57 protein-coding genes, 1 tRNA gene, 1 pseudogene and 1 other annotated feature (2 of these 60 cut by a window edge) are annotated in these 57671 nt (G+C 41.9%); of the genes and pseudogenes, 53 read left to right on the forward strand and 6 right to left on the reverse strand.

The genetic code is table 11. The annotated features are described in order from the left end of the window. The 16 genes from thrS to BMZ95_RS00360 form a co-directional block, all read left to right on the forward strand. Positions 1-1483 carry the 3' portion of a threonine--tRNA ligase gene (gene thrS / locus BMZ95_RS00285; protein WP_014073546.1) on the forward strand. The gene continues 452 nt to the left of window position 1, outside the view, so the window shows 1483 of its 1935 coding nt (coding positions 453-1935); the start codon falls outside the window, past its left edge; the stop codon is at positions 1481-1483. Between the two features lie 56 nt (positions 1484-1539). Next, positions 1540-1679, forward strand: a sequence feature (ribosomal protein L20 leader region). Between the two features lie 44 nt (positions 1680-1723). Next, positions 1724-2224, forward strand: a complete 501-nt coding sequence (infC, locus tag BMZ95_RS00290) for a translation initiation factor IF-3 (protein WP_003693776.1) — start codon at positions 1724-1726, stop codon at positions 2222-2224. A gap of 30 nt (positions 2225-2254) precedes the next feature. Further along, positions 2255-2458: a 50S ribosomal protein L35 gene (rpmI, locus tag BMZ95_RS00295; RefSeq protein WP_003693779.1), complete on the forward strand. Its 204-nt coding sequence runs from the start codon at positions 2255-2257 to the stop codon at positions 2456-2458. A 102-nt stretch (positions 2459-2560) separates the two neighbouring features. After that, positions 2561-2920 carry a 50S ribosomal protein L20 gene (rplT, locus tag BMZ95_RS00300; RefSeq protein WP_046922809.1) on the forward strand — a complete coding sequence of 120 codons (360 nt, stop codon included), beginning with the start codon at positions 2561-2563 and terminating at the stop codon, positions 2918-2920. A 139-nt stretch (positions 2921-3059) separates the two neighbouring features. Next, positions 3060-3593 carry a YqeG family HAD IIIA-type phosphatase gene (locus tag BMZ95_RS00305; protein WP_014073544.1) on the forward strand — a complete coding sequence of 178 codons (534 nt, stop codon included), beginning with the start codon at positions 3060-3062 and terminating at the stop codon, positions 3591-3593. Further along, complete coding sequence (gene yqeH, locus BMZ95_RS00310; protein WP_003698076.1) at positions 3586-4704, forward strand: ribosome biogenesis GTPase YqeH; 1119 nt, start codon at positions 3586-3588, stop codon at positions 4702-4704. Before BMZ95_RS00305 ends, yqeH begins: the two co-directional genes overlap by 8 nt. Before the next feature lie 12 nt (positions 4705-4716). Beyond that, a complete protein-coding gene (gene yhbY / locus BMZ95_RS00315; protein WP_014073543.1) occupies positions 4717-5028 on the forward strand; it encodes a ribosome assembly RNA-binding protein YhbY in 312 nt (103 codons plus the stop codon). Positions 5029-5060: 32 nt separating this feature from the next. Beyond that, positions 5061-5675 (forward strand): nicotinate-nucleotide adenylyltransferase, encoded by a 615-nt coding sequence (locus BMZ95_RS00320; protein WP_041820332.1) that lies wholly within the window; start codon positions 5061-5063, stop codon positions 5673-5675. Beyond that, positions 5668-6264 (forward strand): bis(5'-nucleosyl)-tetraphosphatase (symmetrical) YqeK, encoded by a 597-nt coding sequence (gene yqeK, locus BMZ95_RS00325; RefSeq protein ID WP_014073541.1) that lies wholly within the window; start codon positions 5668-5670, stop codon positions 6262-6264. The genes BMZ95_RS00320 and yqeK overlap by 8 nt, the downstream gene beginning before the upstream one ends. A gap of 13 nt (positions 6265-6277) precedes the next feature. Continuing rightward, positions 6278-6634, forward strand: coding sequence for a ribosome silencing factor (rsfS, locus tag BMZ95_RS00330; protein WP_014073540.1), 357 nt, complete (start codon positions 6278-6280; stop codon positions 6632-6634). Continuing rightward, a complete protein-coding gene (locus BMZ95_RS00335) occupies positions 6634-7368 on the forward strand; it encodes a class I SAM-dependent DNA methyltransferase (protein ID WP_014073539.1) in 735 nt (244 codons plus the stop codon). The genes rsfS and BMZ95_RS00335 overlap by 1 nt, the downstream gene beginning before the upstream one ends. A 13-nt stretch (positions 7369-7381) precedes the next feature. Beyond that, entirely contained in the window at positions 7382-8530 is a 1149-nt protein-coding gene (locus BMZ95_RS00340) for a nucleotidyltransferase (RefSeq protein ID WP_014073538.1), read from the forward strand. 77 nt (positions 8531-8607) lie between these two features. Next, positions 8608-9162, forward strand: a complete 555-nt coding sequence (locus tag BMZ95_RS00345) for a YceD family protein (protein WP_014073537.1) — start codon at positions 8608-8610, stop codon at positions 9160-9162. A 79-nt stretch (positions 9163-9241) separates the two neighbouring features. After that, positions 9242-9418: a 50S ribosomal protein L32 gene (gene rpmF / locus BMZ95_RS00350; RefSeq protein ID WP_003698087.1), complete on the forward strand. Its 177-nt coding sequence runs from the start codon at positions 9242-9244 to the stop codon at positions 9416-9418. Between the two features lie 329 nt (positions 9419-9747). Further along, positions 9748-10344 carry a ribosome biogenesis GTP-binding protein YihA/YsxC gene (gene yihA / locus BMZ95_RS00355; protein ID WP_014073535.1) on the forward strand — a complete coding sequence of 199 codons (597 nt, stop codon included), beginning with the start codon at positions 9748-9750 and terminating at the stop codon, positions 10342-10344. Between the two features lie 2 nt (positions 10345-10346). Next, entirely contained in the window at positions 10347-10646 is a 300-nt protein-coding gene (locus tag BMZ95_RS00360) for a nucleoside triphosphate pyrophosphohydrolase family protein (protein ID WP_014073534.1), read from the forward strand. An 87-nt stretch (positions 10647-10733) separates the two neighbouring features. Here BMZ95_RS00360 and BMZ95_RS11220 read toward each other — a convergent pair whose 3' ends face one another. Then, the gene (locus tag BMZ95_RS11220) at positions 10734-10877 is read right to left on the reverse strand and encodes an SPJ_0845 family protein (protein ID WP_164477221.1); all 144 of its coding nucleotides are present in this window, start codon (positions 10875-10877) and stop codon (positions 10734-10736) included. A 191-nt stretch (positions 10878-11068) separates the two neighbouring features. Here BMZ95_RS11220 and BMZ95_RS00365 point away from each other — a divergent pair, with 191 nt between their 5' ends. The 5 genes from BMZ95_RS00365 to BMZ95_RS00385 all read left to right on the forward strand — a co-directional run bounded on the left by BMZ95_RS00365 (position 11069) and on the right by BMZ95_RS00385 (position 17479). Then, entirely contained in the window at positions 11069-11803 is a 735-nt protein-coding gene (locus BMZ95_RS00365; RefSeq protein WP_014073532.1) for an amino acid ABC transporter ATP-binding protein, read from the forward strand. Positions 11804-11828: 25 nt separating this feature from the next. Further along, complete coding sequence (gene uvrC / locus BMZ95_RS00370) at positions 11829-13613, forward strand: excinuclease ABC subunit UvrC (protein ID WP_014073531.1); 1785 nt, start codon at positions 11829-11831, stop codon at positions 13611-13613. Between the two features lie 211 nt (positions 13614-13824). Then, entirely contained in the window at positions 13825-14148 is a 324-nt protein-coding gene (locus tag BMZ95_RS11345; protein ID WP_014073530.1) for a hypothetical protein, read from the forward strand. Positions 14149-14249: 101 nt separating this feature from the next. After that, entirely contained in the window at positions 14250-15557 is a 1308-nt protein-coding gene (obgE, locus tag BMZ95_RS00380) for a GTPase ObgE (RefSeq protein WP_014073529.1), read from the forward strand. 23 nt (positions 15558-15580) lie between these two features. Next, positions 15581-17479 carry an acyltransferase family protein gene (locus BMZ95_RS00385; protein WP_046922808.1) on the forward strand — a complete coding sequence of 633 codons (1899 nt, stop codon included), beginning with the start codon at positions 15581-15583 and terminating at the stop codon, positions 17477-17479. Between the two features lie 45 nt (positions 17480-17524). Here the strand turns inward: BMZ95_RS00385 and BMZ95_RS00390 are convergent, their stop codons facing one another. Then, complete coding sequence (locus BMZ95_RS00390; RefSeq protein ID WP_003698105.1) at positions 17525-17797, reverse strand: hypothetical protein; 273 nt, start codon at positions 17795-17797, stop codon at positions 17525-17527. A gap of 163 nt (positions 17798-17960) precedes the next feature. On the opposite strand from BMZ95_RS00390, the gene rnz reads away from it, so the two are divergent. From rnz to BMZ95_RS00420, 6 genes are all read left to right on the forward strand, one after another. Continuing rightward, entirely contained in the window at positions 17961-18902 is a 942-nt protein-coding gene (gene rnz / locus BMZ95_RS00395) for a ribonuclease Z (protein WP_046922806.1), read from the forward strand. A gap of 2 nt (positions 18903-18904) precedes the next feature. Then, on the forward strand, positions 18905-19714 hold the full coding sequence (locus BMZ95_RS00400; protein WP_046922805.1) for an SDR family NAD(P)-dependent oxidoreductase: 810 nt from the start codon (positions 18905-18907) through the stop codon (positions 19712-19714). Between the two features lie 17 nt (positions 19715-19731). Then, complete coding sequence (locus BMZ95_RS00405; RefSeq protein WP_003698107.1) at positions 19732-20019, forward strand: lipopolysaccharide assembly protein LapA domain-containing protein; 288 nt, start codon at positions 19732-19734, stop codon at positions 20017-20019. A 17-nt stretch (positions 20020-20036) separates the two neighbouring features. Then, positions 20037-22355 carry a single-stranded-DNA-specific exonuclease RecJ gene (recJ, locus tag BMZ95_RS00410; RefSeq protein WP_046922804.1) on the forward strand — a complete coding sequence of 773 codons (2319 nt, stop codon included), beginning with the start codon at positions 20037-20039 and terminating at the stop codon, positions 22353-22355. Between the two features lie 32 nt (positions 22356-22387). After that, complete coding sequence (locus tag BMZ95_RS00415) at positions 22388-22906, forward strand: adenine phosphoribosyltransferase (protein WP_014073525.1); 519 nt, start codon at positions 22388-22390, stop codon at positions 22904-22906. Positions 22907-22979: 73 nt separating this feature from the next. Next, positions 22980-23651: a potassium channel family protein gene (locus BMZ95_RS00420; RefSeq protein ID WP_003693820.1), complete on the forward strand. Its 672-nt coding sequence runs from the start codon at positions 22980-22982 to the stop codon at positions 23649-23651. A 114-nt stretch (positions 23652-23765) separates the two neighbouring features. Here the strand turns inward: BMZ95_RS00420 and yidC are convergent, their stop codons facing one another. Further along, a complete protein-coding gene (gene yidC / locus BMZ95_RS00425) occupies positions 23766-24668 on the reverse strand; it encodes a membrane protein insertase YidC (protein WP_046922803.1) in 903 nt (300 codons plus the stop codon). 69 nt (positions 24669-24737) lie between these two features. Continuing rightward, positions 24738-25016 carry an acylphosphatase gene (locus BMZ95_RS00430; RefSeq protein ID WP_014073522.1) on the reverse strand — a complete coding sequence of 93 codons (279 nt, stop codon included), beginning with the start codon at positions 25014-25016 and terminating at the stop codon, positions 24738-24740. A 142-nt stretch (positions 25017-25158) separates the two neighbouring features. On the opposite strand from BMZ95_RS00430, the gene BMZ95_RS00435 reads away from it, so the two are divergent. The 13 genes from BMZ95_RS00435 (at position 25159) to clpB (ending at position 43606) form a co-directional block, all read left to right on the forward strand. After that, a complete protein-coding gene (locus tag BMZ95_RS00435) occupies positions 25159-26322 on the forward strand; it encodes a hydroxymethylglutaryl-CoA synthase (protein ID WP_014073521.1) in 1164 nt (387 codons plus the stop codon). A gap of 61 nt (positions 26323-26383) precedes the next feature. Further along, positions 26384-27097, forward strand: coding sequence for a hypothetical protein (locus BMZ95_RS00440; RefSeq protein ID WP_014073520.1), 714 nt, complete (start codon positions 26384-26386; stop codon positions 27095-27097). 137 nt (positions 27098-27234) lie between these two features. Continuing rightward, on the forward strand, positions 27235-28116 hold the full coding sequence (locus BMZ95_RS00445; RefSeq protein WP_014073519.1) for a hypothetical protein: 882 nt from the start codon (positions 27235-27237) through the stop codon (positions 28114-28116). A gap of 2 nt (positions 28117-28118) precedes the next feature. After that, a complete protein-coding gene (locus BMZ95_RS00450) occupies positions 28119-29132 on the forward strand; it encodes a hypothetical protein (RefSeq protein ID WP_225354865.1) in 1014 nt (337 codons plus the stop codon). Further along, complete coding sequence (locus BMZ95_RS00455) at positions 29129-29596, forward strand: hypothetical protein (protein ID WP_041819988.1); 468 nt, start codon at positions 29129-29131, stop codon at positions 29594-29596. The genes BMZ95_RS00450 and BMZ95_RS00455 overlap by 4 nt, the downstream gene beginning before the upstream one ends. A 165-nt stretch (positions 29597-29761) precedes the next feature. Next, positions 29762-31591 carry a translation elongation factor 4 gene (gene lepA / locus BMZ95_RS00460; protein ID WP_014073516.1) on the forward strand — a complete coding sequence of 610 codons (1830 nt, stop codon included), beginning with the start codon at positions 29762-29764 and terminating at the stop codon, positions 31589-31591. 12 nt (positions 31592-31603) lie between these two features. Then, positions 31604-32302: a tRNA (adenine(22)-N(1))-methyltransferase gene (locus BMZ95_RS00465; protein ID WP_046922802.1), complete on the forward strand. Its 699-nt coding sequence runs from the start codon at positions 31604-31606 to the stop codon at positions 32300-32302. After that, positions 32295-33410 (forward strand): Nif3-like dinuclear metal center hexameric protein, encoded by a 1116-nt coding sequence (locus tag BMZ95_RS00470; protein WP_046922801.1) that lies wholly within the window; start codon positions 32295-32297, stop codon positions 33408-33410. The genes BMZ95_RS00465 and BMZ95_RS00470 overlap by 8 nt, the downstream gene beginning before the upstream one ends. Positions 33411-33440: 30 nt before the next feature. Beyond that, on the forward strand, positions 33441-34679 hold the full coding sequence (gene pepT, locus BMZ95_RS00475; RefSeq protein ID WP_003693831.1) for a peptidase T: 1239 nt from the start codon (positions 33441-33443) through the stop codon (positions 34677-34679). Positions 34680-34717: 38 nt separating this feature from the next. Then, positions 34718-38233, forward strand: a complete 3516-nt coding sequence (locus BMZ95_RS00480) for a DEAD/DEAH box helicase (protein WP_046922800.1) — start codon at positions 34718-34720, stop codon at positions 38231-38233. A gap of 109 nt (positions 38234-38342) precedes the next feature. Continuing rightward, positions 38343-38537, forward strand: coding sequence for a hypothetical protein (locus BMZ95_RS11350; protein ID WP_046922799.1), 195 nt, complete (start codon positions 38343-38345; stop codon positions 38535-38537). Between the two features lie 379 nt (positions 38538-38916). Beyond that, positions 38917-40557, forward strand: coding sequence for a peptide ABC transporter substrate-binding protein (locus BMZ95_RS00490; RefSeq protein WP_046922798.1), 1641 nt, complete (start codon positions 38917-38919; stop codon positions 40555-40557). Positions 40558-40999: 442 nt separating this feature from the next. After that, positions 41000-43606: an ATP-dependent chaperone ClpB gene (gene clpB / locus BMZ95_RS00495; RefSeq protein ID WP_046922797.1), complete on the forward strand. Its 2607-nt coding sequence runs from the start codon at positions 41000-41002 to the stop codon at positions 43604-43606. A gap of 75 nt (positions 43607-43681) precedes the next feature. On the opposite strand, the gene BMZ95_RS00500 is transcribed toward clpB, so the two are convergent. Then, positions 43682-43864, reverse strand: coding sequence for a YjzD family protein (locus BMZ95_RS00500; RefSeq protein ID WP_014073507.1), 183 nt, complete (start codon positions 43862-43864; stop codon positions 43682-43684). 163 nt (positions 43865-44027) lie between these two features. Here BMZ95_RS00500 and BMZ95_RS00505 point away from each other — a divergent pair, with 163 nt between their 5' ends. Further along, positions 44028-47390, forward strand: a complete 3363-nt coding sequence (locus tag BMZ95_RS00505; protein WP_046922796.1) for a DNA polymerase III subunit alpha — start codon at positions 44028-44030, stop codon at positions 47388-47390. A gap of 66 nt (positions 47391-47456) precedes the next feature. Here BMZ95_RS00505 and BMZ95_RS00510 read toward each other — a convergent pair. Further along, positions 47457-47530: transfer RNA gene (locus BMZ95_RS00510), tRNA-Arg, on the reverse strand. Between the two features lie 125 nt (positions 47531-47655). Here BMZ95_RS00510 and BMZ95_RS11630 point away from each other — a divergent pair. From BMZ95_RS11630 to cas4, 12 genes and pseudogenes are all read left to right on the forward strand, one after another. Beyond that, complete coding sequence (locus tag BMZ95_RS11630; RefSeq protein WP_080927159.1) at positions 47656-47829, forward strand: methyl-accepting chemotaxis protein; 174 nt, start codon at positions 47656-47658, stop codon at positions 47827-47829. A gap of 173 nt (positions 47830-48002) precedes the next feature. Further along, positions 48003-48191, forward strand: a complete 189-nt coding sequence (locus BMZ95_RS00520) for a chemotaxis protein (protein ID WP_225354864.1) — start codon at positions 48003-48005, stop codon at positions 48189-48191. A gap of 80 nt (positions 48192-48271) precedes the next feature. After that, a complete protein-coding gene (locus BMZ95_RS00525) occupies positions 48272-49096 on the forward strand; it encodes a DNA/RNA non-specific endonuclease (protein WP_014073505.1) in 825 nt (274 codons plus the stop codon). Positions 49097-49173: 77 nt separating this feature from the next. Then, on the forward strand, positions 49174-49407 hold the full coding sequence (locus tag BMZ95_RS11360; RefSeq protein ID WP_225354871.1) for a hypothetical protein: 234 nt from the start codon (positions 49174-49176) through the stop codon (positions 49405-49407). Further along, positions 49298-49821 (forward strand): annotated as a pseudogene (locus tag BMZ95_RS00530) (nitroreductase family protein). Before BMZ95_RS11360 ends, BMZ95_RS00530 begins: the two are co-directional and overlap by 110 nt. 86 nt (positions 49822-49907) lie before the next feature. Beyond that, the gene (locus BMZ95_RS00535; protein WP_225357340.1) at positions 49908-50690 is read left to right on the forward strand and encodes a glycoside hydrolase family 191 protein; all 783 of its coding nucleotides are present in this window, start codon (positions 49908-49910) and stop codon (positions 50688-50690) included. Between the two features lie 148 nt (positions 50691-50838). Beyond that, on the forward strand, positions 50839-51390 hold the full coding sequence (locus tag BMZ95_RS00540) for an NUMOD4 domain-containing protein (RefSeq protein ID WP_046922794.1): 552 nt from the start codon (positions 50839-50841) through the stop codon (positions 51388-51390). A 102-nt stretch (positions 51391-51492) separates the two neighbouring features. Further along, complete coding sequence (locus BMZ95_RS00545) at positions 51493-53949, forward strand: CRISPR-associated helicase/endonuclease Cas3 (RefSeq protein WP_052750379.1); 2457 nt, start codon at positions 51493-51495, stop codon at positions 53947-53949. A 25-nt stretch (positions 53950-53974) separates the two neighbouring features. After that, a complete protein-coding gene (gene cas5c / locus BMZ95_RS00550) occupies positions 53975-54712 on the forward strand; it encodes a type I-C CRISPR-associated protein Cas5c (RefSeq protein WP_046922792.1) in 738 nt (245 codons plus the stop codon). Next, positions 54713-56590 carry a type I-C CRISPR-associated protein Cas8c/Csd1 gene (gene cas8c, locus BMZ95_RS00555; protein ID WP_046922791.1) on the forward strand — a complete coding sequence of 626 codons (1878 nt, stop codon included), beginning with the start codon at positions 54713-54715 and terminating at the stop codon, positions 56588-56590. A 15-nt stretch (positions 56591-56605) separates the two neighbouring features. Next, positions 56606-57481, forward strand: coding sequence for a type I-C CRISPR-associated protein Cas7/Csd2 (gene cas7c, locus BMZ95_RS00560; RefSeq protein WP_046922790.1), 876 nt, complete (start codon positions 56606-56608; stop codon positions 57479-57481). A 20-nt stretch (positions 57482-57501) separates the two neighbouring features. Beyond that, on the forward strand, positions 57502-57671 hold the start of the coding sequence (gene cas4, locus BMZ95_RS00565) for a CRISPR-associated protein Cas4 (protein WP_046922789.1). It continues 502 nt past the right edge of the window; 170 of the gene's 672 nt are visible here — the first part of the coding sequence; it begins with the start codon at positions 57502-57504; its stop codon lies beyond the right edge, outside the window.

Genomic DNA, 57671 nt, shown 5'->3' on the forward strand with positions numbered 1-57671 from the left:
ATATCAAACTGAAATCGTCAAAGAAAATGCAGAAGATGGCAAGGTCTACGGACACAAGCTTTTGAATCATGTTGACTTTACTTCTCCTGTTTCACTTGAAGATGCTGGCAAGGTCAAGGTCTTTAAAGTTCTTTCAGTTGCCGGCGCATATTGGAAAGGCGCTTCATCAAATCCGATGCTGCAACGTATTTACGGTACGGCTTTCAGCAAACAAAAAGAACTTGATGAAGAATTGAAGCGTCAGCAGGAAGCGCATGAACGCGATCATCGCGTCATCGGCAACAATCTTGATCTCTTCTTCGTGGATCCAAAGGTCGGTGCAGGTCTTCCGTATTGGATGCCAAACGGTGCAACGATTCGTCGCACGATTGAACGCTACATTATTGACAAGGAAGTTTCATGGGGTTACGAACATGTTTATACTCCAATTCTTGCCAATGTTGATTTGTACAAACAATCCGGGCACTGGGATCATTATCGCGAAGACATGTTTCCTCCAATGGATATGGGTGACGGAGAACTGCTTGAGCTTCGTCCGATGAATTGCCCGTCGCACATTCAGATTTATAACCGTCATATTCGTTCTTATCGCGATCTTCCGTTGAGAATTGCCGAACTTGGCATGATGCACCGCTACGAAAAATCAGGAGCATTGACAGGCTTGTCGCGTGTTCGTGAAATGACTTTGAATGATGGTCATACTTTCGTGACACCGGATCAGATTGAAGCGGAATTCAAACGGACGCTTCAGCTTATGGTTGAAGTTTATCATGACTTCAATATCAATGATTATCGTTTCCGTCTCAGCTATCGCGATCCAAAAAATACTCATAAATACTATGATGATGATGAAATGTGGGAAAAATCTCAACGCATGCTGAAAGCTGCGATGGATGATCTTGGACTTGAATATTTCGAAGCAGAAGGCGAAGCTGCATTTTACGGTCCTAAGCTTGACGTTCAAACAAAGACTGCACTTGGCGGCGAAGAAACACTTTCGACGATTCAATTGGACTTCCTTCTTCCTGAACGCTTCGATCTCAAGTATGTCGGAGCCGATGGCGAGGAACATCGTCCGGTTATGATTCACCGCGGTATCGTTTCAACGATGGAGCGCTTCACGGCTTACCTGACCGAAATGTACAAAGGTGCTTTCCCAACATGGCTTGCCCCAAAGCAGGTCGAGGTCATTCCTGTCAATTTGAATCTCCACACGGATTATGCAAGAAAACTTGCAAGTGCTCTTGCTGCTCGCCAAATTCGCGTTTCCGTCGATGATCGAAACGAAAAGATGGGTTACAAGATTCGCCAGGCACAAGTCAACAAGGTTCCTTATACTCTCGTTGTCGGTGATAATGAAAAAGAGCAGGGAACAGTCACGGTTCGTCGTTATGGTCAAGAAAAGACCGAAACGATGGCATTTGATGATTTTAAGAAGATTTTGGATCACGATCTTGAAACATATAGCCGCAATGAAGATTAAAAAATCGTTTAAACAGTTGACAATCTTAAATAGGACTGTTAAGATGTAAAAGTTGAGAAAAAAAGCAGAGGCTCCCGCTTCTCGCCTGAGGGACACAGGTTCCTGGGCAGAAATAAGAAATTAATTTCCGATTGAACGGATTTTTTACGGGTGCTTTGCGTTTGGTTTATGCGAGCACCCGTTTTTTCTGCATTTTCTCTGAAATTTTTTTGGAGGTGAAACGCCATAGCAGTTGATAAAATGGTAAACGAAGGCATTCGCGCACGTGAATTGCGCTTGATTGCTGATGACGGCGCTCAGCTTGGAGTTAAGTCTAAGCAAGAGGCGTTGCAGATGGCAGAACAAGCCAATTTGGATCTTGTTTTGGTTGCACCGAAAGCGAAACCACCTGTTGCCAAAATCATGGATTATGGGAAGTATCGTTTTGAGTTGCAGAAGAAACAGCGTGAAGCTCGTAAAAAGCAAAAAGTGATCAACGTTAAAGAAGTTCGCTTGAGCCCAACGATCGACACGAATGACTTCAACACTAAGATGAAGAATGCACGCAAGTTCCTTTCAAAAGGGGACAAAGTGAAAGTCTCCATCCGTTTTAAGGGTCGTGCGATTACTCATAAAGAGATCGGCCGCGAAGTTCTTGATCGATTCGCTGAAGAAACATCCGATGTTGCTACAGTTGAATCCAAGCCAAAAATGGATGGTCGCAGCATGTTCTTAATGCTTGCACCAAAAGCCGAAAACTAGGCTTAAATCACATAGGAGGAATATGGTATTATGGCAGCAAAACAAAAAACACACCGCGCATCAGCAAAGCGTTTCAAGCGTACGGGTAATGGTGGTTTGAAACGTAATCATGCTTACACATCACACCGTTTCCACGGCAAGACGGTTAAGCAACGTCGCCAATTGCGTAAAGCTACAATGGTATCCGGCTCTGATATGAAGCGTATCAAGCAGATGCTTTCACAAATGAAATAATCATTCATTTATTCAAGTTTTGAATGTCGCACCATTTTGGTCGGTGCGCATGCACGATTTTGTTTTTTACCCGAAGAGTCGGGATACTAAGGAGGAATTATCATGCCACGTGTTAAAGGTGGAACAGTTACGCGTCAACGTCGTAAGAAAGTCTTGAAATTAGCTAAAGGATATCGCGGTTCAAAGCATACTCAATTCAAGGTTGCTAAGCAACAAGTAATGAAGTCATACCAATACGCTTTCCGTGATCGTCGAAAGAACAAGTCCAACTTCCGCAAGTTGTGGATTGCTCGTATCAACGCTGCAGCTCGTATGAACGGCATCAGCTACAGCAAATTGATGCACGGCTTGAAACTGGCTAACATCGAAGTTAACCGCAAGATGTTGGCTGATCTTGCTATTACTGATGCAGCAGCATTTACGGCCGTTGTTGAAGAAGCAAAGAAGGCTTTGGCAAAATAATTAGCTAACCAAAAGGAGCTGGGAAGATTTTTTCTCCTGGCTCCTTTTTATTGCTGATTGGACTGATTCGGGTTTCTTGCGTAAACAGGCCCGATTAATCTATAATTGTAGTAGTAAGATTTCAGAAGGGAATTAGAGCATGTTTTCAAAATTTCAACCAACATGGCAAGTTGAGTCAATTTACGATTTACCTCCAGAGGAATTGAGAAAAAAAGGAATCAAGGTGGTGCTGACTGATCTTGATAACACCTTGATTGCCTGGAATAATCCAGATGGAACGCCCCAGCTTCGCGAATGGCTTCAGAAAATGGAAGAAGCAAAGATTCCTGTGGTAGTCGTTTCAAATAATAGTTTTAAAAGGGTGGAACGGGCGGTTCGTTCTTTAGGGTTGCCATTTGTTTCGCGTGCGATGAAACCTTTTGCACGTGGTCTCAAAATTGCGGTGAAGAGGTACGGACTGGAAAAACACGAGACTGTTCTCGTTGGCGACCAACTGATGACCGATGTGGCATCGGCAAATAATTTTGGAATTCGCTGCATTTTGGTGAAGCCCTTAGTGAAATCGGATGCATGGAATACTAAAATAAATCGTTTTTTGGAAAATATCGTTAAAAAGCGGTTGCTGAAAGAAAATAAACTAAGCACGACATGGAGGCATGATTTGAATGACTGAAAATTCAGACGAACTGTACTGTATCGGTTGCGGTGCAAAAATACAGACCGTTGATCCGCAAGAACCCGGATTTATGCCGCAGTCTGCCTTGGAAAAACGGACTGACGATGAAGATCTTTATTGCAAACGTTGCTTCAGATTAAGGCATTACAATGAAACGGCGGACGTTTCATTGACGGATGACGATTTTTTGGCGTTGCTTAATCAAATTGGCGAATCGGATGCATTGATCGTCAACGTTGTTGATATTTTTGATTTCAGCGGTTCGATTATTCCGGGACTTCATCGTTTTGTCGGCAATAATCCGATTTTGATGGTCGGAAACAAAGAAGATCTGTTGCCGCGCTCGCTCAAACGCTCAAAAATCAGGGACTGGCTGCGTCAGTCTGCAAATGCGCAAGGATTGCGACCGGTTGAAGTTTGCTTGACGAGTGCTTCAAAAGGTCATGAGATTGATCGTCTGATGGAATTGATCGACAAGTATCGCGAAGGAAGAGACGTTTATGTCGTTGGCGTCACAAATGTCGGAAAATCGACTTTGATCAATCAGATTATTAAGCATCAAACCGGCATCAGCGATTTGATTACGACATCGCGTTTTCCGGGAACGACGCTGGATCGAATTGAAATTCCGTTTGGCGATGGCCGTTTCTTGATTGATACTCCGGGAATCATCCATAAGGATCAAATGGCGCACTACCTTTCGCCTAAAGAACTCAGACTGGCTTCTCCTCAAAAGGAAATCAAGCCTAAAGTCTATCAGCTGAATGAAGGACAGACTCTGTTTTTAGGGGCATTGGCACGCTTTGATTACGTTTCCGGAGAAAAACAAGGCGTTGTCGTATATCTGGACAACAATTTGATGATTCACAGAACCAAGACCGAAAATGCCTCTGCATTTTATGAAAAGCATGCCGGAAAACTGTTGAATCCTCCTTCAGAAGAAGAGATGAAGACATTTCCGAAACTTGTCAGATTTGAGTTCAAGGTCACTGAAAAAAGCGATCTGGTTTTTGCAGGACTCGGATGGATTTCCGTCAAGGCCGGCAGCATCGTTGCCGGTTGGGCTCCTGAAGGCGTCAGCGTCGTTTTGAGAAAAGCAATGATTTAAGAGGTTGAAAAAATGAAACTAAAAGGAAAGCAAAAACGCTATTTACGTTCGCAGGCTCATGGGATGAGACCGCTTTTTCAAGTCGGAAAAGAAGGTTTGACCGCAAACTGGCTCAAGCAAGTCGAAGATGCGATTGAAAAGCGCGAACTGCTTAAAATCAACGTTTTGCAAAACGCGATCGTGGAAGACGAAGAAGTTATTGAGTATATCGAAGATAATTCTCAGATTCAGGTCGTTCAAAAAATTGGTCACGTTCTCGTTTTGTTCAAGCAGGCCGATAAGCGTGAAAATCGCAGCTATTCGCTTGAAGCAGCCAAAATATAGGAGGCCTTTTCGTGGTTATCTCTAAAAAAAAGATGCCTGAGATCCAGATCAAGGTTGAGTCGATCAGCGGAATCAAGAAGAAACGTGTCGGAATTTTGGGCGGAACGTTCAATCCGATTCATCACGGTCATCTGATTATGGCGGAGCAGGTTAAAAGTCAGCTTGACCTTGACAAGGTCATGTTCATGCCGGACAATCTGCCGCCGCATGTCGATGCCAAAAGCGCAATCGATGCAAAATATCGTTTGAAGATGGCGGAACTTGCAATCGAAAACAACCCTGATTTTGAGATAGAAGACATCGAACTGAAACGTGGCGGCGTAAGCTATACTTATGATACGATGAAAGAGCTTACGCTAAGAAATCCTGAAACGGAATATTACTTCATTATCGGCGGCGACATGGTGGAGTATTTGCCAAAATGGCACAGGATTGCCGATTTGATCAAACTGGTCAAATTTGTCGGTGTCGAACGTCCAGGTTACAGGCACAGAAGCGAGTATCCGATCGTTTGGGTGGACGTTCCGCACATTGAAATCAGCTCATCGATGATTCGGGAAAAAATCAGGCATGATTGCTCAATCAAATATCTTGTTCCCGATGCCGTTGAGGAGTATATCAGAGAGGAAGGCTTATATCGTGAGTGAAATAAAACTAAGCAATCGTTTCTACCATGGCACAAAAGAAGAATTGTTGGAGAAAATCAAAAATCAATTGAGCGATTTTCGTTATAAACATATTTTGGGCGTTGGACAAACATGTTATGAACTTGCCAAATTGAACGGAGTCGATCCGGAACAGGCAATGATTGCAGGCTTTGTTCACGACTATGCCAAAGAAAAAACGGATGAACAGTTTATCGAAAAAATCAAGGAAAAAAAGCTTGATTCTGATTTGCTGAACTGGGGCAATTTCATTTGGCATGGTGTCGTCGGCGCTGAATTTATCAAAGATGAGCTGAAAATTACGGATGAAGAAATTCTGAATGCCGTAAGACGTCACACGGTGGGAGCTCCTGAAATGACGACGCTTGATCAAATTGTTTACGTTAGCGATTACGTCGAACCGAATCGCAGTTTTCCAGACGTTGAGATTGCAAGATCCTTGGCTTATGCAAATTTAAAACAGGCCGTAATTTTTGAAACCAAACATACGCTGCAGTTTTTGATGAGCAGCAGTTCTAAAATTTATCCGGACGCTATTTTGACTTATAATGCGTTCGTTGCAGAAAATTAAAGCGAGGTATTTTATGGATAGCAAAGAATTATTAAAAGTTGTCGTTGAAGCAGCTGACAGCAAACGTGCTGAGGATATTGTCGCTTTGGACGTTCAAGGAATCAGTCTGCTTGCGGATTATTTCGTAATCATGCAGGCGAATTCGGAACGCCAGGTCAAGGCAATCGCTGATGTAATTGAAGAAAAAGTTGAAGAAGCAGGTTTTGAAGTCCGAAACGTCGAAGGAAAAGACGGAGCAAACTGGATATTGCTTGATTTGGGAGACGTTGTCGTTCATGTTTTCAAAACTGAGACGCGACAGTTTTACAATCTTGAAAAGCTTTGGTCTGACGCACCTTTGGCAGATATTGACGATTGGATCAAGGAATAATGATTTACACGACATTTGCCAAATTGTACGATGACTTGATGGATCCTGAGATGTATGCCAACTGGCTTGATTTTGCCGAAGATGAGCTTGTTTCGGGGAATGTTTTGGACCTTGCATGCGGATCGGGGAAATTTGCCGTAAAACTTGCTGAACGCGGATTTGAAACGTCAGGTTTTGATTTGTCGGAAGACATGCTGAGTCTTGCTTTGAAACATGCTGAGGAAGCTGGAGTCGACCTTCCGCTTTATCAGGGCGATATGCTTGATTTAAGCGATCTTTCCGAAAAATTCAGCAACGTGACCTGCTTTGCTGATTCGTTTTGTTATCTGCCTGATGAAAAAAGCGTTGAAAGAGCATTTGTTGAAGTTTTTCAGCACCTGAAACCTGAAGGAAAATTTATCTTTGACGTGATTACGCCTTATCAAACCGACGTGGTCTATCCGGGATACATGTACAATTACACCGATGAAGAGCAGGCTTTCATTTGGACAAGTTTTGAGGGTAAATATCCTCACAGCGTCGAACATGAACTGACTTTCTTTATCTGGGACGAAAAAGAAGACGGATACGATCGAATTGAAGAGCTTCATTATGAAAGAACCTATGAGCTTGACGTTTATCTTAAAGCTCTTAAACATGCAGGGTTCAATCAGGTCAAGGTCAGTGCAGATTTTGGCAAGAGCAAACCGAATGAGCAAACAACACGTTGGTTCTTTGCTTGTCAAAAAGACTGAGAGGTGCGGTGTATTGAAGATCGCAGGCGTAATAGCCGAGTATAACCCGTTTCACAATGGTCATCGCTATCAGATCGAGCAGATCAAAAAAGAGCTAAGCGATGCGCCATTAATTGTCGCAATGAGCGGAAACTTTCTTCAACGCGGAGAACCTGCGTGTTTTGACAAATGGACCAGGGCAGGCGAAGCCTTGCAAAACGGTGCTGATTTGGTCGTTGAAGTTCCGGTTGCTGCTTGCATGCAGCCGGCGGATCGCTTTGCGTTTGGCGGCGTGAACGCATTGAGTTCGCTTGGCGTAACCGATTTGTTTTTTGGTGCGGAGCATGCCGAATACGATTTTAAGAAATATGCAGAACTTGTCGCAGACGTTCACGGCGATTTTAAAAAATACGATCAGTCGTATGCCGCATCGTTTCAACAGGCAATTGCGCAAAAAATCGGACATAGCGTTGATCAGCCAAACGATTTGTTGGCACTGTCATACGCAAAACAGTCCCTTTTAATGAAAGACGAATTGGAATTGCATCCCGTTCAAAGGATCCAAGCCGGATACCATGATACGACTTTTGGCGATAATTCAAAAATCGCAAGTGCAACGGCAATCAGAACTTCCGTTGCAAGCGGTGCTCGTTCTCAAATAGATCGGGTCGTTCCCGAAGCGACGGCAAACGATTTGAAAAAAAGCCCATTTGTTTCGTGGAATGATTTTTGGCCTGATCTGCATTACCTGTTGCTTAGTCAGTCCGTAAATTCACTTGGAAAAATCTACGGGATGGCCGAAGGAATCGAGTATCGTTTGAAGGATTGTGCTCAAAAAATGCCGTATGATGCTACTTTTGACGAATGGATCAAGCTTGTCAAAAACAAGCGTTTCACGTATACGAGACTGTCGCGCCTGGCTTGCTCATGCCTTTTGGGGATTAAAAGCGATGAAATTGAAGCTTATAATGACAATCCGTACGTCAGGGTGCTTGGATTCAATGAGCGTGGTCGCGACGTTTTACATTTGGCGAAGAAACGCGATGAAATTGATATTTTCGCAAAGGTCGGCCAAGATGATCGCAAAAAACGCTTGGAACTTGATTATCGTGCGGGAAAGATTTATCAGCTTAAAAATGGATGCGAGCAAGATTTGAAGCGTGCTCCGTTAAGATTTTATTAGCTGTCAAGTAAAACGGGTTGACAAACTCTTGGTTGACAGGTTATAATCAAATTTGTTGCATTGGGAGGAAATACAGCATGAAATGGTCGCTGAATGAGTTACGCCAGACTGTCGATGAACCGTTGACGTTTTCTGAAACGCTTGATTTGAAAGATGAGCTCATGGCTCGAAATTCAGATATTATTGAAGTTTCTCCCGTTGAAGTCAAGGGAATTTTTTCCGTTGACGAATTGGGAGTCTGCGGTTATGTTAAAGTTAAAACAAAGCTTGTGCTTCCGTCTTCTCGTTCGTTGGAAGCAACGGAAGTTCCGCTTATTTTTGATTTTACTGAGCATTATGTCAGTCAGCACGAACATGATTTGTCGCGTTTTGAAGATACTGATGTCGTTATGATTTTGCCAAATGATATTTTGGATCTTGATAATGCGATTTGTGACAATATTTTGTTGCAAATTCCTATGCAGGTTTTGACTGCTACTGAACAGAGCAGCGATGAGTCGATGCCTTCTGGCAATGACTGGTCTGTTGTTTCCGAGAGTCAGTTAAAAAAATCTCGAAAAGATGAGGACGGAGTTGATCCGCGTTTGTCCAAATTAAAGGATTTTTTCAAGAATTCCGAGGAAAATTCCTAAGATTTGTTGCAAATTTCTTGAATAACAAGTACAATTCTTTTTGTTGAGTCATTTTGAAAGTTAAAGGAGGTGCCCCGTAATGGCTGTACCAGCACGTAAAACATCAAAGACACGCAAAAGATTACGTCGTACGCACTACAAGCTGTCAGTTCCTGGCATGAGCGCATGCCCTAACTGTGGTGAACTCAGAAAGTCACATCACGTATGCTCAGCTTGCGGTTACTACGGTGATAAGGAAGTCGTAAAGACAAAGTAATATATTTATAAGATATACCAGGGACCATGGCCCTCTTATTTCTTATCAGAAAGCACCTCAAACGATACGTTGTGGGGTGTTTCTTTTTTATCCAAAATGGCAGAAAGACATCCGCTCCTGTAAGCAGCGGATGAATCGCCCCATTCTAAAGCATTTTGGTGCTTTCTTTGCATCATTTAAATTCAGATAGTATAATTAGCATATGTATAATATGCACGTTCTGTTTAAATGCAATCATAAAATTGCTTTGGAAAATTTTATCAATGCTTATAAATCAACCAGTTCAGGAGATGATATCCAAGGATGATTTATGAAGGGTGGAAGAAAAAATGAAAGTTCAAAACGTCGAGCTGACGATCAGCGCAGTTTCTCCTGCGCAATACCCCAATGAGGGGTTCCCGGAAATAGCTCTGTCAGGCCGATCGAACGTCGGTAAGTCTTCTTTGATTAATACGTTGATCAATCGCAAAGGGTTGGCAAGGACATCAAGTCAGCCCGGAAAGACGCAGACGCTTAATTTTTACAATATTGAATCCGAACTGTATTTTGTGGACGTGCCAGGATATGGGTACGCAAAAGTTTCGAAAAAAGATCGTGAAAAATGGGGACAGATGATTGAAAGGTATTTTTCCGATCGTCCCGTTCTGCGCGGCGTGATTTCGCTAGTTGACGGGCGCCATGAGCCAACGGAGCTTGATTGTCAGATGATTGATTTTTTGCACTACTATGATTTGCCGATTCTTGTCTGTGCAACGAAAATGGACAAAATACCGCGCGGAAAGTGGAACAGGACAGAGAGCCAAATCAGGAAAAAACTCGCTTTGAACCCGCAAGACGAAATCGTTCTTTTTTCATCCGTCACAAAGGCCGGCAAAGAAGAAGTCTGGAACTGGGTTGAAAAAATGAGCGGTATTAAGGGGGATTAACGATGGAATTCAATGAGTATCAAAAAGCTGCCAATCGCACTCTTTACGGAAATGAACAGGTTTTGACGAATTGTGCGTTAGGATTGGCTGGAGAGAGCGGTCAATTGATTGATCTGATTCAGGACTATACTTTTAAAGGAAAAGATCTTGATAAAGAAAAAATGATCGATGAGCTTGGGGACGTCCTGTGGTACCTTTCCCAGATTGCGCAATGGGCCAATGTTGATTTCGACGACGTTGCCAAGGCAAACATCGAAACTTTGAATAAACGCTACCCCAATGGTTTTACGGCTGGGATGTAGGAAGCTTGCACCTCATCTTTGAGGTGCTTTTTTATCAAGTGCAGTGTTTTTGAAGTAAAAAAGGAATCATCGCTGATTCCTTTTTAGTTATTTCTTGTCTTCTTTTTTAGATTCAGTCTTTTGAGACTTATCAGCCTTTTCTTTGTTCTTCGCAGTCTTTTCTGGTTCTATGACTGCGAATTGATCAAAAAGCTTTTCAAGATTTGTTTGACGGTTTACTTTAAGACCCATGTAATCACCTCTTAACATTGAAAGCATAACAGATTTGGCACGTAAAATGCAAGAGCATGGTCACAATGCAATTTTATGCACTTCATTTGAATATACAACGGGTGATTCAGCTTTAAATTGCATAAAGAAAGCAAAAGATGTATAATTTGAGCATCGGAAATTTTTAGGAAGAATCGGAAGGAAGTTTAGTTATGACGAAAATGATCGAAATTAAAAACCTTATGAAAAAATATGGCAAAAATATTGTTTTAAAAGGCATCACAGAAAACGTCAACAAGGGACAAGTTATTTGCGTAATCGGTCCTTCAGGGTCAGGCAAGAGCACTTTTCTTCGCTGCTTGAATGTGCTTGAAAAGCCAAACTCTGGGAAGATCTTGTTTGAAGGCAAAGATTTGACGAATATATCTGAAAAAGAGCTTTGCGCTTTAAGAGAGAAAATGGGGATGGTATTTCAAAGTTTTAATCTGTTTCCTAACATGACGGTGCTCGAAAACATCAAAGTTGCACCGATGAGGGTCAAAGGAATTGCTGAAGATGAAGCCGAAAAAAAAGCCAAACAGCTGCTTGAAAAGGTAGGTTTGTCTGATCACGAAAATCAATATCCTGCGAGTCTTTCAGGCGGCCAACAGCAGCGTGTCGCAATTGCACGCGCATTGGCGATGGATCCTGAGGTGATGCTCTTCGATGAACCGACAAGCGCGCTTGATCCGGAGATGGTCGGTGAAGTTTTGAAGGTTATGCGTGATTTGGCCGATTCCGGAATGACAATGGTGGTTGTCACGCACGAGATGGGCTTTGCCAAGGAAGTTGCTGACGAAGTCTGGTTCATGTCTGACGGCTATATTCAAGAAAAAGGCAATCCGAAAGATTTCTTTAATGCACCTAAGACTGATCGTGCAAAGGAATTTTTGGCGAAGATATTGTAGCATTTAACGAAACGGAGGGATTTCAATGACGACGCAGCACATCGAAAACAAGCTGAAACTATTGCCTGATCAGCCTGGATGTTATTTGATGAAAGACGTCAATGCAAAGATTATCTATGTTGGCAAAGCCAAAAATTTGAAAAATCGCGTTCGTTCATACTTTAAAAGTTCACATGAAGGCAAAACGGCCAAACTTGTTTCTGAAATTCATGATTTTGAGACGATCGTAACGTCGACTGACAAGGAAGCGTTTTTGCTTGAAATTACTTTGATTCAAAAACATAAGCCTTATTACAACATAAAACTTAAGCGCGGAACCGGCTATCCTTATATAAAAATAACGAATGAGCGCGATCCGCAAATAATGATCGTAAGTAAAGTTTTAAATGACGGCGGTTATTATTTTGGACCGTATCCAAATGTTTACGCTGCACAAGAAACTTTACAGCTGCTTCAAAAAGTCTATCCGCTAAGACGGTGCCCCGGGCATCAGAAGAGACCATGTCTGTACTACCATATGGGGCAATGTCTGGGCGCATGTTTTAAAGAGGTTCCGGTTGAAGCTTATGAGAGAAATATTCGCAAGATCAAATCATTTTTAAACGGCAACGTTTCACAGATTAAGCGCGAATTGACTGCAAAAATGAATGATGCGGCAGACAAACTTGAATTTGAAAGAGCTGCTGAAATAAGAGATCAAATCCGTTATGTTGAAATGACGGTTGAGAAGCAAAAAATTATTTCAAACGACAATACGCCAAGGGACTTGTTCAACTTCTTCATGGACAAAGGGTGGATTTCGATTCAAGTCTTTTTCATCAGGCAAGCACGTTTGATAAAGCGTGAAAAGCGCTTGTTTCCTTGCATTGACCTTCCGGAAGAAGAACTTGCTTCATTTATCCTCCAATTTTATAATCAGAAAAACCGCATTTTGCCAAAGGAAATCCTTGTTCCGCCAGGGATTGACAAAAAAGTTTTAAATGAGATTCTCGGAGTCTCGGTTAAAACTCCTAAAAGGGGTCAGAAACGAGACTTATTGGAAATGGCTCATAAAAATGCCCAGCTTGTCTTGGAAGAAAAATTTCGACTTCTTGAACTTGATGACAGAAAGACGGTTGGTGCGATGAACGAGATTACCGATGCATTGGGCCTTCCGAACGGACATCGCGTGGAAGCATTTGACCACTCTCATCTTCAGGGGACAGACATCGTGTCGGCAATGGTCTGCTTTGTCGATGGTCGTCCTGAAAAAACTCTGTATCGCAAGTACAAACTGAAAAATACTGATCATGCAGATGAAGCTGCAAGCACGAGAGAAGTAATCTATCGCAGATACAGTCGCCTGTTGAAGGAGCATGAAAATCTTCCTGATCTGATTTTGATGGACGGTGCGAAAATTCAGATCGATGCTTGCATCGACGTGCTTCAAAATCAGCTTGGGTTAAACATACCGGTTGCCGGAATGGTCAAAAATGAGCATCACAAAACGGCCGACCTGATGACCGAAACCGGCGAAAAAATCGGGCTGAATCCTAAAAGTGAGGGATTCTATCTGCTGCAGCGCATTCAAGATGAAGTGCACCGATTTGCAATTACTTTTCACAGACAAGTGCACAGCAAGAACTCACTTTCTTCAAGACTGGAGCGAATCAAGGGGGTCGGCCCCAAAACACGAACGAAGCTGTTGCGCAATTTTGGTTCTTTGAAGCGGCTGTCTGAGGCCAGCGTTGAAGAATTGATTGGTTTGGGAATTCCTCAAAAAACGGCGCAAACGATCAAAATCAGCTTGGCAAAGGAAAATGAGACATAATCATGAATTTGATGGTATGAATTTGAAACAAGCGCTTGAAGTTGTGTTATAATTTGGTCATAAAATCAATAAAAGCTAAACGGTTGTTTTCATCTGATCGGGGGAATTTTCCATGAATAAAAACGTGTGCCATCATAAGTTGTTTATGCTTATGATTATTTGTGTCATGATTTGCGGAATTTTCTTGCCGGTGTTTTCCTTTTCGTAAAGCATGCCTAAAAAGCAAAGTAGCCTGAAGCCGACTGAGATAAGAACCGTAATTCTTAAGCCGGGTTTTGAAAAACGCTTTATGAAAAAAACTGCTGAAATCTCAGGCGTTTCAGGAATTATTTTTTGGTGTGGCGTCTTTATTTATGGACATTGCAAAGATGAATCAAGATCAGCTAAAAAAATCTTTGATTTTGTCAAAAAGTTTATGCTAATTTTTAGAAGTTTGCAGGTCGAGAGAATCTCTTGGCCTTTTTTAACTAATTTTTACAAATTCTTTGACCCTGGTTCGCAAAACTGTTATATTAAAGCATGGTACTATGCTTGACGGGTTTAACGTTCGTATAAAAATTCAAAAGCATAGCGCAGAACTATGATTGATTGTTAGTGTTTGACTAAGATGCACTCAATTAAGTAAGGATGAAAAAAATGTTTGTAGATCAAGTGAAAATACAAGTAAAGGCCGGAAAAGGCGGGGATGGAGCTGTTGCTTTCCGGCGTGAAAAATATGTTCCGAACGGAGGTCCTGCCGGTGGTGACGGCGGCAAGGGCGGAAGCGTCATTTTGAAGGTGGACGAAGGCTTGAGAACTTTGATGGATTTCAGATTTCATCGAATTTTTAAAGCAAAACCAGGGCAAAATGGGATGATCAAGGGAATGTATGGTCGCGGAGCAAATGACCTTTATATTGACGTTCCGCAAGGCACGACGGTCACGGATGCTGAAACCGGAGAAATCTTGGGAGACCTGATAGATGCAGGTCAGGAACTGGTTGTTGCGAAAGGCGGTCGCGGTGGTCGCGGCAACATTCATTTTGCTTCTGCAAAAAATCCTGCTCCCGAAATTGCCGAAAACGGCGAGCCGGGAGTTGAACGCACGATTCAGCTTGAACTCAAGGTCTTGGCAGATGTCGGCTTGGTCGGATTTCCTTCCGTTGGCAAATCGACGCTTCTTTCCGTTGTAACGAGTGCCAAGCCGAAAATCGCCGACTATCATTTTACCACGCTTGTTCCAAATCTTGGAATGGTTCGTTTGGACGACGGTCGCGATTTTGTAATGGCTGATTTGCCGGGATTGATTGAAGGTGCCTCCCAGGGCGTCGGTTTGGGAATTCAATTTTTGCGTCACATTGAAAGAACGCGGGTTATTTTGCATTTGATCGATATGTCGGGCGTTGAAGGACGAGATCCGTTTGACGATTATAAAAAGATCAATGCTGAACTTGCCACGTATGATCCGTTATTGCTCGAACGCCCGCAAATCGTCGTTGCTTCAAAGATGGACATGCCTGATTCTTCTGACAATCTTGAAAAATTCAGAGCCAGGCTTGAAAACGATGACACGTTGAAGCATATACCGGAAGTTATGGCGATTTCATCGCTGACGCACCAAGGTCTTGATGCATTGATGCAGAGGACGGCAAATGTTTTGGAAGAAACTCCTGCATTTGCCACGCTCACCGATCGCATTCAAGAAAAGAAGCGAGCTGAATACGGCTTTGAAGCTGATGACGATAAGCCGTTTACGCTTACTCGTGATTCTGATGCCGTTTGGATCCTTTCGGGTGAAAAACTCGAAAAACTATTTAAGATGACAAATCTTGAACATGATGAAAGCATGATGAGATTTGCAAGACAGCTTCGCGGAATGGGAGTTGATGATGAATTAAGAGCAAGAGGCGCAAAGAATGGAGATCTTGTAAGAATCGGCGACTTCACGTTCGAATTTGTTGAATAATCAATTTTATAAGGTGAGTAATAATGGGAAAGAGACTAAAAAAGAAGCGATACATCAAAGGACTTGACGGAATTCGCGCAATTGCGGTCGTGGCGGTCATTTTGTATCATTTGGCACCGTTCAGCTTTCAAGGCGGTTTCTTGGGGGTTCCGATATTTTTCGTTGTTTCGGGGTATTTGATTACTGACCTGCTTTTTCAGGAGTTCCAACAAAACGGGACGATTGATGTCAAGGCCTTTTATATCAGAAGAATCAAGCGGCTTTATCCAGGATTGGTTGCAATGGTTCTATCAACGGCCGCATATATCACTATGTTTTCAAGAGGATTGGCTGAAAATTTAAAATCAGTAATCGGAACTAATTTTTTATATGTTTATAACTGGTATCAGATCAATCATCATGAATCGTATTTTGACAAGTTCGGCAATCAGTCGCCGTTTACGCATTTGTGGTCATTGTCGATTGAAGGACAATTTTACTTGTTGTGGCCAATTTTCATTTTTGTCATGATTAAGTTCTTTAAGAAAAAACAACCGATTATCGATACGATTTTGATCATGATTCTATTTTCAGCCCTTGAGATGGCATTTATGTACCATGTCGGCGAAGATCCTTCGCGTGTTTACTATGGAACGGATACTAGAATGTTCTCGATTTTGATTGGTGCAGGTTTGGCCGTCGTCTGGCCAAGCACGTCATTAAAAAAACAGCTTCCGTCAAGGCCACGGCTGATCTTGGACGGCATCGGTCTTGGATCTTTTCTTTTACTTGCTTTGATGTTTACGAAGATGACGGGTGAAAACGAGCTTGTTTATCGTGGCGGGATGTTCTTTTTCTCGCTTGCTGCCATGATTTTAGTGGCGGTCGTAGTCCATCCCGGTGCCGATTGGGGTGACTGGCTCGATAATTCGATTTTCAGGTGGATCGGAAAAAGAAGCTACGGAATATATCTTTATCAGTATCCGGTAATGGTTTTTTATGAGTCCAAGATTCAAAACATCGCTGCACATCCTGTGATGCATGGCTTGATTGAAATTGTTATTATTTTGGCAATCAGCGAATTGTCGTACCGTTTTTTGGAAGTTCCGTTGAAAAAATTTGATTATTCAAAGACGTCAAGCGTCGTCAAAGAATTCTTTAAAGTGGATTCTTCATATGGATGGAAACGCGTTTATGTCGCAATTCCGCTGCTGATTTTTGTTTTGGCGGCAGTCGGGTCGTTTATGCCATCATCTGTTGCCGCATCGGACAGCAAAGATGATGGGCAGCTTGAAAGCGTCATAAAAAATAATCAAAAGAAGGCGTCTTCGGTCAATCAAAAAGCTGACAAGAAAACTTCCAAATCATCATCTGGCAATTATTCTGTTTCAGAGTCATCGAATTCTTCATCAGGATCAAAAAATGATGGGAAAAGTCCGATTGCATTGACTGAAAGCGAGCGAAAAAAAGCTCAAGGCCTTCAGATAACTTGCGTTGGTGATTCCGTGATGGCAGACGCTTCTGCTAAGATGCAGGAGATTTTTCCGAATATGTACGTTGATGCCAAAGTTGGTCGTCAGGTTTCAGAAATCGTACCGATTCTCCAATCTTTGAATTCTTCAGGAAAGCTTGCACAGACCGTTTTGATCAGCGAGGGAACGAACGGACCGTATGATGAAAATACGATGGAAAAGATTATGCAAATTCTTGGAAAGCAACGAAAGGTTTATTGGATCAATGTGTTTGTTCCGACAAGAAGATGGCAGGATCAGGTAAACCAGGAGCTGAAAGATGATGCTAAAAAATACGGTAATCTGACGGTCATCGATTGGTATTCGTATTGCAAAGATCATCCTGAATGGTTTTATGATGATCATGTTCATCCTAATCCTGACGGCTTGAATTACTTCGGATCTTTTATTGCACATGAGATATTAAAGTAGATGAATAGTGGCCGCAGCTTATGAATTAAAGTTGCGGCTATTTGTTTAATTAAGCAAAATTTTATCATTGGAAATTTTTAAGCCAAATACGTATTGCGGTGTTTCATTGACGAAAAACATCAATTTTTGCTCTTTTTTTAGAAAATTCAGTTGCTTTTTTGCGTCTTTAACAGTAAGAGGCTTTTTTGTTTCCAAAAAGACAGCTGCCCCATCCGTAACGCGAAGGATTCCTGCAGGAACGGGCGGAGTTTGATCGATATAAATACGGTAGTTTTCATTCAGGTCAGCTGTCATTGTTAAAAAATCTCTGATTTCCAAAAAAAGTCATCTCCTTATGTCTGTATTTTATCAGAATATACGTTCGCGAGCACGCAATTTGTTTTTTTTAAGAGGATTTGATGATAAAATAGAGTCAGAAAGGGTTTTTGAAGGGTCATACTTTCTTGAACTCATAATTCATGAATAGATAGGACATTTTAGTATGGAAATTGAATTTTTAGGAACAGGTGCCGGATCGCCGTCAAAGTTCCGCAACGTGTCTTCGCTTGTCTTGAAACTTCTTGACGAAAACAATTCCGTTTGGATGTTTGATTGTGGTGAAGGAACTCAGCATCAGATTTTACGAACAACGATCAGGCCGCGAAAAGTTGATAAAATTTTTATCACTCATCTTCACGGTGATCATCTTTTTGGCCTTCCGGGTTTTCTCAGCAGTCGTTCTTTTCAAACGGGAGAAGAAACGCGTCCTTTGACGATTTATGGTCCAAAGGGGATTGCAAGCTATGTAAGGGCATCGATGCAGGTAACGCAGACAAAATTGTCATATCCGCTTAAATTGGTTGAACTGACTGATGAAGGAACTGTTTTTGAGGATGATAAATTTAAAGTCGAGTGTCGTTTTTTGGAACATCGAATTCAGTGTTTTGGTTATCGAATTGAAGAAAAGCCTCATCCAGGGGAACTTCTGATTGATAAGCTGCGTGAAGACAAAATTCCGGAAGGCCCGATTTACGGTCGCCTAAAAGCAGGAGAAACGGTTAAACTTGATGACGGTCGTGAAATATGCGGTCAAGATTACGTTGGTGCTCCGCAAAAAGGACGGATAGTGACAATTTTGGGTGATACTCGTCAGACACCAGCGATTTTTGATTTGGCTAAAAATGCGGATGTCTTGGTTCATGAATGTACTTTTGGTCGCGGAGACGCAAGGCTTGCCCGCAATTACTATCATTCGACTTGCATTCAAGCGGCAAACGTTGCTTTAAAAGCTGACGTTTCAAAACTGTTGCTTAATCATGTTTCGGCACGTTATGTCGGACCAAGTCTTCATCAGTTGGAAAAAGATGCAAGGAGCGTTTTTCAAAACTGTCGCATTGTTAAAGATTTTGATGTTTACGATATTCCGTTTAAGAAGGGGGTATAACAATGGTGGGTTATAAGGAATTGAAAAATTTGCAGGGGCGCATTGTTTTGATAACCGGCGCTTCTTCCGGAATGGGTGAGCAGATTGCTTATCAGGCTGCAAAGAAAGGAGCCATCGTCATAGGTTGTGCGCGCCGGATAGAAAAGCTGGAAGAAGTGGTGGCAACTTGTCGAAGGATATCGGGGAATGACGCATATGCTTTTCAGGTTGACGTATCGATTCCGAATCAGATTGAGCGTGTCGTTGAAAAAGTCGAATCAAGCATCGGACCGATTGACGTCTTGGTAAACGATGCAGGTTTTGGATTGATGAAAGAGGCTTTGGACTTTGACATGGCAATTGCCGAAAGAATGTTTCGCGTGAACGTTTTAGGATTGATGTATATGTCCAAATACGTCGCGCTTCATATGGCCGAACGAAGGCGTGGCGCGATTATCAACATTGCATCGATTGCCGGGAAGATCGCAACGCCTAAGTCCTCCGTTTATTCTGCAACAAAATTTGCGGTGTTGGGATATTCAAACGCGCTTCGTTTGGAGTTGAAACCTTTGGGAATCAGTGTCCTGACTGTAAATCCGGGACCCGTAAGAACCGATTTCTTTGATATTGCCGATGAGTCAGGACATTACCTTGATTCAATCGGGGCGCTTTCTCTTAACCCGGAAATCGTTGCCGAAAAAGTCGTCAAATCGATCGGAACGTCTAGAAGAGAGCTGAATCTGCCTGAATATATGCAGTTGGCTCATCATCTTTATGAGTTGTGCCCTCGCCTTGGCGACTATTTGGTAGGCGGAATTTTCAACAAAAAATAATTCATAGGGGGATTATTATGAAAAAACAAGGAAGGTTGATTCTGGTTATCGTCTTATTGCTGATTGTTGTCATTTTCTCCTGGCTCAACGTCAGGAACGTGACCGTCAGTTTTGGTTTTACTAAGGTGACGATGCCGTTAGTGATTTTGCTCGTGCTCGCGATTTTGATTGGTGCGATAATTGCAGCTTCTTTGTCCGTTTCAACGATCGTGTCTCAAAAAAAGAAAATCAATGAGCTTGAAAAAAGCCTTAAAGCCAATCAGACGATGAGGCGCACCGATGCTTCAACAACAAGTACAAAATAGATAATTGAGGGATTAGTTTGATTGATTCAAGATACGAATGGAAAAAGGGACCGCAAACTGATCAGGATCAAACGAAAAAATTAGCCGAGGCACTAAATTTGTCAGAGCTGGTGGCCGAAATCTTGATTAATCGCGGTTATGATACAAAAGAAAAAGCAGAGAATTTTTTAAAACCAGGGCCGGAAAATCTGTACGATCCTTATTTGATGCATGATATGAAAAAAGGAACCGACAGAATCAGGACCGCAATTGTTGAAGGACAAAAAATTACAGTTTATGGCGATTATGATGCTGACGGATTGACGAGCACGTCAATCATGTATGAAGCATTAACGCAACTGGGGGCGGAATGCGACTATTATATTCCGAATCGCTTTGATGACGGCTATGGACCAAATAAAGACGTTTACAAACGTTTGATTGACAACGGAACTCAATTAATCGTGACCGTCGATAACGGGGTTGCAGGTCATGAGGCAATTGAATTTGCCAAAGAACAAGGTGTTGACGTCGTAATTACCGATCATCACGAATTGCCGCAAGAGCTGCCGGATGCGTATGCGATTATTCATCCGAAAATTCCGAATGATGACGGGGACTATCCTTTTGAAGGACTGTCTGGTGCCGGAGTAGCATTCAAGGCGGCAACGGTATTGCTTGAAGAGATTCCGCAAGAAGCTTTGGATCTTTGTGCGATAGGAACCGTTGCTGATTTGGTTCCGTTGGTGGACGAAAATCGCGTTCTTGTCAAGTACGGCTTGGAGGCTTTGCGTTCAACGGAACGGATAGGACTGCTTGCTTTATATGAAGAATGCGGATTAAAGCAAGATGAAGTCGATGAAGAAACGATTGGGTTCAGTATTGCGCCAAATCTTAACGCCTTGGGGAGAATTTCTGATGCGACAGTTGGGGTAGAGCTGTTGACGACAATGGATGAACAAAGGGCTTCAGAAATTGCCAAAAACGTGCTTCAGCAAAATATGGAACGTCAAAATCTTGTCAAAGACATCACTGACCAGGCGCAAGATCTTTTGAACGAAGAATCAAAAAATCATCTTGTGAATCTTGTTTGGGGTGAAAAATGGCATGAAGGCGTTCTGGGCATTGTTGCCAGTCGTTTGGTCGAATCAACCGGGAAACCGACGATCGTCTTGGGTGTTAATCGCGATTCCGGTCTTGCCAAGGGGTCAGGTCGTTCCGTTGAAGCGTTCAACCTTTTTGATGCATTGGATGGGCACCGTGATTTTTTGGAAAAATTCGGAGGTCATCACATGGCATGCGGGCTGACCGTTTCAGCGGATGAACTTCCGAAGCTTCAAGAAATTCTTGACCAAGAAGCCAAAAAGCAAAATTTGGAATCTGCAGCAAAACAAGTGAAAATTTTGGACGGTGACATTGATTTAAGCGAGATTAATCCTGAAATGATTCAGGAACTCAGCGTAATTGGTCCGTTCGGGACGAACAATCCCAAACCTGTTTTTTCATATCGGGGATATGTCGTTGAAGATGCAAAGCCGATGGGAAACGGAAATCACTTGAGATTAAATCTCTTAAATGAGGAGCGGACAGTGAAAGTAGCGGCCGTTTGTTTTGGGGTTGGCAACAAGATTGCCGAACTTTTAGCAAATCCTGAAGCGATTAAGTTTATCGGATCGTTGTCGATCAACGTTTGGCAAAATCAGCGCTATCCGCAAATCATGATTGAAGATTTAAAGAAAACTGGTATCTCGGTTGAGCTTTTAAGAACCAATAGGCTGAAACAATCAATGTTTGCTGATAATATGACTTATGTTTTTTTCACAAAAGAATTATATGGAAAAGCCAAGCCTTATCTTTCAAAGGGGGCAAAAAGCGTGCTTGTCTGCAGAAATATGGATGACGTTTCGGCAGACAAGGTTGCTTTTGTCGATTGTCCTATCAATTACGCACAGCTGATGCATGGAATAAGGCATGTCAAAGCCAAGAGCGTGCGCGCTATTTTTTACCAAAATGACAACGTTTATATAGACGGAATTCCTTCACGCGAGGTTTTTGCCCAAGTGTATCGTAAGATCCGTAATTTGGATAATTATCCGATCACTAAAAACCTCGACAGGATCAGCGCGTATTTTAAAATAAAGAAATCGGATTTGATTTTCATATTAAAGGTGTTTTTTGACGCTGGATTTGTTAAAATAGAAAATGGGTCTTTAAGTGGGATGAAGCAAATTAAGCACCATAATCTTGAAGACACCAAAACTTACCAGGCGCGTAAAAAGCGCATGGAAGTGGAACGGCTGCTTATAGCTGGTTCAGAAGCCGACGTGAAAGCCTGGCTTCTTCAAAACATGCAGTAATTGCAGCTGTTGGTGAAAGGAAGATTTACAAAATGGCATTAGATTTAAACAACTACATCGCAAGCATCCCGGATTATCCTGAAAAAGGAATTATTTTCCGAGATGTTACTCCATTAATGGCTGACGGTGAAGCATATCGTCAAGCAACGGACAGAATCGTTCAGTTTGCAAAGGACAAGGGCGTTGAAATGGTCGTGTGTCCCGAAGCAAGAGGCTTTATCATCGGATGTCCAGTTGCATATGAACTCGGTGTTGGTTTTGCGCCTGCAAGAAAAGCCGGAAAGCTCCCAAGAGAAACGGTTGAGGCTAAGTATACGCTTGAATATGGTACTTCAGCGCTTTATATGCATAAGGATGCAATCAAACCGGGGCAAAAAGTTTTGGTCGTAGATGACTTGCTTGCAACCGGCGGCACGATCGGTGCGACGATTGATCTGGTCAATCAGCTTGGCGGTGAAGTTGTTGGGTGTGCCTTCATTATTGAGCTCAAAGCCTTGAACGGTCGCGAAAGGCTTAAAGGCTTTGATACTTTGGCGTTGTTGGAATATTAGCAATTAAAACGACATTGGCGAGGCGGAAGGACTTTTGGTCATTCCGCCTTTTTTGAAAGGGTGAACCGTCACAATGAAGAAACAAACCTTTGCGGTTATCGGATTGGGACGTTTTGGAGGAAGCGTCTGCAAAACTTTGGCTGATGCGGGACAAGAAGTTTTGGCAATTGACAAATACGAATCTCGTGTCAATGATTATAAAGATATTGCGACTCAAGCCGTTGTAGCTGATGCACAGGATGAAGACGTGCTTCGTTCGCTTGGAATAAGAAACGTTGACCACGTAATCGTTGCAATCGGTGAAGATATTCAGGCAAGCATTTTAGTAACTTTGATGGTCAAAGAACAGGGCGTTAAATATGTCACGGCCAAAGCTCAAAATGAGTATCATGCAAAAGTGCTGGAGAAATTAGGCGTTGATCGGGTAGTTCATCCTGAACGCGACATGGGGGTTCGTATCGGGCGGAGTCTGACATCAAAAAACATGGTTGACTATCTTGATCTGGACGCCAATTTCAAATTGGCGGAGATATTGATTACAAATCCAGAGTTTGTCGGCAAATCATTGGCTGAAATGGATTTTCGCGATCGCTACGGGCTGAATGTCATTGCTTTGGCACATAGCAGACAAGAGATGGTGCTTCCGTCTGCTGGAGACGTTTTGACTGAAAATGACAGCATTTTGGTTGCCGGACCGACAAGAGCGATTGATAAATTTGAAGAATTGATGCAGAAAGGAAAATAGCTGAAAAGCGATTTCTGTTGCTGCATTTTACGGACGATATTCTGAAGAAGCATTTTTACGACAATTTAAAAAGACAGTGCCGCACGTCAGGCGTGACACTGTCTTTTTGCTGTCTTATTTGCGCTTTCTCTGTTTTCCGGCATTACGATTGGCTTTTGCATGTTTTTTTGCAACGTCTTCTTTTGACGGAGCAGGCTTTTTTGGCAAGACAACCTTCTTAGGCTGGTTCTTCTTGAGTTCTTCAGCAATTTGCTGTTTGATTTTTGGTCGCATTGCATTGATAAGCAATGTTTGAATGCAGGCGAACACGCCGCCGACGAAAAAGTATAGTCCAAGTCCGGCAGGTGAAATAAAAGTCATCACCGTAATCATTGCAGGACTCATGAACATCATCATTTGCATTTGTTTGTGCTGTTCTTTAGGCATGCCAAGCATTGAGAGCCATCCTTGCAAGGCGTAGGCCGCAAATGAAAGTATCGTTAAGATAATGCTGCTGTGTCCCAGGTTTATGCCGTAGAAATATGACTTGGAAAGCTCAGGCGAATACTGGATGGCAGCATATAAAGCGGCAAAAATCGGCATCTGAATCAATATAGGCAGGCACCCGATTCCGCCGGTCATTGAAATGCCGTTATCACGGTAAAGCGACATGAGTTCCTGACTGATTGCCATTTTTTCAGCGTCTGTTTGCGCTGCTTGTTGGCGCTTGGCGATATCATCCATCAATGGTTTGAGATGACTGATTTTTTCTTGCTGAATCGTTGCGTTTCTTGATTGTTTCAGCATGACGGGCATTAAAATCAAACGGACGACGAACGTCAGCAAGATAATTGCCCACCCAAGGCTTCCACCCATGAGGTTTGAAAGCCAAACCAGGAAATGCTGCGTCGGAACAGCCATGTGGTCATATACAAATCCGTATGGTTTTCCTGAACTCGTACGTTGAACACAACCGGACAAGACAACAGAAGCTGCAGTCAAAGTCGTGGCAATGGCCAACAATTTCTTCTTTTTCAAAGTATCATTATCCTTTCATAATTACAGGTATCCCTATAAATATATCTTAAAAAATGAATATTTTCAAGTTCATCGATATATGACGCTGAAACGAGAGTATTCCTTTGGTTTCATCTCTGAAACTTCCATCTCATCAACACGTCCTGCCGGAGAAGGAGAAGATTCCACCCCGGCAATAAATTGTTCCAAAGAAGCTTCGTCAGTGCTTTGCGCTTCGATATAGACCGATCCGTCAGGCATGTTGACGACTTTTCCTTTGATTTTCAATTCATCTGCCAACATCTTAGTGGTGTATCTGAAACCAACGCCTTGAACGAGGCCTTTGACAATAATTTTTACAGCTTTCAAAAAATCACCTCAAGCTAAATATCTTCGATTAAATTCTAACATTAAAGAATGCTGCAATTCAAAAGAAAACAACAGGGTAGTTGACCTTTAGGACATGTGATACAATTTTAGAAGAGAAAATGAAACGAGGTAAAGGATTCTAATGAAGATTGGAATAGATAAAATCGGCTTTTATACGTCAAACATGTATGTTGATATGACAGAATTGGCAAATGCAAGAAACGAAGATCCAAATAAGTATCTGATCGGAATCGGTCAGGAAAAAATGGCTGTCATTCCTCCGACGCAAGATGCGGTTACCTTGGGCGCAAACGCTGCATTTAAAATTCTGACGGAAGAAGACAAAAAAACAATCGATCTGGTTATTTTTGCAACTGAATCCGGCATTGATAATTCAAAATCCGGTGCGATATACGTCAGTCGCTTGCTTGGCCTTTCGCCTTATCTTAGGGCCGTAGAGTTAAAACAGGCATGCTATGGAGCAACTGCGGCTTTGCAGCTTGCAAAGGGCCACGTGGCGCTCAATCCGGATAATAAAGCACTCGTAATCGGTTCCGACATCGCACGCTATGGTTTGCGCACTAAAGGCGAGCCTACACAAGGGGGCGGTGCATGCGCAATGATCGTGGGACAAAATCCGCGCATCCTGGAGCTTGGAGAAACGAGTGCATGCTACATGGAAGATGTGATGGATTTCTGGCGTCCGTTCAATCATACAGAAGCGCTCGTCAATGGCAAATTTTCTGCAAATATTTATGTTGATTTCTTCAAAAAAGTTTTTTCGATATACCGGGAAAAAACTGGTGCCGAGCTTGAAGATTTTGCCGCTTTGCTGTTTCATTTGCCGTACACTAAGCAAGGACTTAAGGGATTGCGTGCTGCCATTGAAGGTGCGGATCCCAAAATCAGCTCGGAGCTTTCGCGTCAATTCGAGTTTTCAAGAAAGTACGGGAGACTTGTCGGCAATTTGTATACGGGTTCGCTTTATTTGAGCCTTCTTTCCTTGTTAAACAATTCAGACAGTCTCAGAGCAAATCAGCGTTTGGGAATGTTCAGCTACGGATCGGGAGCGCAAGGCGAATTTTTCACTGGAAGACTTGTTCCCGGATTTGAAAAAATGCTTGATAAAACAGGCTATGAAGAGATGCTCGAAAAAAGGGAAAAAATTTCCGTTTCAGAATATGAAAAAGTTTTTTCTTCGCTTGAGATGCGTGCAGAAAATCTTGAATTAAACATTGACGATGATCCGGCGGTATTTGTTTTTGCAGGAATTGAAGAATATTCAAGAAAATATTTGAAAAAATAAAATAAATTCCCCTTTATTTGCGTCTTTATCAATATAGGAACTTATAAAGGGGGATTTTTAAATGACTGTTTTAAAAGAGGAGTTTTCAAATAAATTAGGCCGTTTGTTCAGCCTCAGCCTGCGAATCAAGCAAGAATACGAGTATTTAACGGAAAACATGGACTGCACGCATGCAAGAGACATCCTTGAGCGCAAATACTTCAATCGTGCCAACGGCAAACATGATGAAAGTTTTTATCTGACGGTGACGGCATCGCTTAACTTTTTGGTTGAGAATCGTTTCCCGGAAGGCGGATTGGCAAGCGCTGTACCGATGACTGAAACTGATATAGTTTTTGTCAACGAGGAAAACATGGTGTCTCCTGTCAAATTCACTCAAAGATCTCATTCCGTCTATCCTTTCGAACCTTTGATCTTAAGACTTTCAAAACGTAATCTCTTTGAAACCAATGATGGTTTTCATTATCCTTACTTCGATCATTTGAGCAAAAAACAGATTCGTAATTTTAAACAAAGGTTTGGAAAAAATGCCATGGAATATTATCATGCCATGTTGATTGAAAAATTGTTAAAATACAGGCGGTTTTTCGTTTGCGTCATCGTCGAAGAAGATGCGACCGATCGATATCTTGGAGAGCAGTCTGCATTCGGCGCAATGGTCGCATTGACATGTCAACGTGAAAAAATTCCGTGCAAGCTGTTTTTTTGTGTCGGCGACGGAGCTGTTGACTCGATTATTCCGGAAATTGATGATTCGGGGGAAATCTCCGCATAATTCTTAAATTTTTATTCCTAATCTAAAAATATCATTAAATTAAACGCCAGAATTTTGTTTTTTGAGCTATTTTTTTTGAGCTATTAACGATAAAATAGTATTATGAATACTGTATTTATGAATCGAGGGGAAAAAAGATGGATAACTCAAACCAATTTGTTTTGGCTGATCATAAACAGGCAACAATCGATTTGACAAATGAAATCAAAAATAAACTGGACTACTTGCAGTCGTTAGGAAGGGCGGTCCAAGCACAGGACGATCGCCTGGTTTATCAGCTGATCGACAGTGAAAAATATTCAACTGAAATTTTGAAAGCACGACATTCATCGTATGACAAATCGAACGAACGTCTTGTTGAAGATGCATACGGTCTTGTCAGCGAATATCTCAGCAGTAACCTGATTGAGTTTTTGCGTGAAAGATATCCGTTCTTTTATTTTGAGGAAACGGAAACGGGAAAGTTTCAATTTTACTTCGGAAACTGGTGGGGACGTCGTTTGTTCGGAACGCTCGATGTTTTGAACGTTAAATTTAATTTTGATGAAAATGAATATCAAAAACTTGTTCGTTCTTTTGAATTTGAAGCAGAAAACAAACGATTGAACACCGACACAATCGAACGACTTTCTCAAGAAAACGATGAATTGCAGGAGCTGCTTGATTCTCAGAGCAACCGTGAAGCGGAAAAGGAACGAATGCGAAAGAAGCTAAAACAGCTTAATCAGGAAAAGGTGATGCCATGGGATGCCGGCAAACAAAGGGAAATGAAACAAAGACTGACCGATGAACTGAGTCGAATTGCAGAAATTGACGAAAAAGCGGCCAATGGTTATCAGCGGATCCATGAAAATGAAAAGCGGGTTTTGGAACTTTCAAAAGAAGACACTTTGCTTGGTTATGAAAAACAAAGCATCATTGCCAAATTTGGAAGTTTTGAGAACTTTAAAGAAAAGAATGCCGCTTTGTATCGTGATTACATTACTGATTTGATTGCGACGGGAAATCGGAGGAATTAATGATGAGTGAATATGAAAATCCTACAATAACGTTTTATCCGCATGAGTCTGAATTTGACGTAAATCCTGAAGAACAAAAGCCTGCGCTTTCGACCAATGAGCGTTTGATGAATTATAACGGCAGATTAAAAGAAAGTCTGAACAACGGAATCCGTTTTACCGAGGTCTTTGATACGCTGATTAATACGACCGATCTGAATGAATTGTTTCAATCAATCAAAACGCTTGCTTCATATCAGCTTGATGATGATTATCTGGTTTATCCGATTCAGTACAGTCGTGCCGACTTTTACTTGATTTTCATCAATCGTTTGCTCAGTTTGAACGATAAAGAAACGGTTATTTTGATGTCGAGCGAAAAAGACAGAGCCTTGTATCATGAATTTCCGGGAATCAATGCTTGCGGCAGATTTAAATTCAAAGTTGATTCTGCAGATGAACAGCGAGCATTCTACATTGACGAACGGACGGGCCTGAGCTTGTTTTATATCGATTTTTCAGACAAGGTTCTGTATTTCAACAGTCGCGATATTGTGGAGCTGCTTATTGCAAATGATGCAGAAAACGACAAGGAAGATTTGATTCGTTTTGAAAAGTATCTCGTTTCGATCGGAGAATGCGTCGAACAAGCTTACGGATACGAAGTTGATTTCAATCTGCTAAATGCAAGAAGGAATGCCGTTTATCCGATTGTTTCCGAAACGGAGCCTGAAGTTGCATTGGATCGCCTGTTTATCATGGGTTCAGAAGCAGGATGCATGCTTAAATCCGGCATGAACGGCGAAGCAATCATGAATTTGTCAGACAGCGTCGTCTTGACTTTGTTTGATGAAAATCTTGCCGGCGGAAATTCTCCGAAATGGGTCATTACCGTCAAAGATGATGAAGACAAGATTTCTTTCTTTGATTTACTGGTCAGATATGATTTCTTTAAGGACTGGTATCTTGAAAATCTCCAAAGCGTTGAAATCAGACGCGCAAGATGTTTTTGGAAAGAAGACGATGGTGAAGCATGATGGATTTTGCAAAAATGGCTAAAGATGCGCTTCACGTTTACCCAAGAAGGGTTTTGCCCGTAGCAAGATACAGCGACCAGGAAAGAATAAACGGGTTATATGCGGATTTGACCTGCAGTTGGTGTGATTTGATAGAAGCGTCAGGAAAAGCCGATGATGAAGAAACAGTTTATGATGCGTTTTCTTCCGTTATGCTAGGTTTTTTCATGATTTCAAACGAACAGAAGACGACATATAAGCTGTTGATGACAAAAGAGGAACTGGACAGCATGAAAGACAAATGGAAGAGCGCATCGTTTAATGCGGTTTGTCTGATTATGCAGCAGCAGCTTTTAAAAAGCCATTTTGAGCATAAAATTGATGCTTTTGTTCGTGCTTGGCATATTGCTTTGAAATTCGGGTTGACCGATCTGGGTTTGGATGAGGCAGTAATTGTCAAACACTATGACAATTTAATCAGGTAAGATGAGCCTTGCTGATTGAAAAATCGGCAAGGCTTTTGAGGTTCGGATGTAAAAAGCGATTCAATCTTTTTGGAATAAACCAAATCTACGGCTTTCTTGCTATGATTACCGCCCTATATTATAATTAAACGTTAGAGACTATTTTAAGAAAGTAGGAAGAACTGAATGGATTTTGAACAAATGAAGGAGCGCCAAAAACACATTCGGAATTTTTCGATTGTGGCACACATCGATCACGGCAAGTCGACGTTGGCGGACCGCATCCTTGAATTGACGGATACGGTTTCAAAGCGTGAGATGAAAGATCAGCTGCTCGATTCGATGGATTTGGAACGTGAGCGCGGGATTACGATTAAATTAAATGCAGTTGAATTGCATTACAAAGCCAAAAATGGCGAAACGTATATTTTTCATTTGATCGATACGCCTGGACATGTCGATTTCTCATATGAAGTTTCAAGATCCCTTGCTGCTTGCGAAGGAGCAGTTCTTGTTGTTGATGCCGCCCAAGGAGTTGAAGCACAGACGTTAGCCAACGTTTATCTTGCACTGGATGACGATTTGGAAATCGTGCCCGTAATCAACAAAATCGATTTGCCGTCTGCCGAACCGGAAAAAGTTCGCCAAGAAATCGAGGACGTGATTGGTCTCGATGCATCAGAAGCGGTTCTTGCTTCTGCAAAGGCGGGAATCGGAATCGAAGAGATGCTCGAACAGATCGTGTCAAAGGTTCCGGCACCGAACGGCGATTTGAAAGCGCCTTTGAAGGCCTTGATTTTCGATTCCGTCTATGATGACTATCGTGGAGTTGTTTTGAGCATTCGCGTAGTTGAAGGCACCGTCAAACCAGGTGATCGCATCAGACTAATGAACAGCGGCGCAGAGTATGAGGTTGTAGAAGTCGGGGTCAATTCCCCAAAACCTTTGAAACGCGATTATTTGATGGCAGGTGACGTCGGCTATCTTACGGCCAGCATCAAGGATATTCAGGATACGCGCGTCGGTGATACGGTGACGAATGCCGATAACCCGACCGATAAGCCTTTGTCAGGATATCGTGAAATGAATCCGATGGTTTATTCAGGCCTTTATCCGACCGACAATGCCAAGTATAACGATTTGCGAGAAGCACTGGAGAAGCTCAAACTAAATGATGCAGCGCTTGAATTCGAACCGGAAACATCTCAAGCTCTGGGATTTGGATTCAGGTGTGGTTTCTTGGGACTGCTGCACATGGATGTCATTCAGGAGCGTTTGGAACGCGAATTTGGCATGGATCTGATTACGACGGCACCCTCCGTCACCTATGACGTTGAATTGACGGACGGAAGTCATATCAGCGTCACGAACCCTTCCGAAATGCCGGAAGCGCCTAAGATAAGACAAATCAACGAGCCCTTCGTCAAAGCTGAAGTCATGGTTCCAAACGAATACGTCGGAGCCGTAATGGAGCTTTGTCAACGTAAGCGCGGCAATTTCAAGACCATGGAATATTTGGACGATTATCGCGTCAACGTGATTTATGAAATGCCGCTTTCAGAAATTATTTTTGATTTCTTTGACAAATTAAAATCCAGCACTCGCGGCTACGCATCGCTTGATTATGAGCTTGACGGAACACGACCGAGCGATCTGGTCAAAATCGACATCTTGCTCAACGGTCACAAAGTCGACGCATTGAGTTTCATTTCGCACAGAGAGTTTGCGCCGCAGCGCGCCAGAGTAATTACCGACAAGCTTAAGACGATTATTCCGCGTCAAAACTTTGAAATTCCGATTCAGGCGGCAATCGGAGCTAAAATCATTGCCAGAACAAACATCAAAGCCTACCGCAAGGACGTTACAGCAAGGATTCATACCGGTGATCCCGACAGACGCGCCAAGCTGCTCGATAAGCAAAAGCGCGGCAAGAAACGCATGAAAGCCGTCGGTCGAGTGGTTGTTCCGCAAGAAGCCTTCATGGCGGTTCTCAAAACTGATGAAGAGGTCAAATAAAGGGGGATAAAATTGGACGCACGTCAATTATCAAAACGCTTGGAAGAAGTCGCCTCTTTTGTGCCTGACGGGGCGCGTTTGGCCGACATCGGCTCAGATCATGCTTATCTGCCGGCCAATCTTGCCTTGAACGGAAAAATCGCATTTGCAGTTGCGGGCGAAGTCGTCAAGGGACCTTTTGAAAATGCAGAGCATGAAATCAAAAAAGAAGGTCTTGAAGCAAAAGTCAAAGCACGTTTGGCAAACGGACTGGCAGCAATTGAAGCAAACGATCAGATAGATACCGTTACAATCTGCGGAATGGGCGGACCGCTCATCTGCGAGATTCTTGAAAGCGGCAAAGAAAAGCTTGCAAATCATCCATTGCTGATTTTGCAGCCGAATGTCGGCGAAGAAAACGTCAGAGTTTTTTTGCAAAAAAACGGATATTGGATTGAAGACGAACGAATTCTTGAAGAAGACGGGCATACGTATGAAATCATCGTTGGCAGATATCATGGCGAAAAACAGCCGTTGACGAAAGAAGAGCTCATGTTTGGGCCGGTTTTGATGAGGAATCAAAGCCCTGTATTTGTCAGAAAATGGCAAAAAGAGATTGAAAAGACCAACAGGGTTTTGAGTCAGCTGCAAAAAGCAAATCAGGTTCCTGTTGAAAAGAAGCGGGAACTTGAAACAGAAATCAAACGAATCGAAGGTGTCATCAATGGTTAAAGTCAAAGAAATCGTCAACCGCTTTTACCGCTTTGCACCGCGGTTTATTGCCGAGCCGAACGATCCTGTCGGATTGCAGCTCGGAGACATGGAACATGAGGTCAAAAAGATGATGCTGACGCTTGACGTCAGACCGGATGTCGTCAAAGAAGCAATAGAAAATGACGTCGACTTCATTTTTGCACACCATCCGGCAATGTTTGTGCCCGTTCATCAAATCGACTTGAGCAATCCGCAGCAGAAGATGTATGCTGATATCTTAAAACATGGGATTACCGTTTTTGGAGCGCATACGCTGCTTGACAATGCCAATGGCGGGACAAGTGACTGGCTTGCCGAAGACTTAGGTCTGAAAGATTGCGAAATTTTGCTTTCGGAAAAGCAAGAGACTTGGTATAAGCTGGCTGTTTTCGTACCTGAAAACGATGCTGAAAAACTGAGGAACGCTTTAGGTGCAGCTGGTGCCGGCAAGCTGGGCAACTATTCTCATTGCTCGTATTCGCTCAAGGGAACGGGCCGTTTTTTGCCTGAGGATGCCGCAAATCCTTATATCGGCACTCCCGGCAAAGCAGAAGAGGTTGCAGAACAAAAAGTTGAAGTCGTTTTTCCGGCTCATCTGAAAGAAAAAGTCTTGGATGCGATGCGAAAAAATCATCCGTATGAAGAAATCGCCTTCGACCTTTACCGTGTTGAAGGATTAGGCGAGAAGTACGGAATGGGGCGAATCGGCGATTTGAGACATCCGATGACCGCCAAGGAATATGCTGAATTTGCCAAAAAAGCACTAAACGTCGAAGGCGTGCGTCTGATTGCCAAAGATCAAAACAAGCTGGTCAAGAAGGTCGCCGTTTTAGGCGGATCAGGTTCCAAATTTTATGGCGATGCGCTAAAAAAAGGTGCTGACGTCTATGTTACGGGCGACGTGACGTATCATACGGCGCACGATATCTACGAATCGGGGCTGGCCGTGATCGATCCGGGACATTATTTCGAATCCGTTTGCAAATATCGTTTGACGGACATTTTCAAAAATTGGACAAAAGAGGAAAATTGGCCGATTGAAGTCATGACGTCAAGAATTAATACGAATCCGTTTAAATTGATTTAAAAAAATTTATGCATAGAAAGGGTTTTTTAAATGACAAAATATGAAACGCTTGTACCACGCTTTATCAAATACGTAAAAAAGGAAACTCGTTCCGATGAAAATTCAACAACGGTGCCTTCAACGGCAACGCAGGTCGAATTTGCCAAGGAAATTGCCGAAGAGCTCAAAAATTTGGGTATGTCAAATGTTCGAATCTCGCCTGAAAGCGGCTATGTTTTTGCAACGCTTGAAAGCAATCTGGACAAGGACGTCAAAAAAGTCGGCTTTATCGCGCACATGGATACGGCCGATTTCAACGCGACAAACGTCAATCCGCAGATCGTTGAAAATTATGACGGCAAAAGCGACATCAAGCTTGATCATGACGGCAAATACGTTTTGACGACTTCCGAATTTCCGAATCTTAAAAATTACAAGGGGCACAATCTGATTACGACGGACGGCACGACGCTTTTAGGTGCCGACGACAAGGCCGGCGTGGCCGAAATCGTAACGGCAATCGAATACTTGACGAATCATCCTGAAATCAAGCACGGCGAAATCGAAGTCGGAATCGGACCTGATGAAGAAATCGGGACCGGCGCCGACCGTTTTGACGTCAAGGATTTTGGAGCGGATATCGCATATACGGTTGACGGCGGACCTTTGGGAGAATTGGAATATGAAACGTTTAACGCTGCTGCAGCCAAGATGACGTTCATCGGCAAGGACGTTCACCCCGCAACGGCCAAGGGCGTGATGGTCAATGCCATTCAGCTTGCGATGGATTTTCATGCAGCGCTTCCTAAAGACGAGGTTCCTGAAAAAACGGAAGGAAGAGAGGGCTTCTATCACGTTTTGTCGATTGACGGAACCGTTGATGAAGCACACAGCCAGTATATCGTGCGCGACCATGATCGTGAAAAATTTGAAGAAAGAAAGCAAGTGATGAAAGATATCGTCGAGAAGATGAACGCAGATCTTGGCGAAGAACGCGTCGTCATGAACATGTTTGACCAGTATTACAACATGCGCGAAGTAATCGAAAAGGATATGACGGTCGTTGATCTTGCCAAAAAAGCCATGGAAAATCTTGACATCGCACCGGTCATCTATCCTGTTCGAGGAGGCACCGACGGATCAAAGATTTCATTTATGGGCCTGCCGACGCCGAACCTTTTTGCCGGTGGCGAAAACATGCATGCGCGTTACGAATACGTTTCAGAACAGGTTATGGAAAAAGCTGCGGACGTCTTGCTTGAAATCGTGAAGCTGGTTGCGGAAGATTAATCGTTTGTAAAATTCAGGGTCGCAATTCGAGGTGGAAAATGAATGAATGGAAGAACAGGTTTTCTTCGCTGACGATTCAGATGGCTGGCAGTATTTTGCGCACAATGAAAGAGATTCCGCTTGTCAGCGTTGACGACAGAAACATATTTTTTACGGTGGTTTTCAGTCAAAATATCAAGACAACCGTCACGCTGACGGAAGAAAGAAACGACATCGAACAATCGACTTGCCAGTGCGGTCGCAGGAATTGCATTCACCTGGCGATGCTGATGACTATTCTTGAGCATAAAAAATTGCTTGGAGAGGACAATTCTTCTGAAAGCAGGAATTTCGATAAAAGCACGTTTAAATGGCTGAGAGATTGGGATGAAGAAACTTATTACTACAATCTTCCCAAGCTCTTTTCCGACCTTCCGTTCAGCGAATATGATTGGAACCAAGCCCTTAAAAAGCGTGATGAAAATGCTGCTTGGTGTCATTTTGAAATCAAAAACGGCTGTTTTTGCATGACCATGGACAAAGGTTGGGGAATCACTGAAATTCGTTTCAACCGAGAAAAGATCGTCAGTTACGATTGTTATAGCAATCCTGGCGATTGGTGCAAACATTTGACTGAGTGCTGCGTAATGGTTGCAAAGGATGTTTTGGAAAACAACGTCAATCCCGAAGAAGAAACGTTTGGCAAAGATTTCGTCTGCATGGATCTTGGAGGAGAAAAAAAGACGCCGACGCTGAAATTGTATCCGGAAATCTCCAAAAAATATACCAATGATTACGATGAATTGTCATTCAGGGTCGGAAGAATCGATGAGAAAAAAAGTTTTGTCGTTAAGGACATCAAAGATTTTTATGAAAAGCTTGTCGCTGAAGATGAGTATCAGATTACGCCTAACAAATCGATTTTTTTTGATGAAGAAAGCTTGAACGAGCAGGATGAAGAACTGATCAGGTTCGCATACAACGAAAAAATCGAAGAGGATTACGGGCGCGGCTATTCCAGGATCGAATCAAAGGCGCTTGCGATGTCGCCTCCAAGATATGATGGCTTGTTCGACAGGACAAAAACGGTAAAAATCGATAAAAACGTCTATTTTAAAAAAGATGACGAATTTGATTTTTTGTTTGAATGCAAAAGAGATGACAAAAGAAACGGCTATCACTTTCTTTACTCATTTCCGTCGAAGATGATTGAAGGGTCAGAGCGAATCTATTATTTTAATCGCAACGATTTTTCCATGTGCGGAAGCAGCGTTACCGATACAAAGAGAAGACTTATCAGAAAACTTGAAAAATATTGCGCATATCCCGGAGAAAGACAGGACATCTTTATCAGTGATGCAAACAAGCATGAATTGAGCGATCTGATCGGAAAAATCGAAAAATTGGGAATGAAAGTCGAAGGAAAGCCTGAACTTTCAAAAGATGAGGCAAAGAAACCAGAAGTTTCCTATTATTTCGATGCTGATAAGGAAAATTTCTTCTGCAAGGTCGAATGCACGTACGGTGGTGAGCACTATCCGATCGAGCTGAACGATTTCGGAATAATCAAAGGTCAGAAAAATCGAAAGCGCAGCGAATATTTTGAAAAAAAGGCAATCGAACATTTGCGCGGCAAGTTTGTTTTTGATGAAGAAGCTTTCGTCACGGAACGCGACACGGAAAATACTGAGATGATTTTTGAAAGATTGCTTCCAAAACTGAAAAAAACAGGCAGTGTCATGGGAACGAGGGCCTTTCAAAATGCTCGCATTTACCGCCAGCCTAAATTTAGCGTCGGTTTGTCGTTTAACAACGATTTGCTGAACATTGAAGTGACCAGCTCTGATTTTTCGCCGGAAGAACTGTCCGAAATTTTAGGCAGCTATACGCCCCAAAAGAAATTCTATGTTCTTAAAACGGGGAAGAGGCTCAAATTTGACGATGAAGACAAAACGTTTGAAGAATTATTTAAAACGATGAAAATGATCGGTGCAACGCCCGAAGAATTTGTTAAAGGAAAGCTTGATCTGCCGCTTTATCGTGCCTTTTATTTGGAATCAGTGCTTCAGGAAAAAGAAAGATTGGCCGTTTCGTCTGATGAGCGAATCAAAAGCTTTGTAGAGAGTTTTGAAAGCTTTACGGAAGAACAACTGCCTCTTCCCACGGGATTGAATGCCAAACTGCGTCCTTATCAAGAAGAGGGCTATCGATGGCTGGCTTCGCTTGCGAACGGAAATTTCGGCGGAATCCTGGCCGATGAAATGGGGCTTGGCAAGACTTTGCAGACGATCACTCTTTTGTTGGCCGCCAAAGACGACAAAATCAGTCAGGTCAGTTCCGGCCAGGCTTTAATCGTGACACCGGCTGCTTTACTCTACAACTGGCAAAACGAGCTTGAAAACTTTGCGCCGACGCTCAAGACATTGGTGATCAATGGCACTAAAAAACAGCGTCACGATCTGCTTGCAGACGTTGCCGACTATGATATCGTTTTGACCACTTATGATCAGCTCAAGCGCGACTTTGAAGATTATCTCGAGCTTGAATTTGAATACGAAATCATTGATGAAGCTCAAAACATCAAAAACAGCACGACGCAGGCTTCGAAAGCAGTCAAAACGATTGATGCCAAAACGCGCTTTGCTTTGACGGGAACGCCGATTGAAAATCGGTTGAGCGAGCTTTGGAGCATTTTTGATTACGTCATGCCGGGATATTTGTTCAGCTATAAGGAATTCAGAGAACAGTTTGAACGTCCGATCATGATCGATGAAGAAAAAGGCATGCAGAAGGCTTTGATCAAGATGATTGTGCCGTTTATGCTGCGCCGGAAAAAAAGCCAGGTTCTAAAAGACTTGCCAGAGAAGATTGAACGGCCATATTATGCTGAAATGTCTAAAAAACAGGCCGGCTTGTATCAGGCAATGGTTAATGAATTGAGAACGGAGCTCAGTCAAAAAAGTGCTGATGAATTCAAGCAGTCAAAGATTGAGATTTTGGCGAAACTGACCAAAATTCGACAGATTTGTTGCGACCCAAGTCTGGTCTATTCTGATTATGATGGAGAATCGGGCAAAACGGACACCTGCATGGAGCTGATCGAATCGGCTCTTTCCGGGGGACACAGAATTATTGTTTTCTCGCAATTTGTTTCGATGCTTTCGATTCTTGAAAAGAAACTCAAACAAAGAAAGATTGAGTTCTATAAGATTGTCGGTGAAACACCTAAGGAAGAGCGATTCAAGATGGTCGAGGAGTTTAACCAAAACGACGTGCCGATTTTTTTGATTTCGCTAAAAGCAGGAGGGACTGGACTAAATCTTGTCGGGGCCGACGTCATCATTCACTATGACCCATGGTGGAATGAGGCGGCGCAAAATCAGGCTACGGACAGGGCGCATCGAATTGGTCAGACAAAAAACGTCTTGGTTTATAAGCTGATCGTCAAAGATACGATTGAAGAAAAAATTCTTAAAATGCAAGAGCAAAAATCAAAGCTTGCAGATGACATCTTGTCCGGCAAGGGCATGCAGAGCTGGATTATTGATAAAGATGATCTGATGAATCTGTTGTGAAACTAAAAAAGGCTTGGAAAAAACTCTGTCTCAATTGAAAAACCGGATGATTTGCAGTCAATCGCAAATCTTATCCGGCTTTTTTGCGTATGTATGACGATCGCCTTCCATGATGAAAATCGTCGAAAATAGTGTGGCGGTACATTTGACTGAGAGCTTGCCGCTGACTTATCATGCGCTGCATTTGGCAAAATCAATGCTGGTTACGGACACATTGAGTAAAATGCAGGATTTGTCCGTAAATTTGAATGAGATTTTGAATAAACTGGTTGATCAGCACCGTTTTAAAAAAGATAGCGCGTGAAAAATTGAAGAAAATCCGGACAAAGTCAGTCGCTCATCGATTGCCTTCGTTCGGATTTTCGTTTAATTCAAGATAGAAAAGAGACTTTTTTCCCAGCCTCTTTTGGTTACAAGCAAACGGCAATGGCCTAAGCAATTTTATTGACAAAAATTAAGCGTCAAATTATGATATAGATAACAAATTTCAATGGAAGGAAAGAATACGATGATAAAACGTTCAACGTGCAGAAATTGTTATTTAAATAAAGGCGGAATCATTTGTCAGATAAAGGTCTGTTGCAGAAATCATCCTGCAGAAGAAACTTTTAAATGACCCGTGCTTCCGTTTTGCATTGCGTAAAGCACGGGTCTTTTTTAGCATCAGATAAGGGGTTTTTTATATGAACAATAAGAGAAAAAAAGTATTTGCGGCATCAATAATGCTATTGATCGGGGCGGGAATTTCCGGATGTGCAAAATCAGGCGATGATGCGAGTCAAAAGCAGGTTTTGAAGCTTTCTGCAAGTGCTCCGCTTGATACGATTGATATTGCAAAAGCAACCGGATACGGACAAACAGGCAATATCTTTGAAAGTTTTTACCGTTTGGGAAAGGACGGGAAAGCAACACCGGGATTGGCAAAATCCGGCAAAGTTTCAAAGGACGGACTGACATGGACTTTTAAACTCAGGAATGCCAAATGGAGCAATGGTGACAAGATTACGGCTGACGATTTTGTCTATTCTTGGAGGAGGTCGATCAATCCGAAAACCGAATCTCCGTACTCATATTTGTTTTCAGGCGTCAAAAACGCTGATGAAATTGTGGCCGGAAAGCTGAGCACCGACAAGCTCGGCATCAAAGCGCTTGACAAAAATACCGTTCAGGTTGAGCTTGACAAGCCGATTGCCTATTTCAAAGTTCTGCTCGCTTATCCGCTTTTTGGACCGCAAAATCAAAAAGTCATTGAAAAATACGGCAAAAAATATGCAACGCGTTCAAAATATATGGTATACTCAGGTCCATTCAAAATGACGGACTGGAACGGAACTTCTGATAAGTGGAATTTTGTCAAAAATGATCAATATTGGGACAGGGGTTCGGTCAAACTCAAAAAGATAACCTATAAGGTCGTCGAAAATACGAATACGGGCTATCAGCTTTATTCGCAAGATAAGTTAGATATGACGCCGCTTTCGAACCAGCAAGTCAAAAGTTTGAAGAATAATCCGGAATTTAAGCAATATCCTTATTCATACGTTTCATATCTTTCATATAACTTTCAAGCCAAAGATCCAACGGTCAAAAAGGCGCTTAATAACAGGAACGTTCGTTTGGGACTCTCGCTTGCGCTTGATCGAAAAGTTTTGATCAATAAAGTTTTCGGCGATGGTTCCAGCCTTCCGACGGGGTTTGTTGCAAGAGATCTGGCGCATGATTCCAAAAACGGGGATGATTTTGCAAAAGAGCAGGCAGTTTCCGGCACCGTAAGCCACAATGAGGAAAAAGCCAGAAAATTTTTTGAAAAAGGCATGAAAGAAATCGGTGCAAGCAAGCTGACGATGACGATTTTGGCCGCAAACGACAATGCCAATAGCGGTCCGTTGACTCAGTACCTGCAGTCTCAATATACGAAGGTGCTTCCGGGAATCAAAATCAATTTGGCCTCAATTCCTGGAAAAAGTGCTTTGGACAGAGCCCAAAGAGGCGATTATGATATTTACGTTTCTGGTTGGGGCGGAGACTTCAATGATCCGATTACGTTCTTGCAGATTCCTCTGACTGGTACTTCATACAATTATGGCAAGTATTCGAATCCGCAATATGATGCTTTGATTAAAAAAGCAGAGGGTGAAGATGCAAATAACGAAGAAAAGCGTTGGCAGGATCTGGTGTCAGCAGCCAGAATTTTCAATGCCGATCAGGGGGTGACGCCAATTTACCAACAGACGACGGCATATATGCAAAAAAAGAGCGTCAAAGGCATCATTCACAATACGGCCGGAACCCAGTGGAATTACAAGTACGCATATATCAAATAAGTTTTTCACGAGGCTTTGAAAAAACTATGCTTCAAATTGAAAAACCGGATGATTTGCAATTAATTGCAAATCTTATCCGGTTTTTTTCGTATGCATTACAATTTTCTTTCTATGATGGAAATAAGCCAGAAAGTCTGATTTTATTTTCATGTATCAAAACGTCCCAAATAGGCCATTGTATGTAACCGAGGATTGCCATTTACGGGCAAATCTTAAAAAACGGCATTTTGCCCGTAAGCCATCTTGACGTATTGATTGAGCAGGCGATGCACAGTGCTGAATTTGACAAAAAATTCAGAGCGTTGATACTTCAGCATCTGCGCAATTTTTAAGGAAAGGTTAAAGTTTGACCTTTTTTGACCAATTTGAAACAAAAGTACCCCCATTTTGGATGAAACGTTGTAAAATTGATTTGTAAGAAAATTTGATCGGAGGGCTTTTTATGAGTGAAGAACCAAAATTTACTTCAGCGGTGCAAGACGCGCTTGCCGAGGCACAAAAAATTGCGGTTGCAAGGCATCATCAAGCAATCGAAATTCCGCATCTATTCAAATTTTTAGTTCAACCTGGCGAACTTGCAGCCGATATCTACAAAAAGGCTGGTATTGACATAGTTTCGTTTGAAAAGAAAATAGACGATGAACTTGACAGAATCGCTGTCGTCGAAGGAACGAATGCATATGGTCAAAGTCTTTCGCAGAATATGTACAAATTGATGCAGGATGCGGAGATGATTCGAGCCGAATTTTCGGATGAGTATGTTGCAATCGACACGTTGCTCCTTGCTTTGATGAAACAGAAGTATAATCCGTTGAGCGAATATCTGACCGCTCATGGTGCAGATGAGAAAAAACTGAAGAAAGTCGTTGAAGAAATGCGTGGTGGTGAAAAAGTGACGTCAAAAAATCAAGAAGAACAATACAAGGCGCTTGAAAAATACGGCGTTGACCTTGTCAAACAGGTTCGTTCCGGCAAACAGGATCCGATTATCGGGCGCGATGAAGAAATTCGCGACGTGATCAGAATCTTGTCGCGCAAAACGAAGAATAATCCTGTTTTGATCGGTGAACCCGGTGTCGGCAAAACCGCCATTGTTGAAGGTCTTGCACAAAGGATCGTGAAAAAAGACGTTCCGGACAACCTGAAAGACAAGACGATTTTTTCGCTTGACATGGGATCTTTGATTGCAGGGGCCAAGTACCGCGGCGAATTTGAAGAACGATTGAAGGCAGTCTTAAAAGAAGTAACCAAAAGCGAAGGTCGAATCATCTTGTTCATCGATGAGATTCACAACATCGTTGGTGCCGGAAAAACTGAAGGAAGCATGGATGCCGGCAACCTGCTGAAACCGATGCTTGCGCGAGGAGAACTGCATTTGATCGGAGCAACCACGCTTGACGAATACCGTGAATACATGGAAAAAGACAAGGCTTTGGAAAGACGTTTCCAAAAAGTTCTGGTTAAAGAACCGGACGTTGAAGACACGATCACGATTTTGCGCGGGTTGAAGGAACGCTATGAGATTCACCATGGCGTAAGGATTCACGACAATGCCCTCGTGGCTGCGGCTACTCTTTCAAATCGTTACGTTACCGACCGTTTTCTTCCTGACAAGGCAATTGATCTGATCGATGAGGCATGCGCCGAAATCAGAGTCGAAATGAACTCGATGCCGACTGAACTTGATCAGGTCACGCGTCAGCTGATGAGACAAGAAGTCGAAGAAGCCGCTTTGAAAAAAGAAAACGATCCGGCTTCAAAGAAACGTTTGGCTGAACTTCAAGAAGATCTCGCTGAATCGCGCGAACGGGCAAACAAGCTCAAAATGCGCTGGGAAAGCGAAAAAGAAGACATTCAAAAAGTTTCTGACAAAAAGCAGGAAATCGACAAGGCCAAGCATGATCTGGAAGAAGCAGAAAACAAGTATGATCTGGAAGAAGCAGCTCGTTTGCAGCATGCGGTCATTCCAAAACTTGAAAGCGAACTGGAAGAACTTGAAAATACGAAACGTCCTGAAGATTGGCTCGTCGAAGAGTCCGTCACGGAAAATGAAATTGCGGAAGTCGTCAGCCGCATGACGGGCATCCCGGTTGCCAAACTTGTTCAGGGAGAAAGGCAAAAGCTTTTGCACTTGGCAGATACTTTGCATGAGCGAGTCATCGGACAAGATGAAGCCGTTGATGCTGTTGCCGATGCGGTGCTTCGTTCAAGAGCAGGACTTCAGGATCCTTCCAAACCGCTCGGCTCGTTCATGTTTCTTGGACCTACGGGCGTTGGCAAGACCGAACTTGCCAAAGCGCTCGCAGAAGATTTGTTTGACTCTGAAAAACACATGGTTCGAATCGACATGTCAGAATATATGGAAAAAGCTTCCGTGTCGCGTTTGGTCGGGGCTGCTCCCGGCTATGTCGGCTATGAGGAAGGCGGACAGTTGACGGAAGCCGTTCGGCGCAATCCTTACACAATCGTTTTGTTTGATGAAATTGAAAAGGCTCATCCGGACGTCTTCAATATTTTGCTGCAAGTTCTTGATGACGGACGCTTGACTGACGGTCAAGGTCGGACGGTTGATTTCAAAAATACGATTCTTATCATGACATCAAATCTTGGGTCCGGAATTTTGCTTGACAACGTTCAAGCAGACGGAAAAGTTTCCGATGAGACCAGACAGTCAGTAATGAAACTTGCACAGACGCATTTCAAGCCTGAATTTTTAAATCGAATCGATGACATCATCATGTTTGCGCCGCTCGGAAAAGAAGCTATTCAAAAGATCGTTCAAAAATTCGTTTCGCAGCTTTCAAAGCGGCTCGAAAGTCAGGAAATTACGCTCAGGATTACCGACAAAGCATGCGATTGGTTGGCTGATAAAGGATATGATCCGGCTTATGGCGCACGTCCTTTGCAACGCTTTATCACGAACAACGTCGAAACGCCGCTTGCAAGAGAAATTATTGCAGGGAAAGTCATGCCGCATTCAGAGGTTTTAATTGACTTGGATGAAAACGGAAAATTGAGTTTTTCCGCTTCTGAGACGGTTGCAGACTGATTCGGAAGTGACGCTAAACCAGCGGGGCTTTTTTTGATTCTAAAAAAGCCGAGGCAATTGCCCTCGGCTCTTTTATTACTTCTTTTCAGGACTCTTAACGAAAAGCGATAAGAGATTGATTGCAATCAGTCCTCCGATTGCGGGAATGACGGCACTCATTGCGGGATCGAACGCAGTCCCGCTCAAAGCGGAAAGCACGTATCCGATGACTTCACCATAAATAGCGCCCCAGACCAAAATAGTCAGTTGTTTTGCCATTTGAAAACACCTCTCATTCGTTACATATTGTAGCACAAACTTCTTTTCATTTCATAAATAATTTGAGGAATTTGTCGCAAAAAAATGGAAGTATCTTAGAAATTTTAGTATAATGTAAACAAATAGCGTACATGTGTTTTTGTTTTAGAAAGGATGACGCAAAATGTTTGCACCGCTTCAGGTAAAAAGCGCATATAGTCTGTTGCAAAGCCCGCTTAAGATCAGCGATTACGTCGAAGCCGCAAGCAAGATGGGATATGAGGCACTTTGCCTGACCGACGTCGACGTTCTTTATGGCGCGTTTGAATTTTTTGAAGCATGTCGTAAATACGGAATAAAAAAACCGGTAATCGGAATTGAGCTTAATATGCAAGGAGACGGTGAAGAAGAACCGATTTCTTTGCTTTTGCTTGCCAAAAATGCAGCAGGGTATCGAAATTTAGTGAAAATTTCATCAAACAAACTGTCTGAAAACAGCCTTGATCCGCATGACAACCCGCAAACGTGCGATGACATAAAAGATTGTCTTGACGGGGTGGCGGTGATTGTTTCGCCCGAGTCGATCAAGGTTGCAAGCTCGCCGAAGTTTCTTAAAAAGCTGCAGTCAAACGGTGCAAAACTGTATCTGGGCAAAGGACCTCAATTTTCGCGCGAACTTTTGCTTGATGCGTATCGGATCGCAGAAACTTTGAAGATTCCGCAAATCGCCTTGTCAAAAGTCGAATATCTGAAGCCGGATGATTATTTTGGACAAGTGGTTCTCCAGGCGATTGATGCGGATGAAAGAATCAATTTTGATCAGCGTATGTCCGGTTCTGAATATCTGAAGTCACCGAATGAATATCAAATCGATTATAAAAATGCAGGGATGGAAACCGAATTTGGCCAAACTGAGAAACTTCTTTCCGAAATCGACTTTTGGCTGACTCCATCTGAAATCTCGTTGCCGCATTACAAATTTCAAAAGGGCGTTGCAAAAGTTTCATCACATGATTATTTGAAACGGCTGTGCGCTGACGGAATCAAGCGCTGTTTCAGAGAGAATCCTGATAAGATCGACATTTATCAAAAGCGTCTTGATTACGAGCTTAAAGTGATTCATGAGATGGGATTCGAAGACTATTTCTTGATTGTCAGCGGGATTACGCAATATGCGCGCTCAGTCGGCATCATCGTTGGACCCGGACGCGGATCTGCCGCCGGATCGCTGGTATCTTATGTCTTGCGCATTACCGATGTGGATCCGATTAAGTATAATCTTTTATTTGAGCGTTTCTTAAATGAAGAACGTCACGAAATGCCTGATATCGACCTGGATATTCCTGACAATAAGCGTGATCGGATCATCAAGTATGTTTATGATACGTACGGAAGTCGACACATGGCACAAATTATTACGTTTGACACATTTGGTGCCAAGCAGGCCTTGCGCGACGTATGCCGCATATTCGGGCTGACTCAGGCCGAGACTGAGGCTTGGTCAAAGGCGATACCTTTCGGGGATGAAATGACGCTTGAGCGTGCTCGGAGGGAATCTCAGCGAATCAGAAATTTGATCGCGGACAGCAAAAGAAACGAGCGCCTGTTTGAAACTGCGCAAAAGCTTGAAGGGTTGCCCAGACATTTTTCGACGCATGCTGCCGGAATCGTTTTAAGCGATCAAAATCTTGACGAAGTCGTTCCGGTTCAAATCGGAAATGACGGTTATTTGATGACCCAGTTTTCAAAAAAACCGGTTGAAAAAGCAGGTTTGCTCAAAATCGACCTTTTAGGTTTGAAAAATTTGCGAATTTTGAATACGGCAAAGAATCTTGTCAACCAAAATGTAGCATCAAAGCTTGATCTTGAACAAATTCCGCTCGACGACAAAGAAACTTTGGAACTCTTTTATAATGCCAAAACGGAAGGAATTTTTCAATTTGATTCATATGGAATCAGACAGGCCATGCTTAAAATCAGACCTGAGAATTTTGAAGACATCGTTGCTTTGAATGCCTTGTATCGTCCAGGACCGATTCGAAACATTGACGAATTTACGGCAAGACGTCACGGACGAAAAAATGTTTCTTATCCGGCAAAGGTTTTGGAACCAATTTTAAATAGCACTTACGGAATTATCGTCTATCAGGAGCAAGCCATGCAGGTTTCGTCAAAAATGGGTGGTTTCACATTGGGCGAAGCCGATATTCTGCGTCAGGCGATCAGCAAGAAGGAACATGAAACGATTGAAAGAATGCGCGTCAAATTTGTCGCAGGTGCTCAAAAAAAGGGTTTCTCAAAAGAAGACGCATTGCGAGTTTATGATTACATTGAACGATTTGGAGAATACGGCTTCAATCGTTCGCACGCCGTTGCGTATTCGAAGATGGCTTTTCAGATGGCTTACCTTAAGGCACATTACCCGGCAGAATTTTATTGTGCGCTGCTTAGTACCGTAATCGGCAACGTTGAGAAGACTCAAAGCTTTTTGGCGGCTGCCAAGAAGCGCAAAATCAAGATCCTTGTGCCCGACATCAATAAAAGCAGTTATGATTTTCGCATTTCTGACGGTGGCATCATGTTTGGCTTTCTGTCCGTGAAGGGAATCAGATTCGATTTTATTCGACAGATTTTGGCTGAGCGCCATGCTGGCGGATACCGACCTTTTAAAAGTCTGGATGATTTCATGAACAGAATGGTTGACCGTGCTCTTGTCGATAAGCAAGATCATGACGGTGATGCAAAAGAACGCGAAAAAATCGCCAAAAGCTACAGACCGATCGTTGAAACGCTGATTTACGTCGGAGCGTTTGATTCTTTGGGAGCCGATCGAAGTCAACTTTTGAACAGGCTTGACGTTTTGGTGAAGTACGATCAGCTTTCGATGAGTGTTCCCTTGCTTGAATCGCTTTTCGTGCCCAGCAAGAAAAACGTCAAGAAACTGACTCTGGAAGAGCGGTTGGAAAAAGAAAAGGAACATCTTGGCGTATACTTGTCAGCGCATCCGCTTGACAAATACAGTGCATTCGCACAAGGAATCGGAGCAAGTTCGCTTGCCAGCCTTGTTCCCGATCAGCAGGCAATCGTTCTTGTTAGAATTAAGGAAATTAAGAAGATCAAGACCAAAAAAGGCGACGAGATGGCGTTTGTTTCATGCATTGATCAGACGGGCGAGATGGAGGCAACTTTTTTCCCTAAACAGTTTCTCAGATATCATAGAGGATTGAAAGGAAATGCCGAGTTGTTGTTTTACGGCAGAGTTCAGGAACGAAACGGTCTTTCTTTCGTGGTTGATCGCGTCGAGCCGATTGAATATATTGCACTGCATTTTCCAAACACGATCACGATCGAAACGAAACGCCAGTTGTTTGCCATTATGAAACGATATTTGGGACCGATGCCGGTCATCGTCGAAGATGAATCCAAACAGACGAAGAAGATGTTGGACAGAAGATTTTGGCTCAAAAAAGATCAAAAGATGTTGGAAGAAATCGGTGAACTGCTGAACCGAGAAAACATCCGGCATGTCAAAGGAAACCCGGGATGATTCCCAGATTTTTTGGTTGGATAACAAAAAACCGAGCCCTAAAAGCTCGGTTAAGTAAGTTATGAATGATTCGGGTGAGATTCGAACTCACGACCGTCCGCTTAGAAGGCGGATGCTCTATCCAGCTGAGCTACCGAACCATCGCAACGTCATTTATTATACGACATGGAAAAGGAGAATGTCAAATAAAATTTATGAAAAGATTGTAAAAACGTTTTTGTTACTAAAAGAACACGTGAATAGTTCATGAAATCAATTGTGAACGTTGACAAAGAAATATACGACTATCAAAGTGTCCAAAGATTATTCCGGCGAAATTTCGCACCGGACGAACTGGCTTGCTTTGAACGCTTCAATTGAAGCAGCCGGCACCGATGAAGACGGCAAAGGTTTCCTGGTCGTTGCTTCAGAGGTTCCCAGTCCGGTCGAACAAAGTTAAAAATAAACGCATGAAATTGAAGAGATCATTTTCTGAATCAAAAATCAATCGAATCTGACGGTTGAAAAAGAACAAGAATCGTTCAGCGGAACCAAAAGCAGATGAAACTCATCGAAAGTGCCATCAAGTCGACATCAGAAGTTTGAAAGAGCAATCAAGGGCTGGCCGACAGAGTGGCACAGGTCAAGGATGCAAGCGTCAAGATTGAAGAGATTCAGGGGCAGGTAATGACAAGTCTTGAAGGCATTTCGTCCTCAACGGAAGAAGTTTCTGTAAATTCCGAAGAGGTCATGGCAACGACGAACTGGTTCAACGGAATTATTTCAGAACTGAAGAAAAATACCGGCCATTTCAAGATTTGATCAAATTTTTTCAACACTCTGCATTTTGTAGGGTGTTTTTGTTATAATGGAAACATCTTGTGGAATGCAGAGGAAAAACAATGGTCAAAAGAAGAAAACAAAACAAAAGCTTTGCGACCCTGATCATTGCCATCGGGGTGGTCCTGCTGAGCTGGACTGCCTTCGGCAAAAAAATCGGCTTGGACGAGTGGCTGAATTCAGGAGGTCAATCTCAAACAAGCCGCGTCCAAAACGACGAAAGCACACCGGAAAGACAGCTTGCGGAAAGCGTTTTGAGCGATTCGATCAGACAAAGACTCGGACAGAAAATCGAGTGGAACGGACATGGAGCCTTCATCATCAATGATAACAAGACCGATTTGAATGCCAATGTTTCAAGTGCTCCGTATGCGGTCAACAGAAAAGAAACCGGGGCGATGATTGGGGATGCCTGGCTGAACAAGACGACCAGACAATACAAAAATCGCAGCGAAACCGGCCAAGGCAGGACCGACTGGCGCCCCCAAGGCTTCAAACAAAAACTTGATTTGAGCGGTCGCTACTCTCATGCTTACGACAGAGGTCACTTGCTGGCTTATGCTTTGGTCGGGGGACTGAGAGGGTTTGACGCATCTGAATCCAATCCAGACAATATCGCAACGCAAACGGCCTGGGCAAATGAGGCCCAAAGCGCAAATTCGACCGGTCAAAACTACTATGAAGGACTTGTCCGAAAAGCGCTTGATCAAAATGAACGGGTTCGCTATCGCGTTACCGATTTGTTTGAAGAAGGCAATCTGGTTCCTTCCGGGGCGCATATTGAGGCCAAAAGCAGATCGGGATCGCTTGAATTCAACGTGTTCGTGCCAAACGTTCAAAAGGGCATCGAAATCAATTACCAAACCGGAGATGTCAGCGTCAAATAATTTTTGAAAGCAGCTCGCGTCATAGCGAGTTGCTTTTTTTGCAATCTGCTCAATAAAAAAATAAAGGAGGGAAATATATGGACTTTAAAGAGGCGATGAAAAAACGACACGTCGTGCGCAGATATCGGGATGAAGAGCTTGACTTAGAAAACGTTCTCAGCCTTAAAAAAGCGCGTCGAAGAAGACAACGAGAAATATCAGGTGCACGTCAAACTGGAAACGGAGGATTCTTCAGCACTGAATCTCATGGGAAAACTGGCTTCCAAAAATGCTGCCAACTATTTTATCATGTCAGGAAAAGAAAGCGCTGATCTGAACGAGAGATTGGGATATGTCGGAGCAGACCTGATGCTTTATGCCCAAACGCTTGGACTCAACACCTGGTGGATTGGCGGAACGTTCAGCAAAAAAACGTCGAAGGAAAAGTTCCCAATCAAAAAGTCATCGGAATCATTGTTGTCGGGTATGGGGAAACCGCTGGGGAACGGCACAAGCAAAAGGATGTCGAAGCAGTCAGTTCATACGAGGGTGAGACACCGGACTGGTTCGTTGCCGGTGTAAATGCAGCGCTGCTTGCACCCACTGCATTTGGCAAACAAAATTTTCTGATCAGCGGAAAAGGTCAAAAAGTCGCTTTGAAATGCGACACCTGCGGAGAAGATCTCGGACTTGTGAAGTATCACTTTGAGCTCGGTGCGGGAAAAGAGAACTTTGAGTGGGAATAGTCTTTACAAGTTAACATAAAATAAATGGAATATTATTAAAACATAACGGAGAAGCTATAAAAGCAAAGCACATAAAATGCTTGGCAGTGCTCTTTTCAGCAGTAACCGTATTCCTCGTAGCATGCCGCAAAGATTCTTTTGATTACGGCGTGTTTATCGGTGATGACATGAATCAGCAGAAAAAATACGAGCGTTATGACAACATAGTGGTTGATCCGAGCAGCTTCAAAAGCAAGCAGGTTGAAACTTTGAAAGCAGACGGCAAAAATGTTTATGCATACCTCGACATCGGTTCGCTTGAAAATGCTCAGCCCTATTATAAAAGTTATGAAGACGTCATGCTTGATCGATATGACGGCTGGCCGGATGAACATTGGGCAGACGTCACCAAGGAAAAATGGCAGCGTCTGGTGGTTCAGGATCTGGCTCGAGTGTATAAGGAACGAGGATTAGATGGCCTGTTCATTGATAACACCGATGTTTATTATCGATATCATACGCCTGAAGTCTATCAGAGCCTGAAGTCGATGCTTGCATCGCTCAAACGACAGGGGTTCAAGCTGATTATCAACGGAGGAGACGTCTTTGTTTCTGAAACGTTAAAAGACGGCAGTGCTAAAAAGCTTTATGATGGCGTCAATCAAGAAGACGTATTCACGACATATGATTTCAACAAGAAAAAATACGGTCGGCAGACCAAAAAAAATACGGATTATTACGAAAGATACCTTAAGCAGGCCAAAAAAGCAGGACTTGACGTCTACATCGTCGAATATCGAGCCGGCAGGGAACTTTCAAAAAAAATCGATGCATATTGCGAGCGACACGGGTATAAATGGTACAATGCCGACGGAATTAAATTGAATTAAAGGAGAAGACCGAAATCATTTTTTATGGTTTCGGTATTTTTTCTGCAAAAAAATGCTAATTGCCGCAAATTTGCGGGAATTAGCGCTTAAAAAAGGCGTATGATAAGACTCAAGATGATATTTGATGAACGAAAGGGGGTAAAAACACATGGTCTGGAAAGAAATCAAAGGTTACGAAGGACGCTACATGGTGTCCGATACCGGCAAAATCATGAGTCTGCCAAGAACGATCAAAACGGCAAGAGGCTACAGAACGATTTCCAAAAAAAGAATTCTCAAGTGCAGCAAGCTGAGAAACGGCACTAAAGTAATCCGTCTGGTTGACAAAGACGGCAACAAGAAGAACTACACCGTAGCTCAAATCGTTGCCAGGACGTTTATCGAAAACGACGATCCCAAGCGAACCTTCGTGCGTCACATCGATGGAAAAGAAGGCAACAACAATGTCAAAAACCTCAAATGGGACTACCCGGGACGTGCCGCATCCACGGACTACAGATTCAAAAGAAGAAAAAAATCCAAGAATCGAAACACCGGTCCGATTCAAGCATTCAAAAACAACGTCTTCTGCGGCGAATTTCAAACGGCTACGGAAGCGGCACGATATTTCGGCTTCAAGAACACCGTCGGAATCTGTCTTTGTTTGAAGGGAAAGCAGAGGACGGCAGGGGGTATGGAGTGGAGGAGAAAAGAAGAATAAAAATTACAAAGAATTAATAGAAAACGGTTTAAAATTAAGTTCATTTAATCTAATATAAGAGTATAATACACAATAGTAAAAGTGATGAAAGGCGGTGAGAATGTGGAAGAAAAGTATATAGCGCATGTTTATGACGGAAGAATTCAGGGTTTAAAAGAACATCTGGATAATGTTTTTACATTGGCTGGGGACAATTGTCCTATATCGTATCTTAAACCAATAGTAAAAGTTGCGGCTCTATTACACGATGACGGCAAAATAGGGCAAGAATTTCAAGACTATATGAGGGATATTATAAATTTAGGGTACAGTCACAAGAATAATGGCGGAGATCATTCGACTGCTGGCGGAAAAATTTTGGAGAGAATGGTAAATAGTAAAAAAGACGTGATTAGGGAGGTTATTGGTAACTTAGTATATTCTCATCATGGACTTAAAGATTGTATTGACATGGAAAGCGGAGAAACGTTATCGGACAAGAGAAACAAAAGTGAAATAGATGTTGATTACATTGAAAAATGTTTTTATGAAATGTATGAAAAAAATGATATCAAAAAATTAGCTTTGGAATCATGCAAAGGTTTGAGAGAGGAATATAAAAACATAAATTCTTTTGTTAATAAAGAAAACGATCTTGATGTTTGGGGAAGCAGAGATTTTTATGAAGGAATGTATGAACGCTTGATGTTGTCGGTTTTGATTGATAGTGATTGGAGTGATACAGCTTCTTTTTCTGATGATGAGTCGCTATCGAAAAAGATTTCTCAAGATGAATTGGATGACATATGGGAAAGCTGTATAATGAATTTTAATGAACATATGGCTCGAATAGAACATAGTTCTTCTAAAAAAAGCGTGTTAAATATTCAAAGAAACAGAATATCTAATTTGTGTTATGAGGCATCTAAAGAAGAGTTTAACAGGTATCGTCTCACGGTTCCGACCGGTTCTGGGAAAACATATAGCAGCTTGAGATTTGCTTTAAATCGTGCGTTAAATAGTCACAAAAGTCATATATTCTATGTGGCACCATATAATTCTATTTTGGAGCAAAATGCTGATGAGATACGTTCAGCTATTGGAAATGATGGTTACGTTTTAGAACATCATTGTAATGTTATTTATGATGATGTTGAGGATGACGCCAATTATAGGAAACTGACTGAAAGATGGTCAAGACCGATTATTTTGACTACTGCAGTCCAAATGCTAAATACTTTGTTTTCGGACAACAAGAGTTGCATTAGAAGAATGTATAGCCTTTGTAATAGCGTAATTATCTTTGATGAAGTTCAGGCTGTTCCGATGAAGTGTACAGACTTGTTCAATTTGGCAGTAAATTTTTTATCCCAATGTTGTAATACAACTGTAGTGCTTTGTTCAGCTACTCAACCTTCATTAGCTGTCAAAGATGAAAATAATATTTTACAGTGCAATGAAATGGCCGGAAAAATCAGTGATTATGTGAAGGAATTTAAGCGCGTTGAATTTGTTGATGAAAGTGAAAGTGTCAAAGGTGGAATGGATATAGAAAATTTGAAGACATTTGTATTAAATGTTTTCAAATCTAATGGAAATACGTTAGTTATCGTTAATACAAAGGCAGTTGCCAGAAAATTATATCAAGCATTGGATGAATGTTGTGATGATTTTGAGTTGTATCATCTTAGCACAAACATGTGTCCTGAACACAGAGATGATACTCTAAATAAGATACGTAGGTCATTAAAAGAATGTGTTCCTACAATATGCGTAAGTACGCAGCTTGTAGAAGCCGGTGTCGATTTATCATTTGATTGTGTAGTCAGATCATTAACGGGTTTAGATGGAATAGTTCAAGCCGCTGGCAGATGTAATCGTCATAAAGAGAAAAAGAACTTGGGAAAAGTCTTTATAGTAAAGATGAAACAAGAAGTAGAGAATATTGGCAGAATGAAGGAGATGCTTTATGCTCAGGAAGCATGTGAAGATTTATTGCGTATTTTCAAGGGAACCCCAGAAAGGTTGGATTATGCCCTAGATACTCAAACTGCTATTAAAAAATACTATGAGATATACCAAAGTAAATTGAAGATTAATTTAGGCGAAAACGTTATGAAATATCCAGTACCTGACTATGATACTGATATTGTTGAAATGTTAGGCAGAAATAAAGTAGGAAATAATCAAAAAAATCGTCATTATGTTGGAGTTCGAGAAATGACGGAATTACCTCATTTAAAACAGGCATTCGAAACAGCGGGGAAAAAATTTGAAGTTATTTCAGAGGATGGCAAAAATTCAATTATTGTACCTTATGGGGATAGTGGTATCTTGATTGAAGCATTAAGCAAAGCCAAAAAAACTAGTGATGCGAAGAGTATACTTCGAAGGTTGCAACGATATACCGTTCAGGTAAGTGATGTGTTTAAAGAAAGGTGTGGTAATGCGATTTATCCAGCTTTGGAAAGGAATGCTTATTCAGTTTTTGATATAAAAATTTTGACCATCAGTTCAAGCTATTACAGTGAGAAGGTAGGAATTACCGATGAACCACAAAATACTTTCATGAATTTTTAGGCTGATAGATTGGAGAAGAATAATGATGAAAAAACATAGAAATACTATCGAATATACGGTTGCTGGATATTATGCGTTATTTTCAGATCCTGTAACAAGAGTTGGCGGGGAAAAATCAAGTTATCACATACCAACATATGAGGCTTTGAAGGGAATTACCGAGAGCATATATTGGAAGCCTACGATAATGTGGATAATTGATGCGGTAAGAATAATGAACCCTATAATAACCGAAACTAAAGGGATACGTCCTATTAAGTATAATAATGGCGGTAACGATTTATCTTATTACACCTACCTTAAAGATGTTAAATATCAAGTAAGAGCACATTTTGAACAAAATAAAAATCATCCTGAATTAGCTAAAGATTGGAATGAAAATAAGCATCATAATATCGCCAAAAGAATGTTGGAACGCGGAGGCCGCAGAGATATCTTTTTAGGAACCAGAGAATGTCAAGCATACGTAGAACCATGTGTTTTTGGTGAAGGAGATAGTTATTATGATGATATGGATGAAGATGTTTCGTATGGGTTTATGTACCATGGGATAACGTATGCTGATGAAGCGATTCTTCAAGATGAAAAAAACAAGATGACGGTAAATTTCTGGTATCCTGTAATGAAAAAAGGTGGAATTGTCGAATTTAAACGTCCAGAAGAGTGTGATAAAAAAAGGACCATACGCGAAATGTCGGTTCATAAGTTTGGAGACGGTAAGTTCAGCGGTTTGAAAGAGTTTGGTGATGAGGAGATGGTATAAGTGAACTGGGAAAAAGAGTTGCTTGATTTGTATGATGCAAATCAGGATATCGTCGGTAAAGTTGATGCTGAAGGAACGGTATTGCTCCCTTTGTTTCATACGACTGTAAAGGCTCAAGTTGAAGTAAAAATCGACAAGGATGGCAATTTTATCGAGGCAAATAAGGTTTTAAAAGGTGATGATGTAACTATTATACCAATAACATTTGAATCGGGAAGTCGTACTACGAATAATATGCCTCATCCGTTATGCGATTCATTGCAGTACGTTTCAGGTGATTATTCAAAGTATTGCGTTGATGAGGAGAGTGATAAGTTTGAACCTTATTTTAAAGCGTATATTGAAAAATTAGAGAAATGGGCAACGTCCGAATATACTAATGAAATGGTAAATTCCATTTACAAGTACCTAAAAAAAGGGATGTTAATTCATGATTTAATCAATAATAATGTTATTGATACTACAAAGGAAGGTAAAATAGACTACGATAAAAAGATTAATGGAATAAAGCAAAATAAACTATTTGTGAGGTTCATTGTTGAAGATGACGGTATTTTATATAGATGTTGGCTTGATAATGATACTCATAAAAGTTTCATAAGATATTATCGTAGTACGTTGACTGAACAAAAATTGGATTATTTGACTGGTAGTATGGAAAGGATAACGTATTCTCATCCGAAGAAACTACGTAATGAAGGGGATAAAGCAAAACTTATATCATCTAATGATGATACAAATTATACTTATTTAGGAAGGTTTAATAACAAAGAAGAGGCTTTTTCTATTGGAGGTGAGACATCATATAAAATTCATAATGCTCTTAATTGGATTATCAGAAAACAAGGAAAAAATTTTGATAGTTTTACAATCGTTACTTGGGAAAGCAGTCAGCAGAAAATGCCTAACTGGGATGATGATGCTGAAGATATAGTTTCAACGTGTGATGAATTTTATATTGATTGTTCAGATGACGAGACGGAAAAAGAGTACGATAGCAACTATATGACAGCCAAACGGTTTAATGATGCGTTAAATGGATATGGAAAGAGCATCAGCAATACATCCAAAATGATATTAATAAGTTTGGATGCAGCTACACAAGGTCGTGTAGCCTTAACCGAGTATAAATCATTAGAATCGAGTAAATATCTTGAAAATATCTATAAGTGGCATATGGAAGGAGGTTGGAGACATAAGAAATATAAAAATAGAAAAATAATAGAATATGTTGGTATGCCTAGCGTTAATGATATCGCAAAGATACTTTATGGAACGGAAGAAAATGGAAAAATGATTATTCGTAAAAATAGCGAGAAGTTGTATGCTAATGTGATTAAAAGATTGATTCCATGTATATGGGATGGAAGAAGAGTCCCATATGATATGGTTCAAAAAAGCATAATCAAAGCTTCGATGCCGTTATCATACGATAGTCATTTTAACTGGGAAGAGACAGTGTCATTAGCATGTTCATTTGTTAAAAAATACAGATTAGAAAGATGCAAGGAGGAATGGAATATGAGTTTAGATAAAGAGTGCAAGGATAGAAGTTATCTATACGGAAGACTTCTGGCAATCGCAGATAGAATAGAATATTCAACATACGACAAAGAAAGAGTAACAAATGCCAAGCGATATATGAATGCTTTTTCACAACGTCCATATACTACATGGAGAGTTATTGAGGAAAGCATCCAACCGTATCTTGCAAAGTTGAACCCAGGTATCAGAATTTACTATTCTAAGCTTTTGGATGAAGTACAAAACTTATTTACATTGGATACTTTCAAAGATAACAAAAAGCTTGATGGATTGTATTTGCTTGGATATCATAGTCAAGCTTTTGAAATGAATAATAAAAAATCAGAAAAATAACGGAGGGTGATTGTTATGACAGAATTGAAAGGTAAAATTGATTTTACGGCATTTATTGCTGCAACTAATGCTAATCCAAATGGAGATCCATTGAACGGCAATCGACCAAGAACTGATTTAGACGGATATGGTGAAATGTCTGATGTTTGCATTAAAAGAAAAATTCGTAATAGATTACAAGACATGGGTCAAAAAGTATTCGTTCAATCAGATGACAGATCTGATGATGGTTGCAAAAGTTTGAAAGACCGTGCAAAGAAATGTGAAAAACTTGATAATGAGCTAAAAAAAAGCAAGCCTGATAAAGATACATTTACAAAAATTGCATGTGGCGAGTGGATAGATGTAAGAAGCTTTGGACAGGTATTTGCATTTAAGGGCGGTAAGAAGAATGCTAATAACGAAAAGAGTAACGGGATAAGCGTTGGTATAAGAGGTCCTGTATCTATTTGGCAAGCCAAGAGTCTGTCACCTGTTGAAATTAGCAGTATGCAAATTACTAAAAGCGTTAATGGAGATGAAACCGACGGAAAAGGATCGGATACGATGGGGATTAAGCATATGGTTGATTTTGCCGTATACAAAATAGTTGGCAGCGTTAATGTTCAATTGGCAGAGAAAACTGGTTTCTCACAAGAAGATGCAGATTTGCTTAAAAAAGCTTTGGAAACGTTATTTGAAAATGATGCTTCATCTTCACGTCCTGAAGGCAGCATGGAGGTGCGCAAATTGTATTGGTGGCAGCATGAAGAAAAAACTCCTGCAGTTTCTAGCGCCAAAATTCAACGCGGCTTTAAAATCAATACTGTTGATAATCCTAAATCGTTTGAAGAATACGATATCGATTGGTATGTTGACGGTTGTGTTGAGCCGGAAATTGAAGAATTTTAAAATTAATCGGTGGCTAGTTAATGATGTATAGCGAGGAGAATTTTTTGCAACTCTCTGGGATACAACATTTTGAGTTTTGCAGACGGCAGTGGGCTTTAACGCATATTGAACAACAGTGGCAAGAAAATGTTAGAACATTTGAAGGAAAATTGTTGCATGATAAAGCACATGATTCTTTTTTACGAGAGAC

The organism is Ligilactobacillus ruminis DSM 20403 = NBRC 102161, from assembly GCF_900113455.1.
GTDB lineage: Bacteria > Bacillota > Bacilli > Lactobacillales > Lactobacillaceae > Ligilactobacillus > Ligilactobacillus ruminis.

Coding starts and splice junctions, on each gene's coding strand:
- infC (WP_003693776.1), top strand. CDS start 1,724: ATGGTAAACGAAGGCATTCGCGCACGTGAATTGCGCTTGATTGCTGAT.
- rpmI (WP_003693779.1), top strand. CDS start 2,255: ATGGCAGCAAAACAAAAAACACACCGCGCATCAGCAAAGCGTTTCAAG.
- rplT (WP_046922809.1), top strand. CDS start 2,561: ATGCCACGTGTTAAAGGTGGAACAGTTACGCGTCAACGTCGTAAGAAA.
- BMZ95_RS00305 (WP_014073544.1), top strand. CDS start 3,060: ATGTTTTCAAAATTTCAACCAACATGGCAAGTTGAGTCAATTTACGAT.
- yqeH (WP_003698076.1), top strand. CDS start 3,586: ATGACTGAAAATTCAGACGAACTGTACTGTATCGGTTGCGGTGCAAAA.
- yhbY (WP_014073543.1), top strand. CDS start 4,717: ATGAAACTAAAAGGAAAGCAAAAACGCTATTTACGTTCGCAGGCTCAT.
- BMZ95_RS00320 (WP_041820332.1), top strand. CDS start 5,061: ATGCCTGAGATCCAGATCAAGGTTGAGTCGATCAGCGGAATCAAGAAG.
- rsfS (WP_014073540.1), top strand. CDS start 6,278: ATGGATAGCAAAGAATTATTAAAAGTTGTCGTTGAAGCAGCTGACAGC.
- BMZ95_RS00335 (WP_014073539.1), top strand. CDS start 6,634: ATGATTTACACGACATTTGCCAAATTGTACGATGACTTGATGGATCCT.
- BMZ95_RS00345 (WP_014073537.1), top strand. CDS start 8,608: ATGAAATGGTCGCTGAATGAGTTACGCCAGACTGTCGATGAACCGTTG.
- rpmF (WP_003698087.1), top strand. CDS start 9,242: ATGGCTGTACCAGCACGTAAAACATCAAAGACACGCAAAAGATTACGT.
- yihA (WP_014073535.1), top strand. CDS start 9,748: ATGAAAGTTCAAAACGTCGAGCTGACGATCAGCGCAGTTTCTCCTGCG.
- BMZ95_RS00360 (WP_014073534.1), top strand. CDS start 10,347: ATGGAATTCAATGAGTATCAAAAAGCTGCCAATCGCACTCTTTACGGA.
- BMZ95_RS11220 (WP_164477221.1), bottom strand. CDS start 10,877: ATGGGTCTTAAAGTAAACCGTCAAACAAATCTTGAAAAGCTTTTTGAT.
- BMZ95_RS00365 (WP_014073532.1), top strand. CDS start 11,069: ATGACGAAAATGATCGAAATTAAAAACCTTATGAAAAAATATGGCAAA.
- uvrC (WP_014073531.1), top strand. CDS start 11,829: ATGACGACGCAGCACATCGAAAACAAGCTGAAACTATTGCCTGATCAG.
- BMZ95_RS11345 (WP_014073530.1), top strand. CDS start 13,825: ATGCCTAAAAAGCAAAGTAGCCTGAAGCCGACTGAGATAAGAACCGTA.
- obgE (WP_014073529.1), top strand. CDS start 14,250: ATGTTTGTAGATCAAGTGAAAATACAAGTAAAGGCCGGAAAAGGCGGG.
- BMZ95_RS00385 (WP_046922808.1), top strand. CDS start 15,581: ATGGGAAAGAGACTAAAAAAGAAGCGATACATCAAAGGACTTGACGGA.
- rnz (WP_046922806.1), top strand. CDS start 17,961: ATGGAAATTGAATTTTTAGGAACAGGTGCCGGATCGCCGTCAAAGTTC.
- BMZ95_RS00400 (WP_046922805.1), top strand. CDS start 18,905: ATGGTGGGTTATAAGGAATTGAAAAATTTGCAGGGGCGCATTGTTTTG.
- BMZ95_RS00405 (WP_003698107.1), top strand. CDS start 19,732: ATGAAAAAACAAGGAAGGTTGATTCTGGTTATCGTCTTATTGCTGATT.
- BMZ95_RS00415 (WP_014073525.1), top strand. CDS start 22,388: ATGGCATTAGATTTAAACAACTACATCGCAAGCATCCCGGATTATCCT.
- BMZ95_RS00420 (WP_003693820.1), top strand. CDS start 22,980: ATGAAGAAACAAACCTTTGCGGTTATCGGATTGGGACGTTTTGGAGGA.
- BMZ95_RS00435 (WP_014073521.1), top strand. CDS start 25,159: ATGAAGATTGGAATAGATAAAATCGGCTTTTATACGTCAAACATGTAT.
- BMZ95_RS00440 (WP_014073520.1), top strand. CDS start 26,384: ATGACTGTTTTAAAAGAGGAGTTTTCAAATAAATTAGGCCGTTTGTTC.
- BMZ95_RS00445 (WP_014073519.1), top strand. CDS start 27,235: ATGGATAACTCAAACCAATTTGTTTTGGCTGATCATAAACAGGCAACA.
- BMZ95_RS00450 (WP_225354865.1), top strand. CDS start 28,119: ATGAGTGAATATGAAAATCCTACAATAACGTTTTATCCGCATGAGTCT.
- BMZ95_RS00455 (WP_041819988.1), top strand. CDS start 29,129: ATGATGGATTTTGCAAAAATGGCTAAAGATGCGCTTCACGTTTACCCA.
- lepA (WP_014073516.1), top strand. CDS start 29,762: ATGGATTTTGAACAAATGAAGGAGCGCCAAAAACACATTCGGAATTTT.
- BMZ95_RS00470 (WP_046922801.1), top strand. CDS start 32,295: ATGGTTAAAGTCAAAGAAATCGTCAACCGCTTTTACCGCTTTGCACCG.
- pepT (WP_003693831.1), top strand. CDS start 33,441: ATGACAAAATATGAAACGCTTGTACCACGCTTTATCAAATACGTAAAA.
- BMZ95_RS00480 (WP_046922800.1), top strand. CDS start 34,718: ATGAATGAATGGAAGAACAGGTTTTCTTCGCTGACGATTCAGATGGCT.
- BMZ95_RS11350 (WP_046922799.1), top strand. CDS start 38,343: ATGATGAAAATCGTCGAAAATAGTGTGGCGGTACATTTGACTGAGAGC.
- BMZ95_RS00490 (WP_046922798.1), top strand. CDS start 38,917: ATGAACAATAAGAGAAAAAAAGTATTTGCGGCATCAATAATGCTATTG.
- clpB (WP_046922797.1), top strand. CDS start 41,000: ATGAGTGAAGAACCAAAATTTACTTCAGCGGTGCAAGACGCGCTTGCC.
- BMZ95_RS00500 (WP_014073507.1), bottom strand. CDS start 43,864: ATGGCAAAACAACTGACTATTTTGGTCTGGGGCGCTATTTATGGTGAA.
- BMZ95_RS00505 (WP_046922796.1), top strand. CDS start 44,028: ATGTTTGCACCGCTTCAGGTAAAAAGCGCATATAGTCTGTTGCAAAGC.
- BMZ95_RS00525 (WP_014073505.1), top strand. CDS start 48,272: ATGGTCAAAAGAAGAAAACAAAACAAAAGCTTTGCGACCCTGATCATT.
- BMZ95_RS11360 (WP_225354871.1), top strand. CDS start 49,174: ATGGACTTTAAAGAGGCGATGAAAAAACGACACGTCGTGCGCAGATAT.
- BMZ95_RS00540 (WP_046922794.1), top strand. CDS start 50,839: ATGGTCTGGAAAGAAATCAAAGGTTACGAAGGACGCTACATGGTGTCC.
- cas5c (WP_046922792.1), top strand. CDS start 53,975: ATGAAAAAACATAGAAATACTATCGAATATACGGTTGCTGGATATTAT.
- cas7c (WP_046922790.1), top strand. CDS start 56,606: ATGACAGAATTGAAAGGTAAAATTGATTTTACGGCATTTATTGCTGCA.